68 protein-coding genes (1 of these 68 only partly in view) are annotated in these 55,086 nt (G+C 47.6%); 37 read left to right on the top strand and 31 right to left on the bottom strand.

Annotation, left to right across the window (positions count from 1 at the left end; genetic code table 11):
- Positions 1-1,987, top strand: partial view of a hypothetical protein gene (locus V6C93_RS14380; RefSeq protein WP_333477349.1) — the 3' end only. It extends 6,503 nt beyond the left edge of the window; 1,987 of the gene's 8,490 nt are visible here — the last part of the coding sequence; its start codon lies off the left edge, out of view; the stop codon is at positions 1,985-1,987.
- A 13-nt stretch (positions 1,988-2,000) separates the two neighbouring features.
- Here V6C93_RS14380 and V6C93_RS14375 read toward each other — a convergent pair whose 3' ends face one another.
- Positions 2,001-2,801 carry a hypothetical protein gene (locus V6C93_RS14375; protein ID WP_333477348.1) on the bottom strand — a complete coding sequence of 267 codons (801 nt, stop codon included), beginning with the start codon at positions 2,799-2,801 and terminating at the stop codon, positions 2,001-2,003.
- 508 nt (positions 2,802-3,309) lie between these two features.
- Here V6C93_RS14375 and V6C93_RS14370 point away from each other — a divergent pair.
- Complete coding sequence (locus V6C93_RS14370; protein ID WP_333477347.1) at positions 3,310-3,456, top strand: hypothetical protein; 147 nt, start codon at positions 3,310-3,312, stop codon at positions 3,454-3,456.
- A gap of 46 nt (positions 3,457-3,502) precedes the next feature.
- A complete protein-coding gene (locus V6C93_RS14365; protein WP_333477346.1) occupies positions 3,503-3,889 on the top strand; it encodes a hypothetical protein in 387 nt (128 codons plus the stop codon).
- 77 nt (positions 3,890-3,966) lie between these two features.
- Here V6C93_RS14365 and V6C93_RS14360 read toward each other — a convergent pair whose 3' ends face one another.
- From V6C93_RS14360 to V6C93_RS14275, 18 genes are all read right to left on the bottom strand, one after another.
- On the bottom strand, positions 3,967-4,212 hold the full coding sequence (locus V6C93_RS14360; RefSeq protein ID WP_333477345.1) for a hypothetical protein: 246 nt from the start codon (positions 4,210-4,212) through the stop codon (positions 3,967-3,969).
- Positions 4,205-4,795 (bottom strand): ParA family protein, encoded by a 591-nt coding sequence (locus V6C93_RS14355; RefSeq protein ID WP_333477344.1) that lies wholly within the window; start codon positions 4,793-4,795, stop codon positions 4,205-4,207. The genes V6C93_RS14360 and V6C93_RS14355 overlap by 8 nt, the downstream gene beginning before the upstream one ends.
- Before the next feature lie 84 nt (positions 4,796-4,879).
- On the bottom strand, positions 4,880-5,749 hold the full coding sequence (locus V6C93_RS14350; RefSeq protein ID WP_333477343.1) for a DHHA1 domain-containing protein: 870 nt from the start codon (positions 5,747-5,749) through the stop codon (positions 4,880-4,882).
- Complete coding sequence (locus V6C93_RS14345; protein WP_333477342.1) at positions 5,746-6,117, bottom strand: hypothetical protein; 372 nt, start codon at positions 6,115-6,117, stop codon at positions 5,746-5,748. The genes V6C93_RS14350 and V6C93_RS14345 overlap by 4 nt, the downstream gene beginning before the upstream one ends.
- Positions 6,117-6,776 carry a hypothetical protein gene (locus tag V6C93_RS14340; RefSeq protein ID WP_333477341.1) on the bottom strand — a complete coding sequence of 220 codons (660 nt, stop codon included), beginning with the start codon at positions 6,774-6,776 and terminating at the stop codon, positions 6,117-6,119. The genes V6C93_RS14345 and V6C93_RS14340 overlap by 1 nt, the downstream gene beginning before the upstream one ends.
- A gap of 3 nt (positions 6,777-6,779) precedes the next feature.
- Positions 6,780-7,154 (bottom strand): GNAT family N-acetyltransferase, encoded by a 375-nt coding sequence (locus tag V6C93_RS14335; RefSeq protein ID WP_333477340.1) that lies wholly within the window; start codon positions 7,152-7,154, stop codon positions 6,780-6,782.
- Positions 7,155-7,234: 80 nt separating this feature from the next.
- Complete coding sequence (locus V6C93_RS14330; protein ID WP_333477339.1) at positions 7,235-10,657, bottom strand: helicase-related protein; 3,423 nt, start codon at positions 10,655-10,657, stop codon at positions 7,235-7,237.
- 83 nt (positions 10,658-10,740) lie between these two features.
- Positions 10,741-11,154: a hypothetical protein gene (locus V6C93_RS14325; RefSeq protein ID WP_333477338.1), complete on the bottom strand. Its 414-nt coding sequence runs from the start codon at positions 11,152-11,154 to the stop codon at positions 10,741-10,743.
- An 84-nt stretch (positions 11,155-11,238) separates the two neighbouring features.
- Positions 11,239-11,730, bottom strand: a complete 492-nt coding sequence (locus V6C93_RS14320; protein WP_333477337.1) for a hypothetical protein — start codon at positions 11,728-11,730, stop codon at positions 11,239-11,241.
- A gap of 39 nt (positions 11,731-11,769) precedes the next feature.
- Entirely contained in the window at positions 11,770-12,858 is a 1,089-nt protein-coding gene (locus V6C93_RS14315) for a J domain-containing protein (RefSeq protein ID WP_333477336.1), read from the bottom strand.
- Entirely contained in the window at positions 12,855-13,214 is a 360-nt protein-coding gene (locus V6C93_RS14310; RefSeq protein ID WP_333477335.1) for a hypothetical protein, read from the bottom strand. The genes V6C93_RS14315 and V6C93_RS14310 overlap by 4 nt, the downstream gene beginning before the upstream one ends.
- Positions 13,215-13,277: 63 nt before the next feature.
- Positions 13,278-13,772, bottom strand: coding sequence for a hypothetical protein (locus V6C93_RS14305; RefSeq protein ID WP_333477334.1), 495 nt, complete (start codon positions 13,770-13,772; stop codon positions 13,278-13,280).
- Positions 13,773-13,989: 217 nt separating this feature from the next.
- On the bottom strand, positions 13,990-15,258 hold the full coding sequence (locus V6C93_RS14300) for a hypothetical protein (RefSeq protein ID WP_333477333.1): 1,269 nt from the start codon (positions 15,256-15,258) through the stop codon (positions 13,990-13,992).
- Positions 15,255-16,250: a class I SAM-dependent methyltransferase gene (locus V6C93_RS14295; RefSeq protein ID WP_333477332.1), complete on the bottom strand. Its 996-nt coding sequence runs from the start codon at positions 16,248-16,250 to the stop codon at positions 15,255-15,257. The genes V6C93_RS14300 and V6C93_RS14295 overlap by 4 nt, the downstream gene beginning before the upstream one ends.
- Entirely contained in the window at positions 16,180-16,953 is a 774-nt protein-coding gene (locus tag V6C93_RS14290; protein ID WP_333477331.1) for a hypothetical protein, read from the bottom strand. The genes V6C93_RS14295 and V6C93_RS14290 overlap by 71 nt, the downstream gene beginning before the upstream one ends.
- Before the next feature lie 5 nt (positions 16,954-16,958).
- Positions 16,959-17,363 carry a hypothetical protein gene (locus V6C93_RS14285; protein WP_333477330.1) on the bottom strand — a complete coding sequence of 135 codons (405 nt, stop codon included), beginning with the start codon at positions 17,361-17,363 and terminating at the stop codon, positions 16,959-16,961.
- Between the two features lie 212 nt (positions 17,364-17,575).
- The gene (locus V6C93_RS14280; RefSeq protein ID WP_333477329.1) at positions 17,576-17,779 is read right to left on the bottom strand and encodes a hypothetical protein; all 204 of its coding nucleotides are present in this window, start codon (positions 17,777-17,779) and stop codon (positions 17,576-17,578) included.
- Positions 17,780-17,809: 30 nt separating this feature from the next.
- Positions 17,810-18,040, bottom strand: coding sequence for a hypothetical protein (locus V6C93_RS14275; protein WP_333477328.1), 231 nt, complete (start codon positions 18,038-18,040; stop codon positions 17,810-17,812).
- 119 nt (positions 18,041-18,159) lie between these two features.
- On the opposite strand from V6C93_RS14275, the gene V6C93_RS14270 reads away from it, so the two are divergent.
- Complete coding sequence (locus V6C93_RS14270; RefSeq protein WP_333477327.1) at positions 18,160-18,330, top strand: hypothetical protein; 171 nt, start codon at positions 18,160-18,162, stop codon at positions 18,328-18,330.
- 249 nt (positions 18,331-18,579) lie between these two features.
- Here V6C93_RS14270 and V6C93_RS14265 read toward each other — a convergent pair whose 3' ends face one another.
- From V6C93_RS14265 to V6C93_RS14255, 3 genes are all read right to left on the bottom strand, one after another.
- Positions 18,580-18,822: a hypothetical protein gene (locus V6C93_RS14265; RefSeq protein ID WP_333477326.1), complete on the bottom strand. Its 243-nt coding sequence runs from the start codon at positions 18,820-18,822 to the stop codon at positions 18,580-18,582.
- Between the two features lie 125 nt (positions 18,823-18,947).
- Entirely contained in the window at positions 18,948-19,412 is a 465-nt protein-coding gene (locus V6C93_RS14260) for a hypothetical protein (RefSeq protein WP_333477325.1), read from the bottom strand.
- 58 nt (positions 19,413-19,470) lie between these two features.
- Positions 19,471-19,983, bottom strand: a complete 513-nt coding sequence (locus V6C93_RS14255) for a hypothetical protein (protein WP_333477324.1) — start codon at positions 19,981-19,983, stop codon at positions 19,471-19,473.
- Between the two features lie 690 nt (positions 19,984-20,673).
- Here V6C93_RS14255 and V6C93_RS14250 point away from each other — a divergent pair.
- Positions 20,674-21,252: a terminase small subunit gene (locus tag V6C93_RS14250; protein ID WP_333477323.1), complete on the top strand. Its 579-nt coding sequence runs from the start codon at positions 20,674-20,676 to the stop codon at positions 21,250-21,252.
- 113 nt (positions 21,253-21,365) lie between these two features.
- On the opposite strand, the gene V6C93_RS14245 is transcribed toward V6C93_RS14250, so the two are convergent.
- Genes V6C93_RS14245 through V6C93_RS14235 form a run of 3 tightly spaced genes read right to left on the bottom strand, consistent with a single transcriptional unit; the run spans position 21,366 to position 22,733 of the window.
- Positions 21,366-21,764 (bottom strand): hypothetical protein, encoded by a 399-nt coding sequence (locus V6C93_RS14245; protein ID WP_333477322.1) that lies wholly within the window; start codon positions 21,762-21,764, stop codon positions 21,366-21,368.
- On the bottom strand, positions 21,757-22,458 hold the full coding sequence (locus V6C93_RS38735; RefSeq protein ID WP_333477321.1) for a DUF6464 family protein: 702 nt from the start codon (positions 22,456-22,458) through the stop codon (positions 21,757-21,759). The genes V6C93_RS14245 and V6C93_RS38735 overlap by 8 nt, the downstream gene beginning before the upstream one ends.
- Complete coding sequence (locus tag V6C93_RS14235; RefSeq protein WP_333477320.1) at positions 22,455-22,733, bottom strand: hypothetical protein; 279 nt, start codon at positions 22,731-22,733, stop codon at positions 22,455-22,457. The genes V6C93_RS38735 and V6C93_RS14235 overlap by 4 nt, the downstream gene beginning before the upstream one ends.
- Positions 22,734-22,764: 31 nt before the next feature.
- On the opposite strand from V6C93_RS14235, the gene V6C93_RS14230 reads away from it, so the two are divergent.
- Positions 22,765-24,357, top strand: a complete 1,593-nt coding sequence (locus V6C93_RS14230) for a terminase large subunit domain-containing protein (protein WP_333477319.1) — start codon at positions 22,765-22,767, stop codon at positions 24,355-24,357.
- Entirely contained in the window at positions 24,357-24,551 is a 195-nt protein-coding gene (locus V6C93_RS14225) for a hypothetical protein (protein ID WP_333477318.1), read from the top strand. The genes V6C93_RS14230 and V6C93_RS14225 overlap by 1 nt, the downstream gene beginning before the upstream one ends.
- Before the next feature lie 130 nt (positions 24,552-24,681).
- Here V6C93_RS14225 and V6C93_RS14220 read toward each other — a convergent pair whose 3' ends face one another.
- From V6C93_RS14220 to V6C93_RS14210, 3 genes are read right to left on the bottom strand one after another with little or no spacing between them, the layout of a single operon-like run.
- Positions 24,682-25,281: a hypothetical protein gene (locus V6C93_RS14220; RefSeq protein WP_333477317.1), complete on the bottom strand. Its 600-nt coding sequence runs from the start codon at positions 25,279-25,281 to the stop codon at positions 24,682-24,684.
- Positions 25,282-25,299: 18 nt separating this feature from the next.
- Positions 25,300-25,566, bottom strand: a complete 267-nt coding sequence (locus V6C93_RS14215) for a hypothetical protein (protein ID WP_333477316.1) — start codon at positions 25,564-25,566, stop codon at positions 25,300-25,302.
- Between the two features lie 14 nt (positions 25,567-25,580).
- Complete coding sequence (locus V6C93_RS14210) at positions 25,581-25,853, bottom strand: hypothetical protein (protein ID WP_333477315.1); 273 nt, start codon at positions 25,851-25,853, stop codon at positions 25,581-25,583.
- Between the two features lie 11 nt (positions 25,854-25,864).
- Here V6C93_RS14210 and V6C93_RS14205 point away from each other — a divergent pair, with 11 nt between their 5' ends.
- The 5 genes from V6C93_RS14205 to V6C93_RS14185 are packed head-to-tail and all read left to right on the top strand — an operon-like array spanning position 25,865 to position 33,475.
- On the top strand, positions 25,865-31,789 hold the full coding sequence (locus V6C93_RS14205; protein WP_333477314.1) for a phage minor head protein: 5,925 nt from the start codon (positions 25,865-25,867) through the stop codon (positions 31,787-31,789).
- On the top strand, positions 31,770-31,964 hold the full coding sequence (locus V6C93_RS14200; RefSeq protein ID WP_333477313.1) for a hypothetical protein: 195 nt from the start codon (positions 31,770-31,772) through the stop codon (positions 31,962-31,964). Before V6C93_RS14205 ends, V6C93_RS14200 begins: the two co-directional genes overlap by 20 nt.
- A gap of 20 nt (positions 31,965-31,984) precedes the next feature.
- Positions 31,985-32,575 (top strand): hypothetical protein, encoded by a 591-nt coding sequence (locus V6C93_RS14195; protein ID WP_333477312.1) that lies wholly within the window; start codon positions 31,985-31,987, stop codon positions 32,573-32,575.
- A gap of 17 nt (positions 32,576-32,592) precedes the next feature.
- Positions 32,593-33,165, top strand: a complete 573-nt coding sequence (locus tag V6C93_RS14190) for a hypothetical protein (RefSeq protein ID WP_333477311.1) — start codon at positions 32,593-32,595, stop codon at positions 33,163-33,165.
- Entirely contained in the window at positions 33,152-33,475 is a 324-nt protein-coding gene (locus V6C93_RS14185) for a hypothetical protein (protein ID WP_333477310.1), read from the top strand. The genes V6C93_RS14190 and V6C93_RS14185 overlap by 14 nt, the downstream gene beginning before the upstream one ends.
- A gap of 230 nt (positions 33,476-33,705) precedes the next feature.
- Here the strand turns inward: V6C93_RS14185 and V6C93_RS14180 are convergent, their stop codons facing one another.
- On the bottom strand, positions 33,706-34,080 hold the full coding sequence (locus V6C93_RS14180; protein WP_333477309.1) for a hypothetical protein: 375 nt from the start codon (positions 34,078-34,080) through the stop codon (positions 33,706-33,708).
- Positions 34,081-34,231: 151 nt separating this feature from the next.
- Here V6C93_RS14180 and V6C93_RS14175 point away from each other — a divergent pair, with 151 nt between their 5' ends.
- Complete coding sequence (locus tag V6C93_RS14175; protein ID WP_333477308.1) at positions 34,232-34,711, top strand: hypothetical protein; 480 nt, start codon at positions 34,232-34,234, stop codon at positions 34,709-34,711.
- Here V6C93_RS14175 and V6C93_RS14170 read toward each other — a convergent pair.
- Positions 34,658-35,521 carry a hypothetical protein gene (locus V6C93_RS14170; RefSeq protein WP_333477307.1) on the bottom strand — a complete coding sequence of 288 codons (864 nt, stop codon included), beginning with the start codon at positions 35,519-35,521 and terminating at the stop codon, positions 34,658-34,660. The two genes, V6C93_RS14175 and V6C93_RS14170, sit on opposite strands and share 54 nt — an antisense overlap.
- A 156-nt stretch (positions 35,522-35,677) precedes the next feature.
- Between V6C93_RS14170 and V6C93_RS14165 the strand changes: the two genes are divergently transcribed.
- The 8 genes from V6C93_RS14165 (at position 35,678) to V6C93_RS14130 (ending at position 41,079) form a co-directional block, all read left to right on the top strand.
- On the top strand, positions 35,678-35,923 hold the full coding sequence (locus V6C93_RS14165; protein ID WP_333477306.1) for a hypothetical protein: 246 nt from the start codon (positions 35,678-35,680) through the stop codon (positions 35,921-35,923).
- A 6-nt stretch (positions 35,924-35,929) separates the two neighbouring features.
- Positions 35,930-36,418 (top strand): hypothetical protein, encoded by a 489-nt coding sequence (locus tag V6C93_RS14160; RefSeq protein ID WP_333477305.1) that lies wholly within the window; start codon positions 35,930-35,932, stop codon positions 36,416-36,418.
- On the top strand, positions 36,399-37,802 hold the full coding sequence (locus tag V6C93_RS14155; RefSeq protein WP_333477304.1) for a thymidylate synthase: 1,404 nt from the start codon (positions 36,399-36,401) through the stop codon (positions 37,800-37,802). The genes V6C93_RS14160 and V6C93_RS14155 overlap by 20 nt, the downstream gene beginning before the upstream one ends.
- Positions 37,803-37,806: 4 nt before the next feature.
- Complete coding sequence (locus V6C93_RS14150) at positions 37,807-39,162, top strand: hypothetical protein (RefSeq protein WP_333477303.1); 1,356 nt, start codon at positions 37,807-37,809, stop codon at positions 39,160-39,162.
- A 3-nt stretch (positions 39,163-39,165) separates the two neighbouring features.
- Positions 39,166-39,888 carry a hypothetical protein gene (locus tag V6C93_RS14145; RefSeq protein ID WP_333477302.1) on the top strand — a complete coding sequence of 241 codons (723 nt, stop codon included), beginning with the start codon at positions 39,166-39,168 and terminating at the stop codon, positions 39,886-39,888.
- Between the two features lie 39 nt (positions 39,889-39,927).
- Entirely contained in the window at positions 39,928-40,308 is a 381-nt protein-coding gene (locus V6C93_RS14140; RefSeq protein ID WP_333477301.1) for a hypothetical protein, read from the top strand.
- 1 nt (position 40,309) lies between these two features.
- Positions 40,310-40,852 (top strand): HNH endonuclease, encoded by a 543-nt coding sequence (locus V6C93_RS14135; protein WP_333477300.1) that lies wholly within the window; start codon positions 40,310-40,312, stop codon positions 40,850-40,852.
- 74 nt (positions 40,853-40,926) lie between these two features.
- Positions 40,927-41,079, top strand: coding sequence for a hypothetical protein (locus V6C93_RS14130; RefSeq protein WP_333477299.1), 153 nt, complete (start codon positions 40,927-40,929; stop codon positions 41,077-41,079).
- On the opposite strand, the gene V6C93_RS14125 is transcribed toward V6C93_RS14130, so the two are convergent.
- The gene (locus V6C93_RS14125) at positions 41,076-41,288 is read right to left on the bottom strand and encodes a helix-turn-helix transcriptional regulator (protein WP_333477298.1); all 213 of its coding nucleotides are present in this window, start codon (positions 41,286-41,288) and stop codon (positions 41,076-41,078) included. The genes V6C93_RS14130 and V6C93_RS14125 overlap by 4 nt on opposite strands.
- A 135-nt stretch (positions 41,289-41,423) precedes the next feature.
- Here V6C93_RS14125 and V6C93_RS14120 point away from each other — a divergent pair, with 135 nt between their 5' ends.
- The 16 genes from V6C93_RS14120 to V6C93_RS14045 form a co-directional block, all read left to right on the top strand.
- Positions 41,424-41,957, top strand: a complete 534-nt coding sequence (locus V6C93_RS14120) for a hypothetical protein (protein WP_333477297.1) — start codon at positions 41,424-41,426, stop codon at positions 41,955-41,957.
- Positions 41,954-42,208: a hypothetical protein gene (locus V6C93_RS14115; RefSeq protein WP_333477296.1), complete on the top strand. Its 255-nt coding sequence runs from the start codon at positions 41,954-41,956 to the stop codon at positions 42,206-42,208. Before V6C93_RS14120 ends, V6C93_RS14115 begins: the two co-directional genes overlap by 4 nt.
- Positions 42,209-42,382: 174 nt before the next feature.
- A complete protein-coding gene (locus V6C93_RS14110; protein WP_333477295.1) occupies positions 42,383-43,201 on the top strand; it encodes a hypothetical protein in 819 nt (272 codons plus the stop codon).
- Positions 43,198-44,025: a phage Gp37/Gp68 family protein gene (locus V6C93_RS14105; RefSeq protein WP_333477294.1), complete on the top strand. Its 828-nt coding sequence runs from the start codon at positions 43,198-43,200 to the stop codon at positions 44,023-44,025. The genes V6C93_RS14110 and V6C93_RS14105 overlap by 4 nt, the downstream gene beginning before the upstream one ends.
- Positions 44,022-44,615: a ribonuclease HII gene (locus V6C93_RS14100; protein ID WP_333477293.1), complete on the top strand. Its 594-nt coding sequence runs from the start codon at positions 44,022-44,024 to the stop codon at positions 44,613-44,615. Before V6C93_RS14105 ends, V6C93_RS14100 begins: the two co-directional genes overlap by 4 nt.
- A 20-nt stretch (positions 44,616-44,635) precedes the next feature.
- On the top strand, positions 44,636-44,899 hold the full coding sequence (locus tag V6C93_RS14095) for a hypothetical protein (protein ID WP_333477292.1): 264 nt from the start codon (positions 44,636-44,638) through the stop codon (positions 44,897-44,899).
- A 52-nt stretch (positions 44,900-44,951) separates the two neighbouring features.
- Positions 44,952-45,410, top strand: coding sequence for a hypothetical protein (locus V6C93_RS14090; protein WP_333477291.1), 459 nt, complete (start codon positions 44,952-44,954; stop codon positions 45,408-45,410).
- Positions 45,411-45,684: 274 nt separating this feature from the next.
- Positions 45,685-45,984 (top strand): hypothetical protein, encoded by a 300-nt coding sequence (locus V6C93_RS14085; RefSeq protein ID WP_333477290.1) that lies wholly within the window; start codon positions 45,685-45,687, stop codon positions 45,982-45,984.
- A gap of 48 nt (positions 45,985-46,032) precedes the next feature.
- A complete protein-coding gene (locus V6C93_RS14080; protein WP_333477289.1) occupies positions 46,033-46,350 on the top strand; it encodes a hypothetical protein in 318 nt (105 codons plus the stop codon).
- Positions 46,347-46,949 carry a J domain-containing protein gene (locus V6C93_RS14075; protein WP_333477288.1) on the top strand — a complete coding sequence of 201 codons (603 nt, stop codon included), beginning with the start codon at positions 46,347-46,349 and terminating at the stop codon, positions 46,947-46,949. Before V6C93_RS14080 ends, V6C93_RS14075 begins: the two co-directional genes overlap by 4 nt.
- Positions 46,946-47,074, top strand: coding sequence for a hypothetical protein (locus V6C93_RS14070; protein WP_333477287.1), 129 nt, complete (start codon positions 46,946-46,948; stop codon positions 47,072-47,074). Before V6C93_RS14075 ends, V6C93_RS14070 begins: the two co-directional genes overlap by 4 nt.
- Positions 47,065-47,727 carry a GIY-YIG nuclease family protein gene (locus V6C93_RS14065; RefSeq protein WP_333477286.1) on the top strand — a complete coding sequence of 221 codons (663 nt, stop codon included), beginning with the start codon at positions 47,065-47,067 and terminating at the stop codon, positions 47,725-47,727. Before V6C93_RS14070 ends, V6C93_RS14065 begins: the two co-directional genes overlap by 10 nt.
- A gap of 41 nt (positions 47,728-47,768) precedes the next feature.
- Positions 47,769-48,995, top strand: coding sequence for a hypothetical protein (locus tag V6C93_RS14060; RefSeq protein WP_333477285.1), 1,227 nt, complete (start codon positions 47,769-47,771; stop codon positions 48,993-48,995).
- Positions 48,968-50,329, top strand: coding sequence for a replicative DNA helicase (gene dnaB, locus V6C93_RS14055; RefSeq protein WP_333477284.1), 1,362 nt, complete (start codon positions 48,968-48,970; stop codon positions 50,327-50,329). Before V6C93_RS14060 ends, dnaB begins: the two co-directional genes overlap by 28 nt.
- 3 nt (positions 50,330-50,332) lie before the next feature.
- Complete coding sequence (locus tag V6C93_RS14050) at positions 50,333-53,020, top strand: DNA polymerase (protein ID WP_333477283.1); 2,688 nt, start codon at positions 50,333-50,335, stop codon at positions 53,018-53,020.
- A gap of 67 nt (positions 53,021-53,087) precedes the next feature.
- On the top strand, positions 53,088-55,086 hold a 1,999-nt coding region (locus V6C93_RS14045; RefSeq protein ID WP_333477282.1), incomplete at its 3' end, for a DNA cytosine methyltransferase.

Here is a 55,086-nt window from a genome sequence, read left to right as displayed (position 1 = left end):
TAGCCTCGTTAAGCGCTTCCAGTTACAGCGATCAATGGAAGATTACGCCCTGGATCGTCGGGTAAAAGTGCATGAAGAGGCGATCGCGGAAATTGCGCTATCTGAAAAACTCCTCCAGCGCACTCAGTTCGAGGCAGGGCAAGAAACGTTAAAACAGGAATTAGCCATTAATGCCGAGCGGCAGGTGCTAGCCCGAAAACGGTTAGAAGACCTCCGTAAACGCGCTGGGGAAAACTCCGACACCTTTATCGACCAGCAGCGGGCGCTCCGAGCATTGGAGCGAGAGCAGATTGAGAAGTCGTTCCAGCTCAAAATGCAAGCGGTAGTTCATGAATTGGAAGTGCAGCAGCAACGCATCACCAACCAAGTGGAAGCACAAAACCAAGCTTATAAAGCTCAGCTCAACCAAATTGACCAAATTACCGCTAAGATGCAGCTCCAACAGGAGCTAGCCGAGTCTCGTAACACCTTACTCCAAGCTGGGGTGCAGGGATTGGAACAGCAGCTTGATGGGATTGGGAAACTTGCCTCTGATGAACGGCTAAGTGCCCAACTGCAAGCCGTCTCCGCTCAAGCTCGGTTAGACGCTTTGGGTAAGGCTCAAGCTTTTGAACGGGATAACTTAAAGCGTGGGGAAGCCACCAAAAAGCTAGCCCTGGATAGGCAGAAAATCGAACTTCAAAGTAACAAACTTGCTAACCAACGCGCGATCGCGGAGGAGAATATTAACTTCCGCAGGCTGCAAGCCACGCAAAAGGTGACAGCGGAACAGGTGGAGCAGCACCGCTTAGCCTTATCTAACTTGCAGCAACAAGATACCGTCTACCAAAATCAGGAGGAAAACCTCAACGAGCAAATCGCCGCCCAAGCTGAACTCAATCAAAATGCCCGTGAGGAGCAGGACATCCGTCAGCGTCAGGCCAAAGATGGGGGTGTGATGGATGTGCTGTTAGCCAAACAGCAGGAGATGACAGCCCAAATTGAGAAAGAGAAATCGGCACTCGAAAAACGTAACGAAGTTAATAAAGCTCGTAACGACGCCTACGCCGGACAACTCAGCATCCTTTCCCAAACCACCAATAGTGAGCGGAAACAGCGCGACATAGCAGCCGCGATCGCAGCGATTAAACTCAACTCCCTGGCTCAGCAGCAGGAAGGTGAGCGCAAAGTTTTGGAAATGCAAATCAAGCAGCGTGAAGCCGTACTGGAGCAGGAAAAATCCCGTATCCGGATGATGGAGGCTGAGAACAAGTCTAGGCTTGCTGAAGCGAAAGAACGGGTGATTACCGCGATCGCGGAAGGGAAAAGCACGGAGCAAATCCAAGCTCGGTTAGATGCCTTAAAAGGGTATGCCGAAGCCAGTGCTGCCATTAAAGGCGCTGGACAGGCACTGGAAGCACGGGGTAAGTATGAAGCTCAGTTGTCAAAGTATGAATTAGCTGGACAGGCAGCTCAACAAATACAGGAGGGTCAACAAGCCAAACTCGAACTCGCTCAAAACCTCCCGATAGGTCAACAACGTGAGCTTAAAGAGTTTATCCAAGGGGAGGTGTTCAACCAGTTAGGGGTGGGTTGGGGCAACATTGAATCGATGGGGCGTAATGCTGCCTACAATTCAATGGCTCAAGGGTATGACCGTCGTAGCGCTTTCCCTGCCCTCACTCCCCTAGAAGCGCCTAAGCCTGTAGACTATGAGGCACTGCGGAAAGATGCTTTGGCTCAACTCAATGAGTTTGTAGTACCTCAGCGCAGCGCCACACCTCAACAAGCTAAACAGGTGGAAGCGGAGAAGTCGCGGATTGAGGCGTTGCAAAAAACCGTGGACGCGATCGCAAAGCGTCAGCCCAATCAACTCGATCAACAAAACACCTTCAACATACATTTGCCTGCTGGCAGTAGCACCGAGCAGGCAAAAAGTTTGGAAGAACCGTTAATTAAATTGCAAATGGATATTTGGCAGGGAGTGAGGAAAGAGTTGGGGCTTTGACAACTACTAGTTGTCAGCCAACAAACAAGTCTGTAGCAACAGCGTACAGCTGCTCAACTACACCCAACTCTTCAGCAATATCTAACGGTTTCTTTTTCCCATTGTTCTTCGCTCTCTGGTATAAATCTGTTCTGTATCTGTCGCGGAACTCTCGATACAGTCGCGCATACACTTCCTGATAGCCCAACCCCTTAGCGACAACAAAGTCAGCTACAAGGCGGCGAATTTTTGCCCTAGTTCCCAACTCCTCAGCTTCTACTGATGGGGATTCAAGGGTGTTGAGGTCTGCTATCGCCTCATCTCGAATCTGCTCAAACTGAGTTAAACGTGCATCCTGTTGTGCTAACTGAGATTGTAGAGATTGGACTTGAATGCCTTGCTGCTGGCACATAGACGCGATTGCCAACATTATTTGTTGGTTCTGTGCCAGCATCTCCTGCATTTTGGATTGCATATCAGCAAGCTGTAAGACCAACAGATCCGACCCTGTGGTGGTTATGTCTCGACCTTCTAGCTTCGCAATCATCAATCGGGCGGCATCTTCCCGATAAGCTCTGCCTACAGCACCAGGAAGCAGTCCAATTAGATATAACGTATCTTGCTTGGACGTTGTGGGTGTAAGCCGCTGCCCTCTTCCCTCAAATTGAAAGTCCTCACATTTTGTGAGAAGTTCTGGATGCGCCACACACAAGCGCTTCCAGACCTCATGAGGGTTTTTCTGATTACCAATAACGCATATTACGTCATACACGCTATGACGCCCAAAAGGCGTTACTCTGATTTCACCGTATTCAGAAAGTGCTAAATTAGACATTCGTTGTCAATCCTTGTTGATAACACCCAATCGCGCTCGTGGACTCTCCAATATCGACGAGCGCGATTCTAGGTAAAAGTCTCAGTCTTCAATCACGATCAAATCTTCTAGGGTAACTAGTTGCCCAGACAGCTCAGAGCAAATTCTAGTCAGTTTCACTAGGTTATCAAAATCACCTTTTTCCAGCTTTCCCTCAAGCGCTCTGGTGAGTGTATGCCTTGTTAGCTCAAGCTTTGTTCCTTTAAAACGCTCGAATACTGAATTTACGGAAACTGGTTTCCCAGCTTCGTCGTGAGGCCACCATTTGGAAATGTCTGCGTATACTCTCACCAAACAGATACTCAATCTGATATCTCCATTACTGTACGTCAATTCATTGATTATAGATTAACTGATAATCTGTGTATTGACAATCAGTAAGCAGGATGTAAATATAAATCAAAAGCGATCGCGCACAGCCCTAGAAAACTTACGCGATCGCAGGTCACTCGCATGGAGATAACTTATTATGCCAAACCGAAATGGCGATCAAGTGGAGGAAACGGACGAAACAACTGACTATGACAACTCAGATTTGTTTGAAGCGCCTGGAACAGAGCCGCCAGGGCAAGAATCGTTGTGGGAGATAACTGAAACCACACAGCCTAGTTACTAAGTCGTTTTAGGGCGGGAATATCCGCCCTTTAGACAAGGAAATCGCAATGCTAGTCAGAATTAATGGCGATCATCGCTTATTCACTATCAAATACCAAATAGGTGAAACAGTCACCTTAACAACCTTTTTCCCTACATATTTACCTAATGGCGGGGCTATTTTTGAGAATTACGTGGTGCATGTATCCCAGATCATGGCACATTCGTTTGCACCAGAGGAGTTAACTGCCGATTTTAATTTTCAGGTAGGCGCTAGAGTGAGATACATCGGGGATGCTATCGCTATCCAAAATTCCTTGCAAGGACGACACCTGACAATCCATTCGATTGGGCTGAAAGATATAGCCTGCATTAGAGACGATGAAACACACCTACGCTTCTTTCGACCATCAACGCTCGAATTGATTGAGGAAGAAACGTTAGAAGCGCTGTGAGCAAGAAGGAGGGGATAACCCCTCTTTTTTGTATCTGTTACCCAGTAAACACCCCAAAATCCTGAGATGCTGCGCTCCTATAATCTTGGGTTTTGCGCTAACCACTCCTCAAGCGCTTGCGCCGTCAGGTCGCCCATATCCTGCTCAAGTTCTACTGACAACGCCTTGAGCCGCTTATACAAATCTTTAGGTAGGTAGAAGTTCGCCTTGACATATTCATCGCTATTACGCTTGGCAACCTTCATCTCTTCCGGTGGTGGGGCGTCAGCTCGACGTGAGGCCATTAGGTCTGAAAACTTACTCTCACTCTTTTTCTTAGCCACAAATTTCCTCTCCCACAGAAGCATAAGATTCCCAAGCACCACGAGCGTAGGCGTTTTTTATTTGATTTACGGGCACACCTTCCAACGCGGCCTTTTCAAATACTGCCAGTCGCCGGATACCTGTTTTAAATAGTGGCAACCCTTCTTCAGAAAACGCTTTACGTGCATCATGCCCCGCTGTTTGAGGGGGAGGAGGAATCAGGGTGAGGAGGATTTTGTATCGGGTCTGTAGACTATGCAGCACATCCACCATCTGAACCGTTGCATCAACCGCCAACGCCGATGGTGCCGTTGGCAGCACCAACAAATCACAACCTTGAGAGAGAACCTTCAAATCTTCGGCACTGGGGCGAGCTGGGGTGTCAATAATAATGTGTTCAAATTGGCGGCTAAACTTTGCCGCCAGCCTTTCATCCACTACCTTAAAATCCACCCGCCCACGCTTCGCCCACTCCACAGCAGAGCGATTAGCATCCCCATCTACCAACAACGTGGGGGATAGGGCGTGGAAGTATTCAGCCAAATGGAAGGCGGTGGTTGTTTTTCCCACCCCTCCCTTAAACGACGCGATTGTCACTATCATATTGAAATCCCATAATCCCAAGATTGTAAACTACTTGGGATTATGGGATTATACACAACGATTGAGTTTGACAACTATTAGTTGTCAGCCGATGGTGAATCCTGCGGCATTACGATGCCCGTCACCACCAAACTGACGCGCGATCGCGGCAACATCAAAATTATTCCCCTTGCTGTTTGACCGCAGCCCCCACTTCACAGACGTATCTTCCCCGTAGTAGCAAGCCGTGAACGGTGCATCTGGGAATTGGTTGTACAAGTGTTGGCAGACTTCCGACGTTGCCCAAGCGTCTTTTTGCTGAAGGTGGACGACGGGGATGTTGTAGCCTGCCAGCTCTTTCCACTCAAACTGCGCCGCCAAGGTTTCTATCTGTCGCGCCCGTTGTTCTACTTCCTGTTTGCCCATGTTGGAGAGCAACCAGATAAGCTCATCTTGGGTAAGAGTCGAAAGCACATCAAACACCTCGAACGTTCTTCCTAACTTCCCAACAGCAGCATGAATCTCCTTGGTGTAGGGAAGTTTGTGCTGCCACCGATCGCGATCGTCTATGTACCACAGGAAAGCGGGTACTGGTTCATCAGGGTGGAAGTATTCCCAAGTCAACACAGCCCCACACTTCGAGTTGTCAAACTTGATAATGTCTGACAACGGGGCATAACCCAAGAGTGCTTCCATCTTGTCCTTGTGGTGGTCGATGAGGGTCACTTCGCACCCACGATCGCGCCACGCTTCCAGTATGGGTATATCAAAACTGAAATCGACAATGTACACGCGATCGCCCTCCTGAGGAATATCAAACTGAGGGGGAACCTCACCTTTACTGCCATAACAGCAGCCAATGTACTCGGCTTCGTTTCCTAAGGCTGTACGTGCTGCCCAAGCGCTAGCTATCCCATCGGGGCAGGGCGTCTTCGTAGACATCATGTGATAGAAAACAATTGTTTTCCTTTTCATATAATCCAAGCTCCTGATTTCGATTCGGACAGAGTGCCTTCAATCTCACACTCTTTGTAAAGGTTCTCAACCTCTAAATCTTCTAGATCAACAAGGACAGATTCGGCGTATTCTTTAGCTTTGGGATGCTCAGAAATTAGTAATTCGATCGCAAGTTTTGCTTTACTAAAAACAGGTAGCATCGCAAATAGCTTGTCAATGCCATCTGATGAGGATTTGCCAAGCGCGATCGCGGCTTCCCAAGTTTCAGGGTGTAAGGTTACAGAGTTTCTAACCTTACTTTTGGTTTTGTTTTTATGACTACGGGGATTTGTACCCCGCAGGTTGCCAGACTTATTGGGCTTTGGTAGTTTACTGGATGATGACATCAGCTTATAAAAATCCTTTTGTAAGCTTCCTGTAACCCATTTTCTATATCCATTAGACTTAAGTCTTTTTCGTAGTCAAAGAAAATGGCAGCCCAACGTTGAGCTGATTCTAGATTTTTTTGCAATTGATGGGGTTCGTGAGGGTGAATAATAACAATTGTTCCGGGGCTTTGGTGTTCGTCACTGATTCCCTCTTGGCGAATCAAAAACCCTTCATTGTGAACAATTAAAAGCGCAGAGCGTCTTGCGTTACTTTCATCTTCATGTATTCCAGTCCCCGTAGAATACATTCCGCCAGTTGCAATCCTAAAATCACTTGGATTTGATTCTACGCTAAAAGTTGCCAAATTGTCGTCATCAATCATATTTTCTTCCCAGAGTGAAAGATGATTGATAGTTGAAGAGATTTCAATTTCACTCATCCATTGTCGTTTCGGAGAATGCAAATTAGGTATAGAACAAGAGGAATCTTTTATTTTGTGTTCTTTTCTCCAACCATCTTCATACCTTACATATTGATTTCCTGACCAAGAAATCCCAATTAGTAAGATGTTTTCTGTATCTGCAATTCTATGCCAAGGGCGTTCATCATTCATGTATCCTTGCAGATTAGAATGACAACCTTTACCTCTTGCCATGTACAAACCATGCTTTGCCATAACTTACACCAGAGCTAAGTTGCAATTTGGATTTTCACTTGCTAATTCAGCCATCTTTACCCAAAACTCTTCACATCCGTTTTGCTTAGGTCGCCACGCCTTGGCAAAACCTTTTTCGATTGCTGCGTTAATTAGACTTGAACCAATGCCTTTACCTTGAAAACTGTCTAAGACTTCAATAACGACAGTGCGCCCACAATAGCCAACACCGAGAAAGCCAACGAGTTTACCGTTATCGCTTGCCAGAAAATAAGCTTCTATTTCATCTTGTGAAATGTAGTGTTCATACATCAAAGAAAAATTTGAGAAGATTTCATCCATGATTGGATTATCGAAAGCCTCTATAGTTTTGTCATGCAGAACGATTGTGTATGTCATTGTTGTTTACCTCGTGTTTTCTTACCTGTTTCTATAGTAACACATTTGAAAGAAATAACATCTTTCAAATGTGTTGGGGGCTAGTTTTCGTTGCTCATGTTGAGTGCTGCTGCTAGCTGTTGCTTCTCCAACTCCAGCGATCGCGCAGCTTCAACTAACCCATCCTTCTCAGCCCGTTTTGCCGCCAGAGCATCTTTGAGCTTGGAAAGCGTTTCTCGTTGCTTGGTTAGGTTGTTGTTTTTATGCACTTCCAAATCTAAGATTTCATCATGGGCGTTGATTAGGTTACGGATGAGACGTAGCTGGGAGGTGCGAAACTCCACAGGACGACGGGCGACCTGTCCTTTAAGCCACATTGTTACATTCACCTTTTCCCTGAACTCGTGCAACATACACCACAGCTCAAATCCACCGAAATACCCAATGTGCCACTGCTTGCCGTTGTTCTCCCTGAACCGCAGTTCTAAGGCAAACATATCCACCTTCTGCTGGATATGTTTATCAGCAAGATGTTTGGCTTGGTTGGCTGTTGGGTAGGAGAGAAGACATAGCGGCGCGATCGCGTCACTCAAACACAATGCCATCTTGAACTGTGGCTTCTTAAACTTACCCTTACCCCGCTCCACAAAACTCATACCAACATGTAGGGCATCATCCACCTGACAGACAAACATGTCACCATCCACGCAATGAACGTGCGATCGCGCTGTCTCAATGTCCGGAACAATATTGGCTAACTCCAACTCCAGTGTGTTGATGCGGCGATCGGCGTCTTTGATGCTGCCGTGTAAGCGGTTCAGGTCAGTGATGCACAAAGCTGACTTGGCCTTAGCCTTATCCAACTCTGCCGCGCAATCCACATACCGCAAGATACGCTCATCACCTGAACTATGGGCTTTGAGCTTCATGTACATCTCAACTTGGTTGTTATCCTCAACAACCCGCCTTACCGTTGGGTCACCACGCAAGATGTCTTCCCGCACCTTAACCTTCTTCTCCAATAACTGAAGTTCAAAGGCATTTGCTCCAAAATTACCCGCCTTACCCCGCGTCAGATATTGGTAGATAAGAACCGTTGGATTCTCATTGCCGAAGCGAATAGCGCGACCTAACCGTTGCTCGTACTGGTCAGGACGACGGGGAATGTCAATTAAGTGAACCACCTTCACCTTCTTCTGAACATTCACCCCAATTCCCATCGGCTCGGTTGAACCGAATAAGACCCGAATTTCGCCAGCGTTCACCTTGTCAAACAGTTCGGCTTTATCCTCATCGTCGGGGTAGTCGTGGATGAATGCCATTTCAGCATCTGGTATTCCGCGATCGCGTAACTCCTGCCGCATCCAGTCATAGATACAGAACTTAGCACTACCACCCGGTGTCCCCACATCGAGAAACACTAACTGGGTAGACTTATTTTTAGCTGTTAGCTTCCACCACCTGTGTATCCGGCGTACAGCTTGGGAGATTTTGTCTCCAGTGTCTATCGGTAGTTCTGGGTCGAGCAACTGGGGAGCAATCATCAGGTTGCGAGACTCAGAGCAGATTTTGAAGAAATTATCGATAATGACCCCAACGTTTAACCCATGCGCTTGCGCCACCTCAACATCAAAGATGGGGTCACCAGATAAAGGGTGATAGAGCCGCTTTTCATCCTCATCCAGTAAGCAACCATCCTTATCCTTGGCAGGCCACTTCAACGGGTTACGCTTGGCGATCATGTCATACCGTCGCTGGATGTAATCCATATAGTTAAGCTGCCAGTCAGACAGGTGGCAACTTACTTTCTTGTGTCGAGGTTTTGGGCGAATAAACCCAGCTTGACCAGCAACATCGTCAAACCGCTTGATATGACAACTACTGAGCCACATCTGCAACAACTCTGGTAAGTTAACAAACTCACAGAAGCGATCGGTGATGCGTAAACCACCATCAGCTTTAAACTCTGCCTCACTCACCACGCGACCAAAGTTCATCGCCCAAGCATCGAAGTGTGCCAGCCCCCGCTTCTCCAACTCTTCTGGATGCAGGTAGCGCTGATACACAAACACCCCAACCATCGAATTGGTTGGCTCAGGTGTGCCGGTGGACAGCCACAAGAATCCTTGTTTATGGCGATCACGCATGTAGGCAAGCTTCAGTTCAAAGTCCTGCGCCCGTGCTGACTCAGAGATGTTAATCCCCGTCACCTGTAGCTTAGTTGCTACAAATGCATTCTTATATTTCTGCGCTTCATCAATAATCAAAATGCAAGGGTCTAAATCCTCGTAGTAGATGCCAGAGTCTTTGGCTTTGTTGAGTGTGTCGATGCGATCTCGTATCTTATTTCGCATCTCCTCCAACTTCTTAACAATCCGGTTGCCTCGCTTCTTCCCCTTGCTCTTGGCGGTTTCACCCAATTCATACAGGCGAAACAGCTCCATCTCCACGACTTCAAGCTGTTTCTCAATGTACACCCGCTCGGTTTGAGCCTTAACCGGGATTTTGTTAAAACTCTCGTGGGTCAGTATCACGGCATCCCAATCCCACAATGCCGCCTTAGCCAACAGACGCTGACGGTTACCCGCCGAGCAGTCCTCCGGCGTGGCGCACAGTACCTTAGCGTCTGGAAACGTCTCTCGAAAAGCCTGCTCGAACTGCTTAAGAGTAGAACGCTGAACCACAAATAGCGCTTTTTTGCTAGTTTTATAAAATCGCCGCAACATTGCTGCGGCTATAAGCGACAGACTCTTACCTAGACCTACCTCAAGTCCTAATAACGTATTCCCCCCTACGCACATCCGCCAGATGGAATCGAGCTGATAGGGACGTAGTTTATTGACCCAAGCAGGAGCCATCCCCGCTGCCAGTAAATGCTCACGCAAGTGCGCACCTTTCCCGTCCCAGTTGGGGAGAACTGTGCGATTGATTTTGGTGTTGTAGATTTTTTCGAGTTGTTCGCCGCGATCGCCTTCACGACACCAGTTGGCAAACATCAACTGCAACTCTTCCTGCTTCGCTACTGCCTTAGCCGTCTCAGCTTGGTCTTTCTTGTTAGGCGCTTCTTTGGACTTCTTGACACTAACCGATGGAGCTTTAAATAGTAGTGCCATTGTAAACAGCCCATCTTCAGGCTTTTTGCTAACTGCCGTATACCAATCGGTAACGGTATACCCTTGACTATCACAGGTCTGCCAACAGAACCCGTACCTTTTGTTAGCCTCCCCTTCCCCACTGGTTTTAAGCTGAGTTTCCCACGTCCCTGCCAGTGGAGAGTAGAAGAACTGCACCCGTTCTTCAAACATCTCCCAGCAAAACTCTTCGTAATACTCAACGGGAATCCACGTAGCACCGATTCTGATGTCAACCAACCCAATAGATACAGTGTCCGGAATAGCTGCTGTTAGCGCCTCCACCTCCCGCAAATAAGATGGGTCGTAGATGGAAGCGTCTTTAGCCGCTTCCAATTTGGCATGGATATCACCGCTCAAGAACTCTTGAGCGTCTACAATTTGATAAGACATTGCCGTTACCTCGTGATGTTTACGTGAAAAACCCCGCTCGGAATGCAGCCGAGCGGGGTTTTTCAATTCAGGTTGCGTTGAGATTAAGCAATTAGTTGGATTTCTTCGCGTTCACGATCCGGACTACGGTGAGTAGTATTATTAAGCCGAATAACCTCATTGACGGGCACAAAGAAGCGCGAATGATTGCGCTGTTCACTGCTGTATTTACTCAACGAGCGCTCGTTGGAAATTATGTATTGATTACCTTTCCACTCCCATCGACATAGCCTCAAATATACTTGCAACCATTTTTCTTGACTCAAAGATTCTGGGTGCCAGTCGCAATCTTCGCACCAGTCAAAGTTTATTTCAGGAACCCCAATACCATTAATTCGGACATAGTTAATTGGGCGATCATTCGGCATGGAAAAAATCGGCACAATAGCTTGAAACTCATAATAACGACGATGCTCTTTGGTAGCCTGAAAACCTTTAATTCGCAATACGTGACTCATATTTTACCTCGTGTGTGTTGTGCTTCCCTCTCTAATACCGTGGGTGCAGCATGAAGCGCGATAGCCTACTCGCTAAACGGAGATTTAATGTTGCATGTCAACGGGGTGCAAGCTTTCATGGAAAATTCCGCAAAACTCTTCCAGTTTGCGAATAGCTCGTATCAAATCATCCAGTTCATCGAGCAAATCCACTAAAGGTAATGGTTGGCTATCTTCTAAGCGCGTAAAGCAGTCTACCAAATTGAAATAGGCGGCTGTCTTTCCATCAAATCGCTCTAAGTCCTTACGTACCAAATTGAAATATTCACAAGCTAGCTGCATTTTTGCGGCTAGGTTAGGCATAGTGTAGATTGTTAACGTTTCGTTTGTATCAACAATTGCATCTACCAGTTTTCCCAATGTTTTAACGTCTATGTCGCTCATAAATTCCTCCACAATTTGACCTTTTGAGACTTTTCTTGACTGCGCGATCGCGCTTAACTTCTCATCTGCCTCTGGCGTCACGTACAGACGCAGCTCCTTAGTGCGTCCGGTACTAGGGCGACCTGCACCGGAACGTTTTCCTCCCTTTGCCATATCTCATAATTACCTGTCTCTTAAATCATATCATGCTTATCAGGCGGTAGCTACAGCCTTTCGCTGAATTTCTGCCAACCCCTCATCAAACGCATTATTAACCCGATTCATCTTCAATTCTGAAGCCGTCCCCGTATCGGGGTGGTAAAGCTTGGCGAGTTCTTTCCTGGCGGCTCGCAACTCGTCAACGGTGCAATCTGGCTCCACTCCCAAGATTTCGTACCACTCCTGACGGGCGGCACCCAACCACTCTCGATAAACCAAACCTTGTTCGAGGAGAGACGCGATCGCGAACTCCTCATCAACGCCAGCTTTTTCCGCAACCTCCGACACCAAGACAGTGCCGTAATGCCCCATGCACCACACAAACGCCTTGTGGATGCGGGTGTTGAGGTCATCATCATCAAAGAGCTGACCTGTTACCTGTTTGGGAGGATATTTGAGTCGCCTACGGAAGATATCAGCCTTAACCCCATTTTTCCCTTCCAGCTCCAACAGGTACACCTGAAGACGGACATCACTCCAGAACCCGTCAAAGTAGGACTTACAGTTCTGGATGAAGCCGTAGTCAGCTACAAAGTCGTCATACAGTTCATTGAGACGAGATCGCAGCTCATCACATCTGACATCATCCATATCACCACCTTCAGCTTCAAGAAGTTCCTCAACAACCTGCGCGATCGCGAGTAGTTGTTTCATCACATCCTGCTGGTTTTCCGGCACTTCCAACGGGAAGAATGTGCAAGGACCGGATGGGTGTAGGCAGGTAATGTACTTGGGATAGTTGCGTAACGCTTTGGGTGTATCGGGTGGTACCTTAAACGTTTTCGGCGCACCTTTAATGTAGGCGCGATCGATTTCTAAGTAGTAGCGCCCGTCATCCCCCTCAACAAATAGCCCACGATGCGCTTCCTTGAAGCTGATGCCCAGTTGCCCGTTGTGGAAGGCAAACACCCCAGTTTTGAATCGCTCCGTCCAGCGCAAATCCTCGTCTTTGAGGATAATAGGGGAAGAATAATCACTGACAATAGGTTTGAAAATGGGGGCACAAGCAAGCTTAGCCCCCGTCTTTTTCTTGGTCTTAGGTTTTTTGGGTTTAGATTGCGGCAATGCCGAGCGAGCTTTCAATCGTCGCTCGGCTCGGACTTTTTTAGCTCCTCTACCTCCGCTCTAAGCTTGGTCATCTCCTGCTGCATCGCCAGGATTTGCTTTTGTAGCTCCGTTATGGGGTCTGGCTCTGGTGTAATGTTCGGAGCTTCCGCCACATTAGCTCCGAACTTTTGAGCCAATTTCTTGCATTGCTCGACCCAGAAGTCTGTGCGATCGCGCTGATACATAAAGTCTTTCACACCTAACCGAACAAACCCTTTACTTGTCAGCATCCCTAAAACTTGACCCCCAACCAGACAAGGTTGGGGGTCTTCGGGGAAGTGGATTGTGATTTTGTCAGGGTCAATGTAAACGGTGAATTTTTTCCAAGTCATGATAAAAAAGCCCCCGCGATCGCGAGGGCAATAAGGTTAATTTCGACTGACAACGGTTAGTTGTCAAAGGTAGTCGCTTGTTGCGCGTACATCATCTTGTTGGCTTGTAACATAAACACCATCAAACTCAACAGAGATGAAATCTCCTATTGTTTCGTTATTAGCTGCCAAAAGAGGCTTGAATGAACTCCAGTCACATTGCTGTAAAGGTTCATAAAAGTTCTTGTTTACGGTTTTTCCCGTAGCTTCCATGACAGCATATTCATCAAAGCGATAATCAGGATCATCTGACTTGACCGTATGTATCCACGCTGTGAAACTCACAGCCCAGATGGTTTTCCCATCCATCTCGTCTAACTTATCAGCGCCAATCCGATCTGGGTCACATTCCTCCTCTGTCATGACCAAGTTTGGAAACTTCACCTGACAATCCATCTCTACAGTTTTTAAAGCATCTTCAACCTGTTCCCACAATGCTTTGAGTTGTGGAATTCCTACCTTTAATGCTTCCTCTTCACTTGACGCAAAAAGTTTATTCTCGATATTTATTGTCGCCATATGTTTGGGTTGGTGATGTGATGTGCGATCGCGCTGACAACTAATCGATGTCAGTTTAATCCAACAAGTCGCAAACTTGTCCGATAAATGTCAAGTCTTGCTCCTCTTCGCGTTCGTAGACAAACCAATCGCCGTTTTAACTGTGACTGCGTAGATGACTTGAGCTGACCAAACTCCTTCGGGAGTTTGGTCAGCTCAGGCTTAAGATTTCCTCTCCTTACCGCTCCCCCAACGAGTCAAGGTCGAACCCCTCTTCTGCGCTTGTGTCGTCGGGTTCGCTGTCGGAGCTTGAAGGTGACGGTTGCTCCCCCAGCTCTACAACCTCCTCATCAAAGTTGGGAGTATCCGCTACGGGTTCATCGTCCTCAAACACTGGTGGCTCGTCATCAAAGACAGGAGCTTCCACCTCTGGTTCATCATCAAACACTGGTGCTTCGGGTTCAGCTTCAACAACCCCCCACTCTGCTAGTTGTTGACGAAGGGAAGTGATTACGCGATCGCGTGACTCAACAAGTTCGCTGCCCGCAGTTACAAGGTTGGCGACTTTCAGGTTTAGATCTGCAATAGTGCGATCGCGTTCTTCAATCGCTTCCTTTTGTTGGTTGATGGTTGTTTCCATACGCTCATGCTCTCGCATCAAGCGTTCCATATCTCGGCGTAGGCGTTCATTCTCAGCTCGTAGTGCATCCAGTTCAGAAGTGTCTGGCTTAACTGCCAGTTCCTCTTTCATGGTGTTGAGCATTTCTTGAACACGTTCCGCGATCTGCTTGCAGCAGCGCTCCGCTATCGCATCCACCAACTTACCTCCCACAACAGGCGTTGGCGCAGGCTCAGGGGTAGGGGTGCTGGTAGGTTTGGACTGACCACTTTTACCCCGTCGTCGAGACTTGGTTTGCTCTACGGGTACAGACGAATCGATTTCGTATGCACCGTTCTTCTGACAAGCTTTGACCCAGCCACGAGCCTTGGTCATTGAGACTTCTGAATAGTTGCAGTACCACAAGTCTGGATTAGTCCGAGCTTTCTCGAATCCAGCCGCCGCGATCCGACCAATAAAGCCAGCGTCAGGCGTACTATCTGGAGGGAAGTGAATTTCAATGCCGTGCGGTTTGGCGTTCTCCCGTAGGATAAAGCTAAAGGGTGAATTTGACTCGAATTTGTCAGCAGGAATTACAGTAGCCATGATGTTAGTATCTCCTTGTGTTTGTGCGTCGTTGCTATCTGAGGGGGATGTTGCATCATCTCCCTTTGCCATTTGCAAAATTTGAGAAAGGCGATCGCGTAAAAGAGCAACAGTGTCTTGCCCTGGTTCAGCCGCGATCGCTACAGTTTGTACCCAGCCGCCAGCCGTCCCCCGTAACTGATTTGCTACAGGAGTACCTAACAAAAACGAGCGGTTGCTATTGAACCACTCGTTGATGTCTACTTCAGTTGTCTGATTGGCGTGGGCTGGGACTTCTATCGATGAAGTCTTAATCCAGGTCATCGTTTTTGCAGAATAATCAAATCTGTTGTCACCTCTGTACCTCCAACGTGTGTTGTGCCATCACAGGGTAAACGAACGGCACCGAGAAATAATGCGCGATCGCGCATTATTTCTCGAAACATCACATAATCCTCACCCACAGAATCCAGGGTGTTGGTGGAGGTGAGGAAAAGGAGCAAGCCACCTGGTGCTAGATGACGCAGGGATTTGATAAAGAATTGGGCATGAAGCCCCAAATTAACCTTGCGATCATCTAGAACTACACGCTTCACCCCATTCACAAATGGGACATTGCCAATCACCACATCAAACAGTACGGGATAGTCCCACTTGAGGAAATCCTTGTTGTAGATTTGGTAGTCCACACCGTAATGGACTTTGTTGGCAATTTGTGCCGTCACCTCATCCAGCTCCACCCCAACATAGTGGATGAGATGTGGGTGTGGACAGTGGCGGTAGAAGCCCGATGTCCCACAACCGGGATCTAACACCTTAAGTCTGCGATACCCTGTAAACTCAAACGCAAACTGCCACATTTCTTGGATAATGGCAGCATTGGTGAAGTGTTGGTTGAGCATCCCCACATTTTGCAGTGATGCGAACTGCGTAGGGGTGAGGAGGGTTTGGATAGTTTCACGAGCCTCTACCACCCAAGCAGGTTTATCAGCAGTGAAAATACCCGCCTCTTTTAAAACCCCAGCACCGGGGAATTTAACTAAGGTGCTGGGTTCTGAGTGGGTAGATTTTAGAGATTGGAGAGACGCGATCGCGTCTTCCACCAATAACTTATGACGCATTAATTTCTTTGCTGCTTTGCAGGATATCTTCCATTGAGTCTCATTTGTGATATAAGTGTGTTCCATCTGTGACACGGAGTTGATGAAGCGCGATCGCGCCTGACAACTATTAGTTGTTAACTCATCACCAAAGTAGGGGCTGAATTGCCCCAGAGGGATAAACTTCAGGGAGTAACTCTTCTCCCCCTGGTTCATCACCTGTCCACTTGTCCGGAAAAGTGCGAAGTTCTATTAGTTCTCGAATCCGGTTTTCCTCCTCGTTATTAATCAAGCTGATTGTGGGGCGATTGTTTGCGATCGCGTAGGTATTTACTTCCTGCTGAATACCCAATATCCGCTCCAAGAACATCAGCCTCGATTCAAGTTTCAGTGGTCCCTTGCGCCCTGGATTTTTCACCAAACTACCGTCCTTCTTTCGCTCAGTGCCATCCTTCTGCAAGCGATGCTGGAATCCCCGCATCTCACGGTAAATTGGCTTGAGCTTTTTGAGTGGAGCGAGATAACTCCACTGGGGCATCGCAATTACGCGATCAAGCGCTAAATCCTCTTGAGTCAAAGGGCAACCGATACATCCAGTTCTAGCAGAAGCTTCTAAATTCTCATCACCTCCATATGCTTCGGCTACCGCCATTGTGGGAAACCCGTGTTCTAACTCCCCTGTAATCAGCCACTCCCAAACGTGACAAACCCGCCAATGGATGATGGGAGCAAAGGTATCCGTGCGATCATATGTGGAGGATTGGAACCAGCCTTGACCGCATTCACCACCATCTTTAGAGCAACTGGTATAGATTCTGCGATCGCGTACAGCACTTTCACCTAACCGAACGCCAGTGAGCATCAGTAACCGTTCCCCTGCTGGCAAGTTTTCAATCTGCTCAACTAAGACGTGCATCATCGGCTCTACCTTGATTTGCCTAGTACACCATCGCAGGGTACCGTTGTTCGGCGGGGGACGCCTCGACCTAACATATAAACCAAGAATCGCTTGTCAATTGGAGCAACTGCTATTTTGGTCTCAAACCCCCGCCTCCGCACCTCCTCTAAAATCGCCATTGCTGAAAAATGTAGTGGGGGTAACTCTTGGCGAGTGTCGGCATACACCACGGTTAGCTTTTCTGGCTTGGGTACTCTACCAGATTCAATCAGGTGAATGACGGTTGAAACCGTAGCGGAGGAATCCTTGCCACCACTAAACGCGATCGCGACGTGTTTGTAGCTGGTGAAGTAGTCCGCCAAGTATTCTGCTGTTAAATCCACCGCTTCCTGTTGTGTGAGTCGCGTGTCATCAAATAAATTTAGTTGCATGGTGATTTTTCTATTGTGTAGAAACTTGTTGAATTTGCTCATGTTACCTCGTGTGTTGTGCGGGTTGAATGCAGCTTCCCGCGACTCCTCAATACCGAGGAGTTTCGACTATTGGCGAGTCTCATCAGGCGGGAGATATTTGATCGCGCTGACAACTCATCGATGTCAGTCTCTTTGGGATTTCATCCACGCGATCGCGTTTCTTGTTTGGGTTAGTTACATGCCGCGTCAAGTCGCAATATGTTTGCCTCATGCACCAATATCGCCTCTATAATTTTTGCTTTGCGCCACGACTTCCGTAAGTTGATGCGTTTGCCGTAATGCAAAAGAAGATAATCTTTGCGCTGTTCTTCTAACCTCTCTTGCAAGTAGAACATCTCAAGACTTACAAGTGCTTCTGTTGATTCGTCCAGCATTGTTACCTCGCTTTGATTCTGTTTCGTTAGCTAAAAGTCCGACTTCTCGCGGACTATGAGGATGAGTTCTTCGATTAGCGCGATCGCATCCTTCTCAGACAATGTATTGACATCGATTTCTCGTGAGAGAGCGGCAAGCTGGTGCGCGATCGTGACTGGCACTCGAATGGTCTGAGTTTTCCCCAGTTTCCAAGTAGGTTTTCCTCCTGCTCCCGGTCGTTTTCCACCTCGACCCTTGTATTTTTTCGTAACTCCCTCCATTTAAGGTTTACTGAACCCGTAACACTATCATACTCAATCAATTGAACCTGAGTCAAGTTCAATAAACGGTAGAAATGGGAAGATAATACAGGGATGCATATTTGGAGGAGTTGCCAGCAATGCCCTACCATCTACAGCGAATTAGAAGCCGGCGAGGAACACGCAGCAGGTTTTACGTGGTAAGCGATCGCGGCTTGCGTATGAGCAAATCCCCCAGAAGCCGAGTGCAGGCACTGCGACAACTGAGGGCTTTGTATGCGAATGTGGTTGATGCTAGGCGATCGCGATGACAACGGTTAGTTGTCAAATGGGTTGATGCGCGATCGCGTCACACAACTTGGGCGGGTAAGATTTTGTTACGCATGATATTGTTTGGTATTTCATAGGGGTCAAAAAGACACCCTCGATCGCGTAGACCGAGGGATGAAACAACGGAAATTCGTTCAAGTGTCTAAAAATACGGGGTTTTATTCAGGTAGGGTTATGATGAACCTGAAACCCGCATTCTTTCGTTAGACACCCAAAAACGCGGGAAAATATCAAGCGACTAGATACCCTAGATCATACTCTTCGACGTATGGGAGGACATCTGAGCCAGAACGGTCATAACCAGAGATAGAGAAGCCGCGATCACGACTGTAATAAAGTTTGGCTCCAGTCTTCAGGAGAATGTCAGCACCGTCATGACGACATAGGCGGTAGTAGTACCGAGCGCGATCACGTGTTGGTTGTTCATCAACCAAGATGAGTTTGGCTACATGGCTGGGAATATAGATACACATTGCAGTTACCTCGTGAAATGGACTAGGTACAGATCTGGTGAAGCCAAACCTGTAGCCTGTCGATTTATAGGCACAACAAAACACCCACCCCCGTTAAGAGGTGGGTGAATGACAACTATCAGTTGTTAACAGATCCGAATTCCTTTGGCTTGACGCTTGGCGCAATCGCGTTTCTGCCTATTCCTTACCTCGTGGGAATAGCGGGATGTAGAGGAGACGCCAGAACCTTGATAGAATTGCGATCGCGCAAACTTTGCCACGCTTCGCATAAGCGCTTCCTGGCTCATGCCAATTAACGCAACTAAGTCTTCCCAGGAAATATGATGTCCCATAAACGCAATCGCAGCATGGCTTTTAAAGCCTGACTCTGTAAGCGTTCCAACGGTTGCTGATCGCGTTACCTCATGGCGGCTACCTGTTTGAGCAAATTCAACCTTGATTAAACCGGATGAATTGACAACTGTATAAGCGCTTCCAGTGTCGCTGTGGTAGCGTGTACGCGATCGCGCATTGATATCCGCGACATTGGCATGAGTGCGTTTCTTGCCATTGGTACGCTTACCGACGTTTTGAGAGAGTGCTGTAGACATGGTGAATCACCCCTACCAGTTGCCTAGCATGGGTCATAAGGTGGACGATAGACAACGATTACTTACCCTTAAGCTTGTCTAGCAGCGCTTTCTGCTTATCAATTTTGCTTTGACGCTTTACTTTATCCCGATTAGCCTTGTCTAGCGATTCCTGGGTTTTGTAGCCTAAACACCATGCTTTTTTAGCATCTTGCGCGATCGCGATTACATCCTCTGACTCAAAACCACACTCAAAGCACCGTGTCATAGCTTCTGCGTCGATCTGGAGTGTCTCGCGTGTCATCATCCCGAAGTCCATACGCTTGTCGCCTATTTGTAGTATGACCTTCCCGATCGCGCATAACCCTTTTACAGCTTCGGAATGCTCAACTCTCTCACCCATCATGATGAGCATTGCTTGGTGGATTGTTTTACAGGGTGTATAATCCAATTCCTCCCAAGACTCCTGTTGCACTTTCTCAGCTTCCTTAGCGCGTTTAGCTTCTAGTAGCTGTTGCTTTTTGAGTTCCTTAGCATCTGTTACAGAATCAGAAACTGTCTTGGAACCGTTACTATTGATTGCGTTACTCATTCAGTTACCTCGTGATTTGAATAGCCGGTAATGCAGACCGGATGCGATCGCGCTGACTTGCACAGCGTCTTAGGCACTATGTGATCGCGTATATCAATGTAGGACTTACAAGCACTCTGTGCCGGATGCCTACAGGGGACTAACTAGGGACTAAGCAGCGCTACACCATACATAGAGGTGAGTAATCTACCTTTAGAACCTCCTTAAAGGCGTCCTAGCAGTCTATTAAGCTTTCAAGGTTCTTACTCCCTACCGCTAACCCTTGGCTCTACCTACAGCCGGCTAGACCCGTTGCTGTGCTGTGGTTGCATTATGCCCGTCAATCGCAAGAGAGTTACGCGATCGCGAAGCGCTGCTGCTTATCAGCAGATCGCGTGTCTATATTAGATTGCCGTCTCTTTGCCTCCCTTGTGACAGTTGCTGTGCCAGTTGACTAGATAGACCTTCGGCACATCTCCACTATCTCTCTATCTACCTACACTGTAATCGGTATTTATACTGAATTTTAGAATTTAATTGATACACAAAGCGTCTAAGTGTGTGACGCGATCAGGCTGGTAGGCAGGGAGAGAGGTGGTAAGTTTATCAACGAGACAGAAGGTATATCTAGCATCTTGTACGCATTCAGTGAGCAGATCGTTTACACTTTTGAACAGTTGTATTCACACTTAAAAGAACAGTGTTCATCGAATGCGATCGCGCAGAGTACCGAAAACACCAAGAGGGTTATCAGAAGACGAGGAGAAATTCGTCGCAGCACTAACAGATGGGGGGAATCACACACAAGCTTGTAAGGTAGCAAATATATCCAGAGGTACCGGATATAAGTTTTTAGGAAGACCTCATGTACAAGATGCGATCGCGTCTCGATTGCGAGCCAGGGAAGAAACCAGCATCCAAGTAAAAGAGGAGTTCCGGGCGACACGAACGCGAGTTATCTTCACTGAGATTGATGAGAAACTGAAAAATGCTGCGGTTGATGCCGTAGATACAATCATCGACATCATGAAAAACGGGAAGCGTGATGTTGATAAATTGGCGGCGTGCGATCGCGTAATCAAATTAGCTGGCATTACAGAGAGTCAGACCAAGACAATCGCGCATGGTAGTGAGCGGATGACATCACAGCGTGGGTTGTCAGAAGAGATGGCAGATTCGATTAGGAAACGGATATTGGGGATTGTGGAGGAACCAAAAGCAGAAGAGCCTCAACCTGTCACAGTTGAAGCTCCAGTAGAAGAGGTTGTGGAAGTACCGATTGACAACTAACAGTTGTCAAGTACATTTATTGCGATCACATACCTCAAAATAAATACAGCCTTCACACGAACCGCAGGGGTGGTAAGGAGACTGTGCGTCGAAGTGCGTGTGTTACACGGTATTTAGCGACTTAAACGAATTACTTCATCAGCTATTGCTAAAGCGCGAGGACGCTCCCGACGCAAATAATTAAAAAGCTTTGGATCTAAAGCAAAGCCCTTGATACACCCTATTCGAGGATCTTCCTGAGCTATTGCCCATCCAAGTTCATCGTCATCCATATCCGTTATCAACTCGGAAGCCGTCATATCAACAGACCGTTCTTTGGACAACAAAGCTTGAATCTTGTGGGCAATCGATTGTTTTTCTAAAGACACATCGACCGATACGTTTCTTAAAAGCTCAAGCACATCTAGAAGTTTCCTTGCGTCTGCATTTTTAAGTGTCACAATCACGCCTCCGCTACTACCAAACCTCGTTACCAACAGGTTCACTTCTTGTTTAGGTGTTAAGTTATTCATCGTGATCGCGTACCTCCTCCTCGAAATAACTACATTCTTCGCATGGGCCGCAGGGGTTAACTGCACAGCGAAGGTAGGGAGATTGGGCGTTGTTTTTGCAAGCGCGATCGCCAATTGCTTCGAGTTTTTCACCTGTCGCCAAGCGGTTGAGTACGTCAGCCACAGATTCAGCCTGATGCATAGACCCGCGCAAATAGTTCCTCTCCAGCCAGAGAGGAGAAATGAAATATCGACCTGACGGAGTTTGACGTAAAGCGCCTGCTCGGATAGATTCTCGTATTTCAGTAAGAGACATATTGGGATAGCGATCGCGTAACTCTCTGGCAGTCGAGATCGCGTCCTCTTGTCTTACATTTACAACTAACTGGATATCCATAATCAGAGCCATCCAGTGGTGCTGTTGCTGTTGAGCTTCTCGGTAATGATCGCGGGAGGAGCCTTGCAAAAAATTTGGTGGCAAGGCTGTAGCATCGAGTATTTCTCGTATTTGTCTGTTTGTCCACTCCATCAATGCAGAACAACTTGTGCCAACACCTGCATCAACACTAGGCTTACACTCTTGAAATTGAAATTCAGTCGCTTCATCTGAGGCATCGACTTGAGTCAGATACTCTGAAAGACTTTTGCCCTGCAATTGGTTCAGCACATCTTGTGTTAAACGCTTTAAATATGCTTTCCGTGATTCATCAATCATGCAACCTCCTTCTTTTTCCGTCCTGGAGTGGCTTGCCCAAAATCACTCACAATAAATTCTCGCAAGTCCTCCACTTTAATTTCATAGCTCGAATTCAACCCTAAACCTAACTGAGCTTTAAGACGGGGTGGATTTGATTTGATGAACTTGTGGGCGCGATCGCGTGACAAGCCCAGTATCTTTGCTACCGTCCCCACGCCCATTACCTGCACGTCAGGCTTATCATTGAGAAACGCTTTGAGCTGCTTTAACGCCGCTTTACCCTTTTCGTTCATAAATAAATAACTACACTGTATTTATTATAATATGTCAGATACAGAAGCGGTACTGCTGCCGTATCAGCAGCGTTGGATATTAGACAAGAGTGAAGTCAAGATTATTGAGAAAAGCCGCCAGATTGGGATTACGTGGGCAGAGGCGGCTGATTCAGTGTTGAAGGCGGCAACGTCTGGGCGAGGGGGAAAAGACACTTGGTACATTGGCGCAAATGAGGAAGGGGCACTGGAGTTTATGCAAGACTGCACCTTTTGGGTGAAGCAGTACCAAGAAGTAGCAAGTGAGGTAACAGCGGTTAGTAAACGGGAACTGATTGATGAAGGGGTGATGTTTGGGGAAGAGGTGATTCAGTCAGAGAAAGATATCCTCGCGTACCGCATTAAGCTGGCGTCGGGGTATCGGGTGACGGGGTTAACCTCACGACCAACAAACTTGCGGGGGAAGAAGGGGCGAGTAATTTTAGATGAGTTTGCCTTTCACCCTAACCCAATGGAACTGCTCAAAGCCGCGATCGCGCTTCTTATGTGGGGAGGAAGTGTACACATTATAAGTACCCACGATGGTGTGACTAATGCGTTTAACCAGCTGATTGAAGAAGTGAAAGCTGGGAAGCGTCCGTACTTGTTGCATAAAGTCACGTTTGATGACGCGATCGCGGATGGATTGTATAAGCGCATTTGCTTGATGACGGGGAAAGACTGGTCGCTTAAGGGGCAAGAAAAATGGCGACAGGACATGATCGACCAGTACGGGGATGATGCAGATGAAGAATTGTTCTGTAATCCCAAGGCTGGGGGTGGGGCTTATATTCCACCGTTGTTGGTGGAAGCCCGGATGGATCGCAGGTATTCTGTAGTGAGGTTGGCGCTGCCGGATGAATTTAATATCAAATCCCAGCCCGTGCAGTTAACAGAGATTCAGGACTGGCTTAAAGAAAAAATTTACCCGTTGCTCAATGCATTGCCACGTCATCAGAAAAGTTACTACGGCATGGACTTTGGACGCACCGGGGATATTAGCGCGATCGCGATACTCCTAGAAGATGATTCGCGAGGGTTGACGGTTGAAGGGAAGGTGCGGTTGTACTGTCCGTTGTTGATAGAACTGCGGAATGTACCAATTAAGCGACAAGAGCAGATTTTGTACGGGGTGATTGACAACCTGCCTAACTTTTGTGGTGGGGCAAGTGACGCTAGGGGGAATGGAACGGCATTGGCTGAGTTTGCTGAGTCGAAGTATGGGGCGAGTCGGATTGAAAAGGTAATGCCGTCACAGCCGTGGTACTTGGAAGCCATGCCGGATTATAAGAAGGCATTGGAAGATGAGCGGTTGCGGATGCCGTATGACGAGGATATTAAAACCGACCACGCCGCTATTGAGGAACACAATGGGGTGCCGAAGGTGCCGGAGCGGAATCGGTATAAGGGGAAAGATGGGGGGAAGCGTCATGGTGATGCCGCGATCGCGTTGGTGCTGGCAAACTATGCTGCTCGTAAAAAGATGGGGAAGGTACTCAAGCAGGATGCCCAAGACGATAAAGTGATGGATTTTAGTGCGGCACGCAGGAGACAGGAACAAGCGCGGGAACGTAGTTCAGCTAGAGAAATTCGGGGGTATTTTTAATGAATACAAAAACCTGTGGGTGCTGGGTGTTAGGTGGGTTAGTTGGTGGAATTGCGCTTCTTCTCACCTGGTGCAGCACACTCGAACGCCACGACTATCGCTGTATTGATCGCGGTTTCGTCAAGTACCACTACGATTCGTACAGCGATCCGTGTTCTGCCAGAACGACTTGTGTGTGTGAAAGAGTTGATTAACGCTGACAACTATTAGTTGTCACTCACGGCAACAAAATAAACACCAAAAATACGATCGCGAGGATGGGGATAATAATGAGGAAAAAAGACCAATCATCCCAAGTAAATTTAGGTTTCTCTTCGTTAGACATTAGCCAACCCCCAAGATTGAACCACTGCGTTTGATGCCTGCAAAAATTTGACTTCCTATTTTCCTTTTCGTCCCAGGTAGTTTAAATCCTTTGGGACGAATTGATTTATAGATTTTAACCGTGTCGCCCACCGCAGAGGGAACAACCGCTGACAGTGGACTTCTTAATCGGTCGATGGTTGCGCCTGCGGCACTCCGTCGTAAGCTCGCGCCCCCTTTGGTCAGTCCTTGTTTAGCGCCTGCGGTCATTTTTTGCAACCTGTTTGTATTGGGTGCAGCATTTTTAACCGCTCGCATAGCACTGCGTCCGCCTTTGTAGAGCGATCGCGCACCAGCACCGGATAAAGAGGCGGTGTGGATGCCTTCTAAGTAGGAGCCAAATCCTTTTTGAATGCTGCCCCGAATCTGGTTGGGTAAACTTGAACCCTTGGCTTTGAGGAGCCGTCGGGCACGGAAAGCATCACGAGTCGCGGGTGCAACGCTGGCTATTTTGGCAACGGCACCAAATGGGTTAAAGGCAAAATCCGCTTGGTCAGATTGGCGAATTGATGTGTAACGGATATGACGAACGGAACGAAGTTGATAGTAGTTATAGGACATTACGCGATCGCGCCTCCTTTAATACTCATCGTTTTCCCAAAATTCTTCGCGCTGACCGCGATCACGCAATGTTCCATATAGCTCATCCCGAAGTGGGCACTCGAACTCGCACTCTTCACTCCCAGCTTCAGAGCAACCCCCGAATTCTTCACTGTAACCGCATCTTCCACCGAGCCATTCTTCCAGCTCGTCTAATGGCTCATCCTCGTCGGGTTCGTTAAGCCAGTATTCAGAGTCATCCCAATAGTCGTAGTTGTTGTGACTACAATCTAAGGATTGTGTCATACGCGATCGCGCCTTTAATCAATTAAATTCAAATCTATTGGCATCAAGTTTACAATCTGTCTTCGTGGATTGCTGCCTTGGACGTGCAACCCAAAGGCATTAATAAAAATTTTGTCCACTACCATTTCTTCGCCTTTGAGTAATTTTCTCGGCCCATGTATGGCATTAGTCTTGAAGTCGCCGTCTACTAAGTTTTGGGTCGCTTGCACCTTAAAGTTTATTTTGTCCATAGACATGGGATATCGACCATTGGCAAAGGTGATAATTCTAAGAGTGTTGTGCTTCATGGCTATACCCTGTGTTCGACTCCACCTTTTCCCCAATTATTGCTCAGTTTCAAGACGAGGAACCTATTCCGTATGCTGACGATGAACCTATCTTACCTAAAGAGGAGATAGCCCAGGCGCTGGATAGTCGGGAAGATCGCTACACAGGATTACTCACTACCGTGGGGTATAACTCAACAGACCTGTGGTGGAAGAAAATTGAGCCAGCATTGGAGAAGGGCGATCGCGCATTCATTGAGAAAAATCCGTGGCAACTGAGTGGGAATTTCCAGGGGTTGCTACAAGGGTTGTGGAATGACACTTGGGATGTGGGGTGTTTTCATGCGGTGAAAGGGTTGAATATTGCCAACCAGCAGGCGGCAGATGTTAGCGAAAGCGTTGCGAGACGTAGTCTAGCGGGACGAAGTCCGGGGAATTTTAATAGGGCAGAGTTTGCGGATTACCCGTTACCTGATTATCCTCAAGAGCCGTTCTACACCGCTTACCCCCCAGATTATGGCTACCCGTTAAGGAATACCGATTTGCAAAGTGCCGTCGAGCAGCGGGTATTGTATCTAGCTAATGATGTGAATGAAAAAACGCGCGATCGCGTACAAGCGTCCGTCATGAATGCTGTTTCCACTCATGGGGCTGGCGGGATACCTCGACGCGATCGCGTAAAGTTACTCCAACAAATTAATCTGGCTTTGGGGCGGCAGAGTTTGGAGGAGATTAAAGACCCTGATGTCGCGATCGGGGAAAAGCTCGTTAGGACAACATTGCGGGTGCCGGGGACGCAGACGTTTAGGAGTAGGGCGAAGACAATTGCAGCGACGGAAATTAGTGCGGCGTATAGTTTGGGTCGGTTGCAGGTTTACACTCAGGCCAATGTGAAACGGGTTAGGTGGCAGTCATTGGAAGACCTGCGGGTGTGCAAGCTATGTCGAAGTCGTAACGGGATTGTGATTGAGTTGGATGTTTTGCTGGCACAGCATCAATTTGCGTTTAAGCAACGCATTGACCCAACAAAGCTCGTAATTCCCTGCCACGCCAACGATCGTTGTCTGTGGATTGGAATTATTGAGGGACGAAAAAAAGATCGAGATATGACAGCCGACCCTGGTCGGAACTTGGAGAACAGACAAGTTGAGCCGTTGAAAGGTGGGTGGAATGTTTTAAAAAATGTGATTGGGACAACCGTTGCTATTGCGGGTGCAGCAAGGGCAATCCAGCGAGGGGTGGAGGATATTCAGCGCCAGCAGTTGGCTCGTCAGCAAGAGGCGGAGCGGCAGAAACAAGAACAGGCAAGGCGGTTGGCAAGGGCAATTATGGTCACCGGGGGTGCAGCACTAAGCTTGGGGGTGCTGTACATGATTATGAAGGGGCAGAAGGAACGGTTGCAGCAACAACAGATTGGGCGACAACCAGGGACGCAGGCTGGGGGAGTAGTACCTATTCAACCTGTGGGGCCAACACCGCAACCGGGTGGTTTGGCGAGGCAGATGGAACAGCAAGTTATTGGTGCGTTGGATAGGGCGCAACAGGTTGAAGCGGTGCAATCGCGTCCGGTACTTCCGGCTGAAATTCTTACCGAAGCAGAGCAGCAGGGGACGTTGAGCAAGCTACCCACTGGGTTGGATTTGAGGACAGTGAACACAACCTCACTGACCACTATTTATGGGTTGACAATAGCTGAAGCCCAAATGGTGGAGGAGTTGCGGAAACAGTATGAACGCGATCGCGTAACACCTCCAGAACAAGCGTTAGTTCCCCAGTTCTTCCTTCCCCCTGATTTATTGAATCAGTTGCCGGATTTAAGACAGGCTGGGAATTTACGGGATTTGAGCTTGCAAGATTTGGCTCGGATGATACTACGAGCAAGGGGGGAGATGGGGCAAGCGGTTGGTAGGGGAAAACGGTTACCACCCCCTCGCAGTGCATCAACCCCTAGCAGGAAAGCGCAAGCGTTGGTAGCCCAATTGGCTCAAACGGGAACTCAAGGGGAGTATCGAAATTATTTGGAAAAGCTGAATTTAACCGCGACGAATATCCGGGAGGCGTTGAATAAGCAGCCTGGAACTCGTTATGAAACGATGAGTGATCGCGATCGGTATTTGGCAATTATGCGGTTGTTGCAGAAGCAGCGGGATTATGCCCATGTCGTGGATGCGGTGTACGAGAAGATTTATGGGGCACCGGGGACATTTAGTATTCAGGTCGCGCAATCTCAGGCTGGGATTATGGGACAGTTGCGGGCGTTGCACGATAGTGTGCCGGATTTAGAAGCGGTGGAGCGGCAGGCGCAAGGGGTACAGGGGGCAATTGAGCGGCAGGTGCAGAATGTGTTGGGGTTACCACCAGCTCGGATTGATGGGCCACCAGGGGAGTTGATAGTTGGTGGGATTAATTTAAATACGGCGACAGTGGAGGAGATTGCACGGTTGCTCCCTGCGGGGCTGAGCTTGAAACGGAGAAGGGCGATCGCGCAGGCTATTTATACAGCTATTCGTCGTATGGCGGCATTGGGGACGCCAATTACAAACTTAGATGAGTTGGCGGCGATTCCTGGGGTGGGGAAGATTACAGTTCGGAATTTACAAAGCCGGAACTATACCCAGAACTTGAATAACTTGTTGTTGCAGGTTGGGGATAAAGAGGCGGCAGACGCGATCGCGGCAATGTTGGATATTGGACCAAAGTTGGCTCAAACGATTGTGCGGGAGTTTAGGGCAGGAGGACAGTTTGGGCAACCTGGGGTGGATGCAACGGAGGATTTAATTGAACGGTTAGGACGAAGGGTAGAGCAGGAAGGGACGTTGTATTTGTCGGAGGAGGTAAAAAATAGGATACGGGAACGGTTGGCAGGGCGGATGTATACCATGCCCATTCCTCCGACTCAACCCGTGGGTGGGGTGCAACCGCAGGGAGTTTCCAGTTCGGAATTAGGAATTCGGAATTTGCAATTAATACCTCCAACAATTCCGAATTCCGAATTAACAATTCCGAATTCTCTACAATTACCGCCAGGGGCAGAACCGCCACCAAGGCGAACAAATCAAACAACACCATTACCTGGACTCGGAACAGTTGTTCCTCCAACCCCATCCATGCCCTATCGCACAACGCCAGTCCCTCCCACACCATGGGTGGGGCGAACGATTCGACAAGAGCGGGCAGCGACTCGTATTGAACAGCAAGAACTCTTTGATAGAGCAAGTAATGCTCAATCCGCTTTAACCGAACGGGTGAATGACTATAATGCCCAAGTTCGCTTGGAACTTGAAGCGGCTAAACGGCAACGATTTAGCAAGAAGACGTTGGGTGAGGCGCTAGCTACAGCACGAAATACAGCTTTGCAAGTTATAGCTGCGTCTAAAAGTGCTACGTCGGTTTCGTTGATTACGCAAGACCGCTTAAGTACGACTCTGCAAGAGGCTGAAGCGCTGGTTCGGGAGTTTGAAGAACTGGCTTTGGATATTGACGACCCGTTGGGTGAAGATTTATTTACCTCAACTGGGCGGCGAAAAGCGGCAGTAACGCAAAAGATTCAAAATGCTACACGCGATATTAATCAAGCGATTAAACAAGTCGAAAAGGCCATTAATACGCCAACCACTGAGGTGTCGGCTTTGGTTGCGGCAAGAACTGATTTAGTTGGAGTGCGCGATCGCGTACTTGAATTGTTAAACGGGTTAAAATCCAACTCCCCAATCAAGCAGCAACAGGGCCTATTGATTCGGGATTTAGAATTAGAGCTTTCTCAGCTTCGACAAATAACCCCTCAACAAGCTGGGGATAATTTTCCAACAATTCAAGGTTTTATTAGAACAATTGAACGGCTTTTAGAACAAGTTAAAAATAATGAAGAAGTTGACTTTGTCAAGAATTTAGATGGTTTAATTAGGGCGGTTGATGAGCAAATCGAACAAACACAAATCCAACAAACACCAACACAACTTGTTGCAGCACTTGAAGAACTTCGTCGGAAGAAGGATCGGTTAGTTAATAGCATACCGGAACGTATAGAGCGTTTGACATCGGAGCAACAGCAAGCTTACGGTATAGCTAAGGAGCAACGGGTAATTATTGACAATGCCAATCGAGAATTAAGTTCCCAGTTAGCTAAGTATCGCAGAAACGTTGAATCTAAATTTAATGAGTTATTGCGTCGAGGGGAAACCTTTGCAAAGGTTGTAGAAGAGTGGGAGACACCTGGGGGAGAACCGAGTAAGCGGTTGTATGAGGAACAGTTAGAGGCAATCACTCGAAATGTTTCTGAAATGCTGGATGAAAGAAATACCCAGTTGCAGCAATGGTTAAATCAGTTACGAATAGTAACTGACCCTACAATTAGTACGGGGTATATCATGCGAAATATCCCGCTTTATGAAGAGTCGAAAACTCAAGCTGATGAATCGATGCCAAAAAGGGCGCGAGATACACCAATTGGGTTGGATGAAGCGGTAGAAGTTAAACGCCGTGCAGTTGCTTCTTTGCGATCGCAGGCACTAGCGGTTATTGAGCAGGTTGAGGGGATTTTAAATTACGGCACCATTAAACGGGTTGTTGGTGAGCGATTAGCTGGGGTGCAAACAGAGCTGGCATTTTGGCAAGGAAAGCAGCAGGTATTTATTCCTGCTATACAACGCGATGCTGCCAATGTGTTGGCGGAATTGGAATTATTAAGAGAAACCGATATCATTGCTTACAATTTAGCCCGTCGTAGTTTGGACGCTATACGACAGGAAATTGAAACGAATGAGCAGTTGATGCAGTCTGAGTTTGCAAGTCGAATTAATACATTAGAAGCCTATCGATCGCGCTTGCAACAAGACTTGGATCGCGAACTGTTGTATCAAGTAGGTGGAAAGACAGTTAATACTGAAACATTACGCACCACCGCAGCGGAAATTAAACAAGAAGTTGAGGCGCTAAGTGCTAGAAGACGAACCCAGCTTGATGACATTTGGGTAAAGTCTGCTGCTCGTGGAGTAACACCTGAGCAGTTAATGTCAATATCGAATAATCCAGCCGCTTTGGAGCAGGTTTTTACCCCAAGTGAGATTGAAGTGATTACCGCCGCCTCGGCAGGGGGGCGTGATGGGGCACTGGCACTGTATATGGAACTTGCAACGCTATCTAATCAGATGCGAAGCTTAAGGCAAACCAAGGAAGAGTTGTGGGATGAATTACAAGATGTGTGTGGGGAATTAGAACGGGATTATGGTTATCGATTAACGTTTCAGGTAACGGATAGTAATGAACTATTAGTCAGTGACTTGGAAGATATTGAGCCAAATCGAGCGCAACGGTTTAAAACCCCTAAAAATCCTGACCTTGTGTTAGCGAAGATTGCGGCAATTTCAGGGATACAAGATATAGGGGTGAAGCGACAATCAGATTTACCTGCACCTGTTATTGCCATTGCGTCAGCTAAAGCCAAAACAACAGCGGCTAATATTAGCGCCACTAACACGCGATATACGGCTTATCTACGGCAAATTGCGGAACGAGAAGCACAGATTTTAGATGCCGTTAATAAAGAATCGGGCACGCTTTACGCCTCAATGGGTGATAGGGAGAGGTACGCCGCTATCATTCGTTTGATGCAGCAGCAAGCGGATGCGGCTTATATTGCTGAGGAATTGCATGGGCGACTCAATCAAGAAGGCAGCGCCGGGGCAATCAGTGGTGTGCGATCGTTTCAACAAGGGCTGATGCCAGTTTTGCGTAACCTGTATTCAAACTTACTTACCAATCAGCTACTGGGGCGGACAAGCGTTGGTACTCCTACAAACTTAGTTGATGTGTTGCAGCAGCTACAGATTAATCAGACCCGACGCCAAGAAGTTGACAGGCGGTTAGAAGTCGCGGGGTTTAAAATGTATAGCAGGTTGGCAACATTTTCTCGGTTTGCAAAACGGAGAGCGCGATTATATGGATATGGGAAAAAATAACGAATTTGATTGGGATTGCTTAATAGGAACGTTTTATTTGATTGTAAACAATTTAGATGATACTTTTATGAATAAAATAGTATTAATGGAGGTTTGCGATAGACTTAATAAATCGCCGATTCTATCAGACAAAGATCGTGATATAATTTTTAGCTTTTTTGAAGAAATTAGTTGAGACGAAGGGCGCGATCGCGTATGACTGACATAATTATGGTGTTTGATGTCGAGTCTGTGGGCTTGTATGGAGACGGGTATGCCGTTGGTTTAACCGTTATTAATAGAGATGACAAGACCATTTTGGATAAAGATTACTTTGCTTGTCCTAGCCAGAAAGCTGAGGGAAATCCAGAGGATAGGACGTGGATTGAAACGAATGTAGACCCATATTTACCTTCACCCAACTTAGAAACTCCAGCTCAGGTAAGAAGTGAATTTTGGCGCGTATTCCAAGGATGGAAAAATTCGCCTGACCTAAAACGGTATAGTGATGCCTTTTTCCTATTTGCTGATTGTGGCTATCCGGTTGAGACAAATTTCATGGCAGCTTGTGTTAGAGACAACGAGCCTGAATACAAATGGAACGCACCCTACCCACTCCATGAAGTTGCCACCATTCGCGCCATATTAGGGCTAGACGCGACATTAAGTTATGACCTACCAAAAGATAAACGTCATAACCCAGTTGAAGAATGTCTTTATATTGCACCAATACTGGTTGATTGGCTAAACATGGTGGAAGATATGCGCTCTATCTACGCGGAAGCCAGCAGGAAAGCACCACAGTAGAATAAGGAGCGATCGCGGTGAACATCAAGACTTATTCTTGGTGGGGATTTGGCGAAAATGAACCACCAGAACATCTCAAAACCAAGAAGCAACTCTCCCAGTTAGGTAAAAAACCGGGAGAACCTGTTGGCGTGATTCGTACCCCAAAATACAATTGCTATTTATACGACCCTGAAACCTGTCCGGACAAAAAGCCGTTAACCGAAAAACAGAAATCTTATTTAGACCGCTTGCGGCAAGAAAAAGAACGTGAGGAGCTAGAAAAACAACGCAGGCGATCAGAGCAGGATTTGCTGTATTTATTAAGAAATATAGTTTGGGATATAACAGACATCTGCGAAACCTTTGAAAAAGATACACTAGCTGCAATGAAAGCTGAAATTGCAGGTAAAGAGAACTACGTCAAGCGCCACTGTGACTATTTAATTAAACATTGCAAAGCTGCTAAAGAAGAACTCAGCTTTTTGTTTCCCGACACCTCACCGCAACCAGAAGCTGGAAGTATGGTGTTAGGTGGGGATGTGCCCCGCGATCGCGACGGGCAGTGTAGAGTGGCTGTATTAGGAGGACGCGATCGTGTTCATTCTTGAAGGCTCCAACAACGAAACAGATAACGCCCTTAGTGCTGCCCACTTCGAGCTAGGGACTGGGGTGGCATGTTATGGCGCATTGATTGCCGTGATTGGTTCTGAAGGGGCTGAAACATTAATCCTGCCTGCACCTAACCCAATTAATCAGGTGGTAGAAGTCGGTGTGAAAGGGTTAAAGATTAATCGGTTGGACGCTATTGAGTACATGGGGCGACGATATACCCGCACTTTGGGTAAGCCAGAGCCGGGGGAGTTTTACTGCGATCACGAGGTCATAAAATTTCGACTCGTGACGTACTCCCAACGGTGACCTCTACGAGGTACAGCGTGGGCTTCTCCTCCAAGAACACAAGTTGTCAGTTACCAATCGCAACCTAAATTCTAGATTAAGTTACGGTATATATACTTAGTCTTTTTCATTCGATACCGCAGGCATGGACACCGCCGATTTGAACGCCAGATTGACGCAGCTATTAACTGAAGCTACAGCCACAGCCAGGAAGATTGCTCTACGTACATTTATACGCGCTCGCACCAATCTCACAAATCGGCAGGATTAGGAAGTCCGCCTAATTCAGCCAAAATCATTTGACCTAATAGGGCTTTCTCACTGGGAGGAAGCCCTTTGACAATGACCCACGCTTCTTCGGCAGTACGATAGCAACGAACTGTCGGAGGTGTTTGAGAAGTTAGAATTTGCCGAAGTTCCTGAAGGTTAAATTCTGTAAACGGCGCGATCGCGTTCAAGGTGGTGTCTGGTGGATTTTTGGTTAACGTCTTCTCCAAGCGGGCAATCACCCCATGACTCACTCCTACCTGTTTAGCAAAAAATCTTAGGGTTTTTTGCCCCCTTGCTTGGCGCACAATCCGATCTAGCGCCTCGCGCCCTTCCAACGTATTGATAGATTCAGCCACACCCTGTATACCATTACACCTTTGTCATGCTCAAAAGACAGGTGGTGTGCGTCAATATTTCGGTGGTGCGATTCCAATACAAGCGCTAATTTATAAAGAGGACATTTTTGTCAATTCAGGGAAACTACGTAAGCAAAAGCCTAGCTGATAAATGATTACCACAAGAGTTTGCGAGTATCAGTTTGAAAATTGCAATCTACAACTTATTGGTGAAAAGCTGTTTCACGTAAAAATTATTTCTCAATCGCCACGATGGGAGTTGGTGACAGCTATCCCTAAAACTTGCCCTTTTGAAGCCTTGATGCTAGCGGAATTGGAAATTTTAAAAGCGCAGGTGAAATCTGAAGTTTTAAACGCCGCTTGTATTGTTCAAGTATCTAGAGGGATGGAGAAGATTGTAGGATTTAACCGCACATTCAAGGTATTTAGTCAAGAAAATCTCAAAGCTTCCGCGCAAGATTTAACGGAATATAACAAAGTTTTACAATTAGTTAAAAGCGAAAAAAAACACACCCATCTTCAACTGATTTCACAAGATGGGTGTTTGACGAACTTTAGCGTTGCACTGAAAAAATCTTCAGTTTCCGTAGTGAATTGGCTGCTGTGCCGCGCCGTTACCAAGGCGCTCTAGGTCTCTAATTAAACCTTCAAAGTTGCCAGTATACGTGCGACTTGTATCCAAGGATAAACCCGTCCTTGGATTTTTTATGCGAAATAACAAGGGCAGAAACGCTTCAATACGTGTGCGGGTGTGGCTCCTGTTGTAGGTGCCATCCATAACGTCTTCATAAAACAGCGACGCCTCTTCTAGAGCGATACCATTGCTTGCGGCAGATCGAACGTATTGTATTTCCGATAATCCCATCTGCTCTCTCGACGCATCCATGAGATTTTTAAGACGATTAAAAACCAAGTATTCAAACTGATACACGGTTGTTATCCCTGATTTGGAGTTTTTCCCAATAAGTATAGGTGAAGTGGTATCAGCTCCTTGAGGTTCGGCGTCGTTTCCCAGTTTTTTTGCGCGATCTTGTAGCAGCTGTGCGAGTACGGCATCTTTTTCGCGATCGCTCCTGAGTAATTGGAACGTCTGAAGCACGTCATCCGGCGTGGCGACTTTGACGCGGATAGTTAGTAGGTCTTTTATGGCAAGAGTGCCGGCAAAGTAATTTGCTAGGTCGGCCTCTTGGACATGGAGGAGATTCAACGCAATCGAGCGGAGGTTACCCGGTTGGGGCATGGAAGTCCCCTCTTTCCACTCGTAAAACGTTTTGCGCGATACCCCGATCGCTTTAACAATGTCTCCCACCTTCATTGCGGGGCGGATAACCTGTCCGTCCAACTCTCCGGACTGGAGGGTCTTGAACAGTTCGCTTACTTTACGAAGGTTACTTTCCGATGTTTCTATTTGCACGTTAGGCCAACAAGTTGTTACAGCCATATTCTTTATTCTATCGAGTCCCAAACACATGCTCAATGCAATACTACCAACCAACACCGACTCACAATAAAAACTGTTACGAAGGTGACGCTGTAATATTACATTTGTGACGTACAATTTTCTTGTACTTCGTTAACAACAAACAACGCCTCTTATATGGCGCAGTTCATCTGTGGCAACGACTTGAAAGTGCTGCGGTTCATTGCTACACGCCGACAAGTTGTTGGTCGTGAATTGGTTTTGCGGTTCGCTGCATCTTGCGACATTAAACATGTCGTCGCAGGGTTGCGCGATCGCGGACTGGTTCGCCAGCTGGGTGGTAGCCATTCGGCAGCTCACAAGTACAGCGTCACCAAGGACGGCAAACGCCAGCTAGAACAAGCACTACACACTACATCGTAGCACATTATGGTTACAGCTTTTAAGACCGCTAGTGCCAATGGGAACGGGGATTGTGCCGGGAAATTAGATTCTGATCTATCAGAATTGTTGGAGAAATTAGCCAAAACAGATGCGGACTTTGTTCGCGTTGGTTTCAGTGATGGTACCTACCAAGTCCGAATTGGAGATTATTGGATGGTAGTGCGATCGCGCTTTGCTGACGAATTTGACTTTATGCGACTTGATCGCGCATTAAGAAGTCGCATCACAGAACAGGGTTGGCATTACGGGTTGGGGTTAATGTCTAGTGCCGTGCTACATGGACGGCTAGCTCGGATATGCATCCCCCCAAGTTCGACCCAAACTTATGTAGAAAGCTGCCCGTTGCCATTTATTCCTCGCCCGTTGTGGATATGGGCATCACATCCAACTGAAGACGCGATCGCGTTGCTTCGTGCGTATGTGACAGCGGTGGAAAAAATTGAGGAGCGGCTCAATGTTAGCAACGCAGCATAAGTATACAGCGCTTCATAAACCCAACCAGCTTATCTACGGCACGGGGACAGTTGTGGTGGTGACAGGGTGGACGCCAAAGGAACGGGTTGCGAAGTTACTGGAGTCACACCAGTATGCCGCGATCGGTAACCTATATTCGCCTGCGGGTGTGGACTTGCTGGTACGTAATCTTCTCCACAATCCCCATATCACTGGGGTTTTAGTTTTGTGGGCGACTCAGCAAGACACGAACTCAGGCGCACTTGCGGCATTACGTCAGTTTGTTGATGGAGGTTTTTCGGTCGGTGCTGACATTCATGCTGATGATGTTGAAAGAATCCGACAGTTAAGCTGGAATATTTTATTCGACGAAAACAAACTATGGATGAACGATTTCATAGAGCGTCTGACCTCTCAAAAACCGTTAGGTGGAAAACCTAAGGTTTACCCGATCCCCGAAGTCAAGAGTGAAGTAGTTCCCAGTCCTTTATATGGGCATCGGGTGGAAGGGAAGACGGTTGCCGAAACTTGGGTGAAAATTCTACATCGCATCCGAACAGGTGGAGTACTGCGCCCAACCGGGTATGACGGGCAGTGGCAGGAACTCATTGATTTGATGGCGGTTGTTACGGATGAGCCAAGGGAGTTTTATATACCTCACCCCAACTACCTACCATGCGATCGCGCATACCTAACCAACTACATCCCGTCCATCTTGGAAGATGCGCCTTATGTCCCCGGTGTTAAATACACCTACGGGCAGCGTCTGCGATCGCATTTTGGACGTGACCAAGTGGAGCAGGTGGTAGAAAAGCTGGTGGGGGAAATTGACGCCGCTAGTGCGGTGATGAATTTGTGGGATGCTGCCGACCACGAACGTGGGGGCAGTCCATGCCTCAATCAGATTTGGGTACGGGTAGTGAATAAGGAACTATCACTCACTGCCACACTAAGAAGCAACGACATGTTTAATGCGTGGCCCGCTAATGCCTTTGGGTTGCGGGCTTTGCAGATGCATATCCGCGATCGCATCGAACATGAAACCAACGACATCCTACTTCTTGGTCCACTCGTCACCCTATCCCAATCAGCCCATCTCTACGACCACTCGTTTGCGTATGCTGACGAAGTTGTAGAGAAGCACTACGGGAAAGCCAAGAAAGAATACAACGACCCTGTGGGTAACTTCCTGGTGGAAACTGTGGGGAATCAAATTAAGGTGTCCCGGATGGATGCAGAGGGGAAACCCGTGCGGGAGTATTTGGGGCGAAGTGTTGGGAATTTGCTGGACGCGATCGCGCTTGATGCGCCAGCTATTCAACCCAGCCATGCGCTGTATTTAGGCGTTCAACTTGAACGGGCTTGGAATAGTCTGCGATACGGCGAAAACTTTACACAGGACTAAGACATTGATACAAATTCCAGAATATACCGCCGTCACCGGGCGCATCGAAGACTGGCTGAAAAATCCAGAGAGTCGGCTTCCAGTGTCTTGCACCGTACTGGAGGTGCAGGACTCAATGGAGGGCAGAGACGGGATAGAAGATAGCTGGTTATTTACCTCTAAGGCATTACGCTATGCTGCTGGGGTGGCGTTGGAACTATCCAACCTCAGACCTAAAGGGTCAAGTAACGGGCGTGGGTTGGTGGCATCGGGTCCAGTAAGTTTTTGCCAGATGTACTCCAAGCTTAATGAAGTGCTCCGTCGAGGTGGGGTGTACAAAAATGGGGCAATCACTACCTACCTTGATTACCTCCACCCCGATGCGGCTGAGTTTCTCAACGCCACGCGAAACGAGCTGCCTTGGATAAAGCGTGCTCTATATGTGGATGAGAACTTCATGAGTTCGCCCCTCCTCCCCTTAATTAAAGCCAAGGTGGAAGATGGGACGGTGTGGCTAGCGAAAAAGCGCTGGGATAAAAATGGGAATCGTTTGTTGTCCCAAGTTTGTCTGGAGATATTGCTGCGATCGCGTGGCACCTGTTTACTCTCGCATGTCCAGCTAGGCCAAACGCCTATTGAGGCTATTCCCCAAGCCTTTAAGAATGGGATGAAGTTTCTGTGTACGATTCATCGTCGCACTGGGGTAGGGGAGTCGGGGATTTACCTATCTCCTGAAGAAGACCGTCAGGTGGGGTTAGGGGTGCTGGGATTAGCTAATTTACTCGCTATTGAAGGGGTGACTTACTTGGAATTGGTTGAGGCGATGGAAAAGTGCCTAGAGCCAAGATACTGGGCATACGCCACAAACAAGGCTGAACAAATTGCCCTGAATTTATTGGAAGGGTTTTATTTAGCGGCTGATGTGGCACGGTTGTACGGGATGGAGCGGGCGTTTACCGTGGCACCGACGGCAAGCTGCTCATATCGCTACCGCGATCGCGAAGGCTACACGACGGCTCCAGAAATCTCACCCCCAAACTGCAATCCGATTACTAAAGAAGTGGATCGCGACTCTGGAACATTTGGGGTCATACCCTACCAGTACCATCCCAACACTGAAACAGCGGCATCGGTGGAATGGGATACCCAGTATCGTCTGCTCAAGGTATGGCAGCGATACATGGAAAGCACAGGGTTGGCTCATTCCATTAGCGCCAATATTTGGGACAAACAGCCCATTACCGATGAATGGCTCAAAGATTGGTTAGAAAGTCCGTTGGTTACCACCTACTACCGCTTGGTTACCCAACAAGCATCGGTGGACAAGAGTACGGTGTGGAACCAGTGTGATGACGAAGTTTGTTCAGCTTGCGCGGAGTGAAAGATGTCTTTTTACAGCAATTTGATGTCCAAGAAACGGTTGTGGTCGCCAACGATGGGGGACAAGCAACCTGTTATGCCGGGAAGTGAAGGGGCTATAGGGAGGTGTTTGGCGCTGCGGGTGTTGGAAATTCCAGTGGGGAATTGGGTGATGGAAACGGGGGATAAGGAGTTAGCCAAACTAGAGCCAGACGCGATCGCGTTACTTCAATCCAATGCCGAAGATGAAATTAAACATGACTGCCTATTGGAAATGGCAACTGACACCTATCAGTTGACAACGAAGGAGATGCAGGAGGAAGCTGACGCGATCGCGGCTGAATGGCTTCAACACCCTGACCACCCCATTGTGAAAGCGTTTGTACTGGAGAACAGCATATTCTTTATCATCCTGCCCATATTGAGACGGTTTGGGGGACAGGGGTTGAGGAATGCAGCGTTTGACATTTCTTCAGACGAATCAATCCATGCGCCATGTAACCGCAAGGTGGCAAAAGAATTGGGGTACAGTTTCAGTCCCAGCTTGGATGAATTGCGCGATCGCACGGTGCGGTTTTTGGTACGTGACCTTAATGCGCCGGGGAAACTGGGACGACCTCAAGTCTGGTTCGATGCTTCTGAAAATTTACTTCACAAAGGCTTTGCCCCCCAGTTGGAAGAGACGAAGGCTTATATCATGCCTGCGTTTTTTGAGTCTCATGCGGCTGACTTACCTCAATACTCTTGACAACTATTAGTTGTCATTTAAAATTTCTACACAAAAATCATGCAAATTAAACTAGTACACGCCCATTTTCTAATTTCTGTCGGCAATTACAGCAACGAGCGTATCGGTTTCAGTGTCGAACTTGACGACGGTGAAACGCCTGAAAATGTTGTACCCCAGCTACGGGAAAAAGCCCGTCGGATAGTAGGACAACCCGCAGACGAATTATACGAGGAAAAATACAAACTTGAAAATACTATTCGGGAATTAGAGAAGCGCTTAAAAATACTCCGAGAAGAGTGGGATAAAACGGCTGAGTTTCTCAAGGCTCAAGGTATTAAACCGGAAGCTTCACATATGCCACAATTTAGCAATCTGCTATCAGCGTCCAAAGTTGAGGAAGAAAGTACGGTCATAGACGGTGAGCTGGCAGAATTTTGACGTGACCCAACTCACCTTTGAATTTGCACGGGTCCGCATCCCAAATTACCCCGACTACAGCATCGACCAAAATGGGACGGTGTACGGGAAAAACGGGGAACCGATGATAGGAGATGCCACCGATGGATATCGCAAAGTTTCTCTAGGCGGGAAGCGGGAATATATTCATCGGTTGGTACTTCTTACCTTTGTTGGGCCATGCCCGGAGGGGTTTCAGGCTTGTCATAAAAATTCAGACCGCGCTGACAACCGACTATCTAATTTGACCTGGGGAAGCCGGAAACGGAACGCACGCGATCGCAAAAAGCTGGGGTACTTCCGGCAAGGACTTACCCCAGCGGAAAAGCAACGTGCTCAAATACTGTACGAGCAAGGTTATTCATTTGAAAAGTTGACCAAGGAGTTTAACGTCGATGGCAGAACATTACGACGGTACGCCAAGCGCTACCAGTGGCGACGAGTTGAAACGCTTCGCTCAAACACAAATTCTCAACGAAGACAAGGTACGGGAAGACGGCATACTAAAAGAGTTCGGGCTGCCTAGAACAATTCCTGCCAAAGAACGATTTGCAAACGCGATTGCCGCACACTCAAAGTTGTCTCAAGAGCAGAAAGAACATGCGTTGTATTTTCTATTTAGCCCGACTTATCCAATTGGCGGACACGCGATCGCGCGGAACTATATCCGGCTTTGTCTCAACCCAAACTACAGCACTCGTGGCACGGCTTGGCGTGGGAAAGCTCCAACTCAATCTATTTGACAACTATTAGTTGTCAGTCCAAGTTGTATCGAGCGCTCGTGCCACTTTTATCAAGGTATCCAGCCTTGCAGTGGCATATTTATTCTTTTCAAGTTTCTGGACGTTCTGCTCAGTAACACCCAACTTATCCGCTAACTGCTTCTGAGTCCACCCCAAATCTTTCCGGGTGGAAATCAGCTCCAATCCTATATTTTCTAAAACTAACCTACTACCTATCATAACCTCGACACAATCTAGTAGTTGTGTTATTCTAGCAGATAGCGGATGAAAAATACTCAGTAAAAACAAAAGACGACCCGGATAAGTCGTCTCTCAGAAGTAGGATATTCGCATCAATCAAAAGGTTTGTGATTAATGATAGTTGCTCAAAACAGTATTACGCAAGTACGTGCTATCACACTGTGGCAACCGTGGGCAAGTTTGGTAGCTTTGGGGTTAAAGTTGTATGAGACTCGGAGTTGGCTTACAAATTACAGGGGGAAACTTCTGATTCATGCAGCATCTGAGTCAACTCACAAAATAACTCATGATGAAATCAATCTTGCTTGGGACGCTTGCCGCATGGCAGGTAAAGACAGTTTTTCTCGTGAGGTCTTAGATTTTGCTTATCCTCCTTATAGCTGCATTATTGCGATCGCGGACTTGACTCAATGCTCGGAGATGACCTGGCTACCTGCGGTCAATCCGCCTTGGGATCAAATCAGTCTTAACCGTACCTGCTCAGAGCTTTCTGATTTAGAGATAACCGTAGGGGATTGGCAACCAGGGCGTTACGCATGGAGACTGGAGAATGTTAAAGCGCTGGCTGAACCAATCCCATACAAGGGAAAACAGGGTTTATGGGTGCCTGATGCTGATTTGATAGAAAAACTGGGAGGTGCTGTGTGAGTGAGGCACACCTCCACTCCTGGCGGAAGCTCTACCAAGAACCGACAGACCCAGCTTTCATAAACATCTACGAAGCTGGGAAGTTGGAAGGCATTTATCGATGTGAGAGCTGTGGCGCGATCGCGAAGCAAAAGACGGACGGCAAAATTCAGCAACTTCCGCAAAAGAAGTGGGAATCGCATGTTACGCGATCGCGGAAGTGGGCAGAGAACCTAAAAACATTTGCAATCAGTCAAGGACAAAAATTGTGAGCAAGATAGAGTGGTGCGCAAGTTGTCCTTTGGGGTGGAACTGCGCTGCGATGGGTTTAAATCCGTCAGAGTTTTGTACTAACAAGGGGAAGTGTAGCGCGATCGCGCAAACTCTCCATGATGAAAATCACCCAGATCCAGATGCCATTAACGCGCTGGAATATGGAAACCCCTATGTCTCTTGTAATTGGTATGAGCGGGGGGGGACACACTTACTGGGAGGTATCAGCTAGCAAAAAGTTACCTCCAGGGTATGCCGTAGCAGAAGATGCCAGATTGCCGTGTGTGGTTGGAGAGGGGCTAATTGAAGTGACAGCGAGCGATCGCGGCTACGCTCCAGCCGTTCACAACCCTAATTTTTTCCTGGAAATTGACTCTAGTCCAATCGTGCTGATTGAGTGGCGTGATGGGGAAATTCGCCAAATTTACACACAAGCGTGTGCGTACTGGTGCAATCAGAGGAAGGATGGTAGCTTACTTTGCTCTAGTGACGATGGAGATGCAATTGAATTTGAATATTGGCTAACTGAGTTTTGTAATCCTTGGAGGATATCTTTCTATGGAAACCCAGTGTGCGTTGAGTTAACATCAGAGCGGCTCGAAGCCCTGAAGCCTTGGCTCGAAAACACCATAATCGGTGAAGCTCAGCACTACTGCGTCATCTGCCAAGACCATGTTTACGAAGAGAATTTTGGCGCTTGCGACTGTAATCACATCCACTACAGCAACAGCCTATCGAGTTGGGGCGGATGCGGTTACGCTGAGGAAGATTTTAGCGAAGAATACTGTGTTTCTTTGGGAAAGATTCATCCATCGGCTCGAAATCACTTGAGGAAACTCTTAGAAGTCAACGATATTCGCGGCATTTGGGAGCTGGGCAACAAGCTGTGCGGGGATGAACTAGATCCAGCCGCAGTGTGGATTAAGTCTTTGGATGAAGATACGCCCGACGCGATCGCGCAAACATTAATTTGGTTAGGAGGTATGTCGTGAGCAAGATCGAATGGACTGACGCCACGTACAATCCGATTGTTGGCTGTTCACGGATATCGCCGGAATGCGATCGCTGTTATGCTTCTGTCGCCGCAGCATCTCCACGGCTCCAACAATTTCCCCAGTATCAAGCTGTCGCCAAGTGGGACGGTACGGTGCAATTTGTCGAGAGCCAATGGAAAAAGCCTCTGGGCTGGCGACAACCCAAGCGGATTTTTGTTTGCTCCATGAGTGATTTATTTCATGAAAATGTTCCAGATGAGTGGCGCGATCGCGTATTCGCCGTTGCCGCCATTGCCGCTCACCACACGTACCAAATATTGACCAAGCGCACTCAGCGGATGGTGGATTATTTCTCCCAACCCGATTTAGGGAAGCGCTGGGCAAAAATTATTGAGGAAGAGTTGATGTCCAGTCCCTGTATTGGGCATCTGCTCGATGACTTGGAAGAGGACTTCTTGCTAGATAACGTGTGGCTGGGGACAACGGCGGGATGCCAAAATTCGGTACGCGATCGCGTGCCGCTACTTTCCAGTCTTACCGAGCAAGGCTGGACAACGTTTGTGAGTGCTGAGCCGTTGCTCGAAGAGTTGCACATGGGTTTTGATTTTCCTGGCTACAAGGTTAGCCAAGTGATCACCGGTGCTGAGTCGGGAAAAGGGGCGCGGGTCATGGATGAGAATTGGGTCAGGAGTTTGCGCGATCAGTGTGTAGCTCACGATGTGGCATTCTTCTACAAGCAGGATTTCATCAAAGGAAAGAAGGTTTCTTTGCCTGAGCTAGATGGGCAGCAATGGGCGCAGTTTCCTGGAGATATTCAATGATTATCGCTCGTGTTGAAGAGTCAAAACGGGGAAATTGGTTCGGTCCCATCTGCGCGATCGCGTCCATACCCTTAGATGACAAAGCATCAGAGATTGCCCAATTACTGAAAAGTAGGACTGGCAAGCTTAGAGACTCGAAGATGATGTCCAAGGCAACTCGCCAGAAGCTACTAACAAAACTTCAGGATGCACTCATCTGGAGAATTGGATATGCCACCGTGCAGGATATTGAGTTAGATGGGATATTTTTCGCTTGGTCGCTCGCTTGCATCCGAGCTATTAAAAAGCTGCCAATTGTTCCCGATCGCGTGCTGGTTGATGGCTCCTGCTATATCCCTAGGCTTAATATCCCCCAGACAACTTTGGTTAATGGGGATAGAAGAGATTACGCGATCGCGGCTTCATCCATCATTCTCAAAGAATGGTCGGATGACTTGGTAGATCGCTTGGGTCAGCGCTATCCCCATGACCTTGCCAAGCATCACGGGTATGGCACTGCCCAACATCGACAGGAGTTGGCTCAACATGGGTTAACACCTCAACATCGAGCTAGCTTCTGTCGGAAGTATGCGCGTGAGTCTTATAGCTAAGGTGCGACATAGGAGAACAGATGGACATCGAAGAATACCGGAAACACCTGAAATCCACTATGCCGAAAGTCTACGCGGAGTCAACGCAAAATAAATGGCGCAAGCAGATTAAAAAGGCGATACAGCACGCGATTTCTAACGCCCCGCAGGAAGAAGTGAAGGCTTCAATTGACGGCGCTTTCCCCTTTGAGAAAAGCAATTGCACCCTAACTTTGATTTGGTTGCAGGAACGTCGAAAAGCGCTTTCCGAACTAGGTTTGTACGAATATTCTAATCCTGTGTAGACTGTCACAAATGTGATATAGCTTTGTATCATCTGTTATTTTGGGAGGGGCGATGGCGGAAATTCTGATACATAAAATCAAGGTCACGAAGAACGGCGTCAGTATTATCTACGACGACCCAGCGTTCTCCGGAGAACCAGATGGGGTAGCGCGTGAGGGAAAGGGGGAGGCACGTCCCAGCTTTTATAAAGCGATGAATGCCTTGCGGGACAACGTAATTAACATCTGCCTGCTCGATCCCAACGGCTGGGATGCAGCCGAAATCACTGGGGTAACGCTCAAGCACCTCGATGGGGATATTGGCGTTGTCATCACAGCCCAGAACAAGAATGAGGAGCTGGCCTCGCCCATAAACATCAACACGCCCTACCTGATAGCCGATCAAGAGTTGAAGGCGAAGCTGGAACGGGTGCAGGCAGAGGCACGAGATTATCTAAACGGGAAGCGGGCGCAGGTCAGTTTGTTTGATGAAGACGTACTGAACGTGCGGGAAGAAGCTTTAGTCAACTGACAACTGATAGTTGTCAACCGGATGAGCCAACTTGGAGTGTCTGATATGTATCTAACAAATCGCTCTCAGAAATTTCTAAGTTGGTTCGCACCTTGCACTACCACCTCTACAAGAGTAAGATGATGACAAGGAATTTTTTCGCCTTAAAAAGCGAAAACACCTCTGCCAGGAGGTGTCCTCAAATCGGTCAAAATCTATTTTTCATTCGACTACCCTGTAGTCCGCTTCGCTCCTAGTTCAGCTATTAAGTAGCTCACAAGTAGCTCGCTTTCCTATGAATATACACGATAACACGACCCAATCGCAAGAGGGGTATTTAGCCCTCTTAAAATGTTGCTCTCCCATACCCCGTTATTGGTTGGGATGGACGCCAGAATCCCCAACGGTTTTACTCATTCAAATCACGCTAGTTAGTCCCTATCCTATAGAACTACTGTGGTCTATACCAGGAAGTGAGGATGAGGAGGAAGCTTTGACTTACCCCTATATAAGCTATTGGATACCCGATAGCGATTGGTTTGAGTTGCCGCCAACCGCTGTTGACGAGATTTGCAATTTTAAGTGGCTGGAATAGTCTAGCTACAGTGTCACAGATGGAACACACATATATCACAAATGAGACATGATTTACAAAATTGTTGAGTTTAGAACAGGTCGGTCTGTTGTTGACTCTACATCCAAAGAGTTGAATCTACGCACCCTTAAAAAAGTATTGAGTACGTTGAACATCGGTGCTTTGCTCTATTCAGATTCAATCAAGTACGCGCTAGCGTGTCACCTGCCATCTGAGGCTTTTGTAGTTGTCGGGCGATCATTGCTGCCGACACCAATTAAAGAGTTATCGCCCCAAGAAAGACAGATTTTTTGGAACCACTACGCAACCACATCTAGTTACAAAATCTCCGTTTCTGAATTCAACGCGATCGAGGTGCAGTCATGAGTCACCCAAGGTCAATCAAGTATTCTCGAAAAGAGTTTACAGCAACACTTCATTTAATCTCTCTTAATGGTGTGGAGTGTCATATTGCCGACAAAAAGCTGGTTGCTGATATGAAAGCCACTTTTTTTAAGCACCATTCTGCACACCCAATTGAAGTTTATCGGGTAATCGATACTACAGGAGGAAAAGACGTATTTCGCGGATTTGTATTTTCAACATCTAATGGCTGGGGGTATATCGTTCGCCTAAAAGTAAATTCCTTCTACTGTCCTTTCCAGCACCCAGAAACACATTGGGGTGCAATGCACACCTGTGGTAAGCGTTCAGAAGCCACCGCTAGAACTATTCGTCAAAGTCGCTCCGACTGGGACAAAGTAAATCAAAAAGAAACACCGAAACCAAGAGTTCAACAACCCGTAAGTCATTTTAGTCGCGATCATCAGCTTTTAGGATTACCCCAAAAATTCACTGCTTTTCAGCTCAAACAAGCGTATCGAAAGCTTTGCCTAAAACATCACCCAGATATGGGTGGAAATGCTCAAACGTTCCGAGAAATTAACGAAGCATATAAGAGACTTCAAGTGAAGGTGCAGTCATGAGTTTAGAAGATCGAATTGTTAAACGCTGGCAGCAGTGGTGGGAGAACAAAGCGTTCGAGTTACCAGAAGAACGGATGAAGGAGTTAATCGTGATCGCGCTTGAAGGAGAACAAATATGGCAATAAACCTCCCTTTTGAAAAGGCACATGGAAACAGCATTCACTACCGACAAGACCCAACATTAGGTAGGTGCGCTGTAGAATTAATGGATTTCATTACTAACAAGACAAAACAGAATTTGTATTGCACCACAAATGACATTGAAACAGCCTTTATTACAATTGACAAATTTGGGAAAGAGAAAAGCACTTACGGAGATCTGTCAAGGTCAACAGCTAAAAAGCAACTAGAAGCTGCCGGATATATTGTCTGCGATCGACTTCGTGATCGCAACAACGCCAAAGGATGGCGAGCCGTAAAAGAATACCGCGATGTCAATGAAATACCAGGATGTGTTTACGCCTCACCATACAGATTTTACCCACAACAACCCATTAACAAGGATTTCTTATACGTTTTCAAACGTATAAGGGACAGCATTTACAAAATAGGGGTAACTGGAAATCTTCGCAGTCGAGCAATGGCTGTTGCATGTAATTGCGGTTCGCATCTCGAATTAGTCGCGCATCTAGATACAGATGAAGCTTACATAATCGAGCAAGAATTACATGAACGTTTCAACCATAAAAGATTACCAGGTGAATGGTTTGAGTTAGACGACAACGATCTAGCTAGGATTCGCACTTTCTTGTCTGACGTTGAGAATGGAAGTTTTTAAAGTCATGAAGCTTTGGATATCGGGTGTGATTGGAGGTTTCTATGGCTAGAACAGCGTTACTAAGACATTACGGGAAGTTTGTCCAAAGGAGAGAGGATTTTATAAGTATTTGTGCCAATGACGACTGTGCAGCACAGATACTTGACTTACTCGAATACTGGACAGAATGCAGGCTGACAGAAGTCGAGCGCGTCAAGTCTTGGAACAGGACAGCCGTAAAGAATGGTAAAAAGCCCAAAGCGATACCGACGCTCTGGCTGTACGAAACGATTGACGACTTCCGCTCTGGGCTATTGGAGGGTTACGGACAGACTTACATCAAGACCCGATTGAAATGGCTTTACGACTGGGGGTATATCCGTTACCGATCATCCGGTGGCAAATTCGACCAAACCCGCGAGTACTTTCTAGAGATTGAAGCTATTCAATCGGCACTTGATGGTTGGAATCGCTTAAACAACGCAATTCTCGATGAGTCAAATTTGACTGATGGGCAAAACGACGAAAAATCCGAGGAGACAATTTTGACTCTCGTGGGTCAAAATTGTCTCCTGGATGAATCAAAATTGGTTTCTGATCAGGAGTCAAATTTGACTTCTCTTCTTTATATAAAGAGTCAATCTAGTAGTCATTCCCCCCTACCCCCCAAAGGGGAAGCGCCCCCTGAACCCGGCGCACCCCCCACCCAAAGAGTGCGTGTGTGTGAAGAGGAAGAAATCGATCAGCAAGAAGAATCTGGAATCTCTACACAAGCAATCGTCTCTGACCAACCAAATCAACCCATTGGCTCTGAAAACAGTAGCGTTATTCGGGAGACTAAAGATTCCGCTCCCCAGCGTGATAACAGTGAGCGTTATGGACGTAATCAATCTCAGTACACCAAGAATATAGACGGTTCAGATCGCCTACCTTGGGAAACCCGATCGCGGGGTGTTTTTGACGCGGGTTTTGAAAAACACATGACGCGCTCTCTCAAGAGCTACCCCGCGTACCAAGGATTACCAGAGGGTGAATTGCAGACGAAAGTTCGCAAGCATATTGCAGGTGGGAAGTACGACCTGAAACGCCGAGATGAACTCGCGATCGAATGGGACGCCTACCAAGCTGCGGCAGCAATCCATCCATTGCCAGCACCACAAGCCTCGTCAGCTCCACCACCAGAGCGCAAGCGTTACATCCCCTCGGATGAACAAAGAGAAGCAACCCGAAAAATGTTACTCGCTAAAAAGGCAGAATTATCATGTACGCCCAGAAACAAAGCAAAGTAGTTGAGCTGAATTTTGGTGGTGTTAACAACCTGCCACCTCAGAGCATTGAGGCCGAAGAAGCCATTCTTGGAGGTATTTTGCTCGACCCTGGTGCTATGACTCGTGTTGTTGACACATTAAGGCCAGAGGCGTTTTACATAAACGCCCATCGCGAGATTTACAAAGCCGCGCTAGCTCTACATACCGCCGATCGCCCCTGTGACTTGATGATGGTGGCAACTTGGTTGTACGACCACGACATGCTGGAACGAGTTGGTGGGCAATCCAAGTTAGCTGAGTTGGTTGACCGTACTGTAAGCGCTGTCAACATCGACCGATATGTTGCCTTAGTGATGGACAAGTACGCTCGTCGTCAGCTTATCCAAGCGGGTAACGAAATTGCCCAAATGGGATACGAGACGGCGGTAGAACTTGAGGAAATCCGCAATGAAGCTGAGCATAAAATTTTCAGCCTGTCGCCGTTGGGAGAAACGAGTTCTGACGTTGAACCGCCAATTGACATCTTGCTTCGCATCTACAACCAGCTAGACGCACCTAAGCTCAAAGGCTTTCCCACAGGAATTATCGACCTTGATGCGGTGATTGGCGGACTCAAGCGCAAGAAGCTCTATATTGTTGCCGGCAGAAGCGGAATGGGAAAAACCCAGTGTTCGGTACATGTGGCTGCCCAACTGCTTGAGAAAAATCATCCCGTCGTGTTCTTCTCAGCCGAAATGGACAGGGAAGAATTAATGACTCGGATACTGGCCTGGAAATCGGGCGTAGACGCCAAGAAAATCGAAGAATGTACTGTGGAGAGCGAAACAGATTTTACCCGCATTAGCGAGGCTCTGGGGCACCTCTCAGACATTCCGCTTTACCTGGATGATACTAGCGGTTCTGCTCTGACCCCTGCACGTATCCGATCTGGTATTCGTAAAGCTACGGCAATGTACGGTAAACCAGCGCTTGTTGTTCTAGATTATCTCCAGCTTTTGGGAGACGAGTCGGTAAAGAACAATCGTGTTACCGAGCTAGATAAGTTGGCGAATGGGTGTAAGGCGATCGCGAAAGAGTTTGACGTAGCGTTTATGGCGCTAGCACAAATTAACCGAGAATCCGACAAGCAATCTAACAAGCGTCCGGTCATTTCTCAGCTGCGAGAATCAGGCGCAATTGAGCAAGCTGCCGATGTGATTTTGCTGCTTTACCGAGACGAGTATTACAACCCTGAGACACCTGATAGAGGGATTTGCGAAATTATCGTCGGTAAACAACGGGGTGGTCCCGTAGGTACCGTAAAAACGCTATTTAAACCAGAGACAAGTCAGTTTTTAAATCTTGTAAGGTACTAAATCATGCTCTACACCGCAAGCTATTTCGAGCCTCAGAACCACCACGGGAAGCTGATTAGTATTTCGCGATCGCGCCCACAAAATTTCCACAACCTCCCCACCTTAGACTTCTTTGCCCCTACCCAAGACTTACTGAATTTTTGGAAAGACAGGAGTAAGTCTGCTGCACCTGACGAATTGTGGATGCACTGGACAGAGTATCAGCAAGGATTTTCAGATTTATTACGCGATCGCATGGAGCGCGTTGACGAGTGGCTAGCCTCACTCAACCCAACTGAACCCTACACCTTACTCTGTTGGGAGCGGACTGGCGACTACTGCCACCGCAACGATGTGGGAGAACTGATTGCCGCACGTCAGCGTGAATTGTGGGGTGGATTCGATGTTCAGAGAATACCTGAACTAAAATTCACACCCCAACAGCAAGCTTGGGACTCTCCAGAGTTTGAAATTCATGATAAAGATGGTAGTTTCGCTCGATTGAGATGGGTTGAGGAAAAGGGAAAAAATACGTGGTTGTTGAGATGTCCATTAGGCGATCGCTATGTCCAGCTCCTTGAAATTATTCCACCAACCCAAAAAGTATCTAGCTCAAAAATATTCATCCACCCCCAACAGCCACAAATTAACTTCAACGTCCCAGTAACATTACTTGACCCAGCTACACCAAACTACACCCAGCACCTGCAAAAAATCCAGGCGGCTAAGCTACTTGTTTTAGACTTAGAAACCTTTGGAGAAACTAACCACAAAACAGGTGGTTTACACCCTTGGGATGGACGTATCCGCTTAATTCAACTCTTTGACGGTGAGCAGGTTTGGATTGCAGATTTAGGGGGGCGATCGCTTAATACCTTACCCCTATTTGCTGCTACTGAATCAGAGCGTGCTGTCAAACACCAACAGTTTGAAACATTTTTTCAAGTCCTGCGCGATCGCGTATCATCTCCAGACTGTCGAATTGCGGGTCATAACCTCCACTTCGATTTACGAATGCTAGCGACTCAGTTAGGAATTAAAGCGCAAAACATCGCCTGTACCTTGGTTGGGGCAAAGGTGTACTTTGGGGACTACGGTAAAGGGGATGAGGATAAAAAGGGTGCGGCGTCTCCCATACTATCCGGTGGGTATAGTTTGGGTAATTTAATCAACCGCTGGTTCAATACCCAACTAGATAAGTCTCAGCAAAAATCAGATTGGGGTGATTATCTTAGCGATGAGCAGATTCAATATGCCGCACGCGATGTAATTGCGACATGGCATCTATACCACACGCTATGTAGTTTGTACCGTGATAAAACTTCAGTACTTTACAGCCCCAAGTTAGTGGAAAGCTGGGACGTTGAGAACCAATGCATTCCCGTTGCGGTGGATATTGAATGTTGGGGGATGCCAGTGGATTTAGAACTGGTCGAGGTACAGGGTCAGCAAATTGAAGTAATTCGCCAACAACTGCTACAAGAATGGCAGCAAATTTGCCCCACTGTTACCTACAACCAAACAGCAGAACTAGCGAAAGTTTTAGCCACAAAGTACAACATTGTGGTTGACAAACTTGATAAGACGGAACTGGCGCAGCACCAAAATAACCCCTTGGTGAAGTTACGGCTTAAGCTCAAGGCGCTTGATGTAAAGCTGAATAACTTAAAAGCCTTTGCGCGTTCTGCCGCACGGGATGGGCGTGTCCACACCACCTTCAGAACCCTAACAGGCTTTGGTCGGTTTAGCAGCGGGGAGTCGAAAAACTTTGACGACTTACCCAACCTACAATCCATCTCGGCAAAAGATAGCCCCATGATCGCTGAATACAACCTACCCAACCCCAGGTCAACCATTAAACCGCCTCAAGGGTATGTCATGGGTGTGGTTGACTTAGCTGGAGCGCATGGACGGATCGCCGCCGACCAAGCCGAAGATGAAACCGCGATCGCGGGGAACAATGATGAAAGCATTGACAACCACAGTAAGGTGGCGGTTTACATTGCCAAATGTCAGGGATTGGATTGGAGTTGGGAAGACATTGCACGTCTGGCTAAGGAAAAATTTGAGGATGGTGTTGAAAAGCCTAAAGCGAATAAAACAGCCAAAGCGTTTCGGGATACGGCAAAAAACACCTATTACGGCTGGCTAAACGGGGCGGGGGCGGGACGTATCCAAGCTCAAATCACAGCCAACACCGGAAAAGAGCCAAAACTCGAAGACTGTGAAGCTGCTATTGAGGGTTGTAAGGTGCTTTATCCCAAGGTCTTAAAGCATCGCGAAGCTTTACACAAGCGCTTGGTGAAAAAGGCTGTGGAAGTGGATGGGCAGATGGTTGCTGTGAACAGCACCTCAGACGGGTTTAGAATCCTTCTCCCCTTGGTTCCTAACCGCCAAAACCCCGACAAATTAGAAGCACCGTACACCCAATCCCTTGCAGCAATCTGGACAAGAATTGAAGCCACAGCGGTTAAGAAGTCACTTCCCAAAATCCAACACCTAATCGCCCAACACCCGGAATGGGATTTACAAATCATTGGCGTAGTTCATGACGAGGTGGATGTGTTGGTCAAAGAAGAATTTGCCGAACTCGCGACAAGGCAGGTTAACGATTTGATTGGCGATGAATTCAAAGCCCAGCTCAAACACGTCGTTGATGGGCGTGAGACGAATTGGAAGAAGCTGGTTGTGCAATCTTGGGCAGATAAATAGTGGATATAGTGTCACAAATGGAACACATAGCCGTAACATCTGGGACAATTAAGGCTGGGGGTGAAGGATGAAACGACGCTTTATTCATGTATTTGCTGGAATGGATGCCTTATCAGTCGCCAAACCTGACTGGGAACCTATTGCGTTTAGCGAAATCGAGCCGTTTGCCAGCGCTGTCCTCGCTCACCACCATCCCAACGTTCCGAACCTTGGGGATATCACCAAAGCGGATTTCACCCAATTCCAAGACAAGGCTGATATCTACGCTGGGGGGTCGCCATGCCAGTCGTTCAGTATTGCGGGATTAAGGAAATCGTTACAGGACATTAGGGGGAATTTAACACTTGAATACATTCGAGGATTCAATGAGTCAAAATGCCCCATTGGACTTTGGGAAAACGTTCCAGGAGTCCTCACCACAGACGACAACGCTTTTGGACTGTTTGTCGCCGGAATGGTGGGAGAGCCATCCATGCTCTTTCCAGACGACAAGCAGGCAGAGCGCTGGCTCGAAGCCGAATTCATCCATACCCTCTTACGCTTCAACCTTGCACTCGTTGATTTTCGGTTCTTCCGAGCCTATCGAGGACGGCACCCCAAAATTAAATGGGGAAACGCAGGTATGGTGTTTGGACCGAAAGGCAGCTTTGCGTGGCGCGTACTCGACGCTCAGTACTTCTCCCTTCCCCAGCGACGAGAGAGAGTCTTCGGAGTTGCTTTCCGTCCTGGAAACGCCCACCGATTACTTGGCGCGGCACCCACAGAAGACCTTACAAGATTTCTGGGATTACCTGGAGCAGTTTTATTTGAGCCAGGAAGCGTGCCGAGGAATACTACGTCGCGCCGCCAAACGCGGGAAAAAGTTACCCCAGTTACTTCAAGAGGCGCTGGAGGAGATAGCGGGAATTACCTACGACAACCTGCTACTCAAGGAAGGGTGGACACTTGTGGATGTGGTGGTGACGGAGGATGCAACTGCACAAGATGCGCAAGAGTTGCTGGAGGAGGTACTGGAGGGGTTACCACTATTCTCGGTGGAGGAAACTTAAATCCTTTATCTGTTGCCCCAGCTTGTTTAAGTCATGGGTACAGACTAGATCCAGGGTGTGAAGCGTTCGTTTATGAGTCTCTTAACTACAACCCCATAACGGTTTCTCCTACCCTCGATGCTCGGTGTAAAGATGGACCAATCCGCAACCAAATTGCACCGTTCGTTGCTTGCTTTCAGCAGAACAGTAGGGATGAAGTTCGCCTGATTAACGGCAATGGTCAGCTAGCGGGCGCGGTTGTGGCAGAAGCGGGGATGAAGCCGCAGAACTACCTCGCTTTTAGCTACAAGGACTATGGTGAAGATGCTGGGACGATCGCGCCTACATTGCGATCGGGTGGGTTTAAAACTTCACACCCCAACTCTGGAGCGCCACCAGCCGTTGTCATTAAAATCGACCATACCAGTAGCGATGGCTGGGGTGTATTAGATGATGGTACATCCCATACACTTGGTGGGAGTACTGATGCTGTAGCGTATTCTGGCTGCCTAACGCCTTGGGATTATCAACGAGTTAGAGTTCATGGCGACAAAGGACTTGCAAACATACTACGGAGATTCTCGCCCACTGAATGCCTGCGTTTACAGGGCTTTCCAGATAATTACCTCAACATCACTTACAGAGGGAAGCCAGCATTTAATGGACCTAAGTACCGAGCAATTGGAAACAGTTGGGCAGTAACCGTAGCTCGGTGGGTAGGCGATCGCGTTGATTATGTCTTAAGCACCGTCACTGAACATTATGGAATTCGATACAGCAATATCAGCCGGGAAGAAGATAAAACAACAGACGCGGGAACGCCGACAAACCATCCTGGACTACTTACAGCAACACCCGTCAGCAACAGCTCAAGAGTTAGCACAGCTGGTGTACGGGGATGCAACCAAGCACTCCGAGATATTCAGATCGCACCTACAACAAATGGCGATCGCGGGTCACATTCATCGGGACGGCGATTGCTGGAAGCTGGGCAAGAAACCATAACCCTGTATATAGGAGGGCAAACTAACAACACAC

Source organism: Allocoleopsis sp. (genome assembly GCF_036703385.1).
Classification (GTDB): domain Bacteria; phylum Cyanobacteriota; class Cyanobacteriia; order Cyanobacteriales; family Coleofasciculaceae; genus Allocoleopsis.
Note: the sequence above shows the minus strand (reverse complement) of the source record. Positions and strands in the feature narration are given on the sequence as shown.

What these genes read in the sequence shown, in the direction of transcription:
- V6C93_RS14375 (WP_333477348.1), bottom strand. Translation starts at nt 2,801, where the DNA reads ATGTCTAATTTAGCACTTTCTGAATACGGTGAAATCAGAGTAACGCCT.
- V6C93_RS14370 (WP_333477347.1), top strand. Translation starts at nt 3,310, where the DNA reads ATGCCAAACCGAAATGGCGATCAAGTGGAGGAAACGGACGAAACAACT.
- V6C93_RS14365 (WP_333477346.1), top strand. Translation starts at nt 3,503, where the DNA reads ATGCTAGTCAGAATTAATGGCGATCATCGCTTATTCACTATCAAATAC.
- V6C93_RS14355 (WP_333477344.1), bottom strand. Translation starts at nt 4,795, where the DNA reads ATGATAGTGACAATCGCGTCGTTTAAGGGAGGGGTGGGAAAAACAACC.
- V6C93_RS14350 (WP_333477343.1), bottom strand. Translation starts at nt 5,749, where the DNA reads ATGAAAAGGAAAACAATTGTTTTCTATCACATGATGTCTACGAAGACG.
- V6C93_RS14345 (WP_333477342.1), bottom strand. Translation starts at nt 6,117, where the DNA reads ATGTCATCATCCAGTAAACTACCAAAGCCCAATAAGTCTGGCAACCTG.
- V6C93_RS14340 (WP_333477341.1), bottom strand. Translation starts at nt 6,776, where the DNA reads ATGGCAAAGCATGGTTTGTACATGGCAAGAGGTAAAGGTTGTCATTCT.
- V6C93_RS14335 (WP_333477340.1), bottom strand. Translation starts at nt 7,154, where the DNA reads ATGACATACACAATCGTTCTGCATGACAAAACTATAGAGGCTTTCGAT.
- V6C93_RS14330 (WP_333477339.1), bottom strand. Translation starts at nt 10,657, where the DNA reads ATGTCTTATCAAATTGTAGACGCTCAAGAGTTCTTGAGCGGTGATATC.
- V6C93_RS14325 (WP_333477338.1), bottom strand. Translation starts at nt 11,154, where the DNA reads ATGAGTCACGTATTGCGAATTAAAGGTTTTCAGGCTACCAAAGAGCAT.
- V6C93_RS14320 (WP_333477337.1), bottom strand. Translation starts at nt 11,730, where the DNA reads ATGGCAAAGGGAGGAAAACGTTCCGGTGCAGGTCGCCCTAGTACCGGA.
- V6C93_RS14310 (WP_333477335.1), bottom strand. Translation starts at nt 13,214, where the DNA reads ATGACTTGGAAAAAATTCACCGTTTACATTGACCCTGACAAAATCACA.
- V6C93_RS14305 (WP_333477334.1), bottom strand. Translation starts at nt 13,772, where the DNA reads ATGGCGACAATAAATATCGAGAATAAACTTTTTGCGTCAAGTGAAGAG.
- V6C93_RS14300 (WP_333477333.1), bottom strand. Translation starts at nt 15,258, where the DNA reads ATGACCTGGATTAAGACTTCATCGATAGAAGTCCCAGCCCACGCCAAT.
- V6C93_RS14295 (WP_333477332.1), bottom strand. Translation starts at nt 16,250, where the DNA reads ATGAACCAGGGGGAGAAGAGTTACTCCCTGAAGTTTATCCCTCTGGGG.
- V6C93_RS14290 (WP_333477331.1), bottom strand. Translation starts at nt 16,953, where the DNA reads ATGATGCACGTCTTAGTTGAGCAGATTGAAAACTTGCCAGCAGGGGAA.
- V6C93_RS14285 (WP_333477330.1), bottom strand. Translation starts at nt 17,363, where the DNA reads ATGCAACTAAATTTATTTGATGACACGCGACTCACACAACAGGAAGCG.
- V6C93_RS14280 (WP_333477329.1), bottom strand. Translation starts at nt 17,779, where the DNA reads ATGCTGGACGAATCAACAGAAGCACTTGTAAGTCTTGAGATGTTCTAC.
- V6C93_RS14275 (WP_333477328.1), bottom strand. Translation starts at nt 18,040, where the DNA reads ATGGAGGGAGTTACGAAAAAATACAAGGGTCGAGGTGGAAAACGACCG.
- V6C93_RS14270 (WP_333477327.1), top strand. Translation starts at nt 18,160, where the DNA reads ATGCCCTACCATCTACAGCGAATTAGAAGCCGGCGAGGAACACGCAGC.
- V6C93_RS14265 (WP_333477326.1), bottom strand. Translation starts at nt 18,822, where the DNA reads ATGTGTATCTATATTCCCAGCCATGTAGCCAAACTCATCTTGGTTGAT.
- V6C93_RS14260 (WP_333477325.1), bottom strand. Translation starts at nt 19,412, where the DNA reads ATGTCTACAGCACTCTCTCAAAACGTCGGTAAGCGTACCAATGGCAAG.
- V6C93_RS14255 (WP_333477324.1), bottom strand. Translation starts at nt 19,983, where the DNA reads ATGAGTAACGCAATCAATAGTAACGGTTCCAAGACAGTTTCTGATTCT.
- V6C93_RS14250 (WP_333477323.1), top strand. Translation starts at nt 20,674, where the DNA reads ATGCGATCGCGCAGAGTACCGAAAACACCAAGAGGGTTATCAGAAGAC.
- V6C93_RS14245 (WP_333477322.1), bottom strand. Translation starts at nt 21,764, where the DNA reads ATGAATAACTTAACACCTAAACAAGAAGTGAACCTGTTGGTAACGAGG.
- V6C93_RS38735 (WP_333477321.1), bottom strand. Translation starts at nt 22,458, where the DNA reads ATGATTGATGAATCACGGAAAGCATATTTAAAGCGTTTAACACAAGAT.
- V6C93_RS14235 (WP_333477320.1), bottom strand. Translation starts at nt 22,733, where the DNA reads ATGAACGAAAAGGGTAAAGCGGCGTTAAAGCAGCTCAAAGCGTTTCTC.
- V6C93_RS14230 (WP_333477319.1), top strand. Translation starts at nt 22,765, where the DNA reads ATGTCAGATACAGAAGCGGTACTGCTGCCGTATCAGCAGCGTTGGATA.
- V6C93_RS14225 (WP_333477318.1), top strand. Translation starts at nt 24,357, where the DNA reads ATGAATACAAAAACCTGTGGGTGCTGGGTGTTAGGTGGGTTAGTTGGT.
- V6C93_RS14220 (WP_333477317.1), bottom strand. Translation starts at nt 25,281, where the DNA reads ATGTCCTATAACTACTATCAACTTCGTTCCGTTCGTCATATCCGTTAC.
- V6C93_RS14215 (WP_333477316.1), bottom strand. Translation starts at nt 25,566, where the DNA reads ATGACACAATCCTTAGATTGTAGTCACAACAACTACGACTATTGGGAT.
- V6C93_RS14210 (WP_333477315.1), bottom strand. Translation starts at nt 25,853, where the DNA reads ATGAAGCACAACACTCTTAGAATTATCACCTTTGCCAATGGTCGATAT.
- V6C93_RS14200 (WP_333477313.1), top strand. Translation starts at nt 31,770, where the DNA reads ATGGATATGGGAAAAAATAACGAATTTGATTGGGATTGCTTAATAGGA.
- V6C93_RS14195 (WP_333477312.1), top strand. Translation starts at nt 31,985, where the DNA reads ATGACTGACATAATTATGGTGTTTGATGTCGAGTCTGTGGGCTTGTAT.
- V6C93_RS14175 (WP_333477308.1), top strand. Translation starts at nt 34,232, where the DNA reads ATGATTACCACAAGAGTTTGCGAGTATCAGTTTGAAAATTGCAATCTA.
- V6C93_RS14170 (WP_333477307.1), bottom strand. Translation starts at nt 35,521, where the DNA reads ATGGCTGTAACAACTTGTTGGCCTAACGTGCAAATAGAAACATCGGAA.
- V6C93_RS14165 (WP_333477306.1), top strand. Translation starts at nt 35,678, where the DNA reads ATGGCGCAGTTCATCTGTGGCAACGACTTGAAAGTGCTGCGGTTCATT.
- V6C93_RS14160 (WP_333477305.1), top strand. Translation starts at nt 35,930, where the DNA reads ATGGTTACAGCTTTTAAGACCGCTAGTGCCAATGGGAACGGGGATTGT.
- V6C93_RS14155 (WP_333477304.1), top strand. Translation starts at nt 36,399, where the DNA reads ATGTTAGCAACGCAGCATAAGTATACAGCGCTTCATAAACCCAACCAG.
- V6C93_RS14145 (WP_333477302.1), top strand. Translation starts at nt 39,166, where the DNA reads ATGTCTTTTTACAGCAATTTGATGTCCAAGAAACGGTTGTGGTCGCCA.
- V6C93_RS14140 (WP_333477301.1), top strand. Translation starts at nt 39,928, where the DNA reads ATGCAAATTAAACTAGTACACGCCCATTTTCTAATTTCTGTCGGCAAT.
- V6C93_RS14130 (WP_333477299.1), top strand. Translation starts at nt 40,927, where the DNA reads ATGCGTTGTATTTTCTATTTAGCCCGACTTATCCAATTGGCGGACACG.
- V6C93_RS14125 (WP_333477298.1), bottom strand. Translation starts at nt 41,288, where the DNA reads ATGATAGGTAGTAGGTTAGTTTTAGAAAATATAGGATTGGAGCTGATT.
- V6C93_RS14120 (WP_333477297.1), top strand. Translation starts at nt 41,424, where the DNA reads ATGATAGTTGCTCAAAACAGTATTACGCAAGTACGTGCTATCACACTG.
- V6C93_RS14110 (WP_333477295.1), top strand. Translation starts at nt 42,383, where the DNA reads ATGTCTCTTGTAATTGGTATGAGCGGGGGGGGACACACTTACTGGGAG.
- V6C93_RS14100 (WP_333477293.1), top strand. Translation starts at nt 44,022, where the DNA reads ATGATTATCGCTCGTGTTGAAGAGTCAAAACGGGGAAATTGGTTCGGT.
- V6C93_RS14095 (WP_333477292.1), top strand. Translation starts at nt 44,636, where the DNA reads ATGGACATCGAAGAATACCGGAAACACCTGAAATCCACTATGCCGAAA.
- V6C93_RS14090 (WP_333477291.1), top strand. Translation starts at nt 44,952, where the DNA reads ATGGCGGAAATTCTGATACATAAAATCAAGGTCACGAAGAACGGCGTC.
- V6C93_RS14085 (WP_333477290.1), top strand. Translation starts at nt 45,685, where the DNA reads ATGAATATACACGATAACACGACCCAATCGCAAGAGGGGTATTTAGCC.
- V6C93_RS14080 (WP_333477289.1), top strand. Translation starts at nt 46,033, where the DNA reads ATGATTTACAAAATTGTTGAGTTTAGAACAGGTCGGTCTGTTGTTGAC.
- V6C93_RS14075 (WP_333477288.1), top strand. Translation starts at nt 46,347, where the DNA reads ATGAGTCACCCAAGGTCAATCAAGTATTCTCGAAAAGAGTTTACAGCA.
- V6C93_RS14070 (WP_333477287.1), top strand. Translation starts at nt 46,946, where the DNA reads ATGAGTTTAGAAGATCGAATTGTTAAACGCTGGCAGCAGTGGTGGGAG.
- V6C93_RS14065 (WP_333477286.1), top strand. Translation starts at nt 47,065, where the DNA reads ATGGCAATAAACCTCCCTTTTGAAAAGGCACATGGAAACAGCATTCAC.
- V6C93_RS14060 (WP_333477285.1), top strand. Translation starts at nt 47,769, where the DNA reads ATGGCTAGAACAGCGTTACTAAGACATTACGGGAAGTTTGTCCAAAGG.
- dnaB (WP_333477284.1), top strand. Translation starts at nt 48,968, where the DNA reads ATGTACGCCCAGAAACAAAGCAAAGTAGTTGAGCTGAATTTTGGTGGT.
- V6C93_RS14050 (WP_333477283.1), top strand. Translation starts at nt 50,333, where the DNA reads ATGCTCTACACCGCAAGCTATTTCGAGCCTCAGAACCACCACGGGAAG.